The following is a 57671-nucleotide window of genomic DNA, read 5'->3' as shown; positions in this document are numbered from 1 at the left end:
TTCATCAGCAAGCCGCTCATCCGAAAATCAAGGTGTTGGATTTTAGAGCAGAGCCTGATATGCCAGCAGAAAATTGGTCATCGATGAATGATTCAGAAGTCCAAATTTGGGCCATTCCTCCTCGTCGCAAGAAGAATGCTGAAGAGACGTATCTCGCTATTTTACAAGATTGGGCGGATAATTTGCCAGCAAAACAGGTAAAAAAACTCATTTTCCTTTCCTCGACTTCGGTTTATGCTAACGTGTCTGATACAGTCGATGAAAATTCGGGTATTAATGAGGATTCTTTAATGGCCAAAGCCGAAGCCATCGTTTCCTCTGCCAAAATTCCTTCTGTCATCTTGCGTCTTGCAGGCCTTATGGGTGGAGATCGTTATGTAGCCAAGTATTTCTCCGGCAAACGGAATGACGGAGCAAATTGCCCCATCAATTATGTGCACAAAGATGACGTAGTTGCTTTGATTGCTTTATCCGCTGAGAAAATCGATTCAGGTACCTATAATATTGTCGCTCCCATTCATCCTACTAAAGGAGAAGTAGGCGAAAACGACATCGAACGCCGCGGAATGCCAGCCGGCTATTGGGATTATTCGGTTTCTTGCTTAGGCGGGAAAGTAGTTTCGGGCGATAAGATCTGTGACGAATTGAATTATGAATTCAGGTGGCCAGATCCGCTGGAATTTCCTATTTAATTTTTGAGGCCGAGTTTCGGCCTTAAAAATTTTAAAGCACAAAGCATAAAGCACAAAGAATAAACGAGAGTAGAAATAAGAGAGTATAGAGAAGAAGTGGGGAGTGCTTAAGGTTTTGCTTAAATCTAAGTATAATCGAAGAGAGCGAGGAGGTTTATATTTTAAATATTTTGAGGGAAGCAAATCAGAAAATATTTGTGTAACGACATTTTCGATTTGCTTCCCTTAAAATTTTAAATAGACAATTCCGAAATCGCTAACCATGCCATTAATCCAGGTCCTATTGAAAGGGAGGCTTCGTCAATATCAAAACTCGGCGTGTGCACCCCACTCGTAATGCCACGTTCGTCATTACGTACCCCTAAACGGTAGAAACAGGCATCCACATGGTGCGTGTAGAAAGCGAAATCTTCGCCTGCCATCCAAAGATCTAAATCGACTACGTTTTCAGCTCCCATATATTCGATGGCTGCTGCTTTAGAGCGCCGCGTAAGTTCAGGATTATTCTGTAAGAAAGGGTACCCTTTTAAAACCTCGAATTCAGCGCGTCCACCCATGGCGTCTGCGATGCCTTCGGCGAGTTTTTTCATTTTTTCTAACCCTTCAGCACGCCAAGTTTCGTCCATAGCACGGAAAGTGCCAGCGATGTTGACTTCGTCAGGAATGACGTTTGTGGCTCCCAGGCCCTCAATTTTCCCAAAAGTCAATACCGATGGAAGTTTCGGATTTTTGTTTCTCGAAATGATTTGTTGCATTGCCACAATAATGTGGGAGGCGATGACAATGGGATCTATGCAGGCATCGGGCATGGCCCCGTGGCCACCTTTACCGATCACTTTTATGTATAATTCATCCGTGCTGGCCATGTACATTCCCTCACGGAAACCAATTTTTCCGACGGGAACATTGGTTGCGACGTGTTGCCCAAAAATGCTTGCAGGAGATGGGTTTTGTAGGGCACCTTCTTTAATCATGATGCTGGCGCCGCCTGGCGCTTTTTCTTCTGCAGGCTGAAAGAGTAATTTGACGGTTCCCTCGAACTCGTTTCGGACCTTTTGGAGAATTTGAGCCGTTCCTAATAGGGACGCTGTATGAACATCATGTCCGCAGGCGTGCATGACGCCTGGGTTTTTGGATTTATACGGAACGTCGTTTGTTTCAAGGATGGGCAAGGCATCCATGTCTGCCCGAAGTGCGACGACTTTTTTGTCTGGGTTATTTCCTTTGATTTCAGCGATTAGGCCGGTGTTGGCAATTTTTTTGGCCTGAATCCCCATCCGCTCTAGTTGTTCTAAAACGTAAGCCTGCGTCTGAAATTCTTGATAGGATAGCTCAGGGTTCGCGTGAATATGGTGGCGATTTACTAACGTATCTGGGGTGATTTCAGCGGAAAGCTGTTTGATTTTTTCCAATAAAGTGGACATGGGCATTGGGTTAATTTATGCAAATCTACGAAATAGGACCTAATTCCAGGAATTCTTAACAAAAAAGCAATGCTATGCGCTTCATTTTCAGTCGATTATTTTTTAAATTGATGTGCAAATTAAACCGGTTTGTCTATGGCTCAGAAAGTGTTGGTTTTGAATCAAGATTACAGTGCGTTGACGATTTGTTCAATGCCAAAGGCCTTTCTTTTGGTCTACCTGAATAAGGCTGAATTAGTGGCGGAGTCCACTACCGCAAAATTGCATTCCGTTTCGAAAACGTTTCCCTATCCATCGGTCATTCGTTTGCAGCGATATGTCTATTTTCCATTCAAAGGGGTGATGTTAAATCGCCAAAATATTTTGAAGCGGGACAATCATACCTGTCAATATTGTGGGTCAAAAGATTTCTTAACAATGGACCATGTTTTGCCCAAATCACGTCAGGGGCGCACCTCTTGGGATAATTTAGTCACAGCGTGCAAGTACTGTAATTCGAAAAAAGGCTATATGACTCCAGCAGAAGCGGGAATGGTTTTAGCACGCCAGCCATTTAGACCATCTTTTGTTATGTTTTTGCGAAATTTTTCTGGAATTTTGGATCAACAATGGGCCCCGTTTGTGGGTGCTAAACTGGAGACCACCACATGAGTTTTAAAATATCGTTTATCGGTGCAGGAAATGTTGCCTGGCACATCGCAAAGGCACTAGAGAATGCCGGAAATTCTGTTCAAGAAGTCTTCAGTCGAGAGCCATCAAAGGCAAAGGACCTTGTTTCTTATTTGTATAATGCAAAAGTCCACGAAGATTTAGATTTTTCTGACTCTGTTTCCTCTGTATTCTTTCTATGTGTTCCAGAATCAGCTTATCCTGAAGTGTTGAAAGAATTACTTTTGCCAAAATATGCAACGCTTATTCTTGTGACGGGCACTTTCTCCTTGGCGGAGGCAAATTTATTGTATGATCCTGCACGAGAAAGCACGAACCAGATGGGAGTATTTTTTCCAGTCCAGCATTTAGAGTCGGGTCGTCGCATTAAATTAGATCAGATGCCCATTTGTTTGGAGGTACTGGTGGAAGAGACACAAAATACCTTAGTGGCCTTAGCAAAAGACATCACGGATGCGATGTATTTGGTGAATGGGGAGGAACGTAAAAAGATTCACAAGGCGATGCTGTTGGCGGGTGTATTAACCCAAAATCTGTGGTCGCACGCCCAAGAATTATTGCAATCGATTGAATTAGAACCGAGTCTCTTGCACGGTCTTGTACAACAGCATGTGCAGGCGTTCTTCTCTGGTAGTCCGCTTTCGAAAGAAATTTCAGACCCTCAGTTACGCGAAGTGAATTTTCAAATCAACCAAATTTTGGAGCGCAATCTTATTTAATTAAAGGACGGTCCATGTTTTGAATCACGATGTTTTTTGCGAATCCCAATACGGTAATTTTGCCCGCCTCAGAGGGGTAAAAATAGTACAAACTATCTCCGGCGGTATTTTTCTGAATGGAGGCTGGGATGTCCTGCTTTTGGCTTAATGAATAATCCAAAGCATCCATCATCTCGATCATCTTCGCATCTTTGAATGACGTTTTTAGAGACGCTGGAGCGCCTATACGAACCGTAATCTGAAGTGCATTCGTAGCGCTATCTAGTTTCATTGCGCCTTTTGTCTGTATTTCTTGCCCCCAGGTGTCCACCTGATTGACTACATCTTGTGGTAAAACACGCTTTACTTGTTTGGATTTCATCTCCTTAACGACTGCAGCGGTATCTAAACGTTTCGTAAAATCGCAGGCTGACAGAGCGAAAAGGGCAAAAAGGATCGTTGCGTATTTCATAGAATTATGGGATATACACAAAGGTATTCCAAACTAGCACAAAGGGCAATGAATTTAATTACTATCTTTGCAACGATTTTTTTTAACCCAACATGTTATGCTGGAGCAGCTAGAGGCCATCCGAGAACGATTTTTAGAAGTAGAACAACAAATTGCGATGCCAGAAGTGGTGTCCGACTTGAAGAAATTCAAGACCTTGAGTAAAGAATACAAGGATTTGCAGAAAATTGTAGACCAATATTTGGCCTACCAAAACTTATTAGGCTCCATTGAGGAGGCTAAACAAGTGATCGCTACGGAAAAAGACGAGGATTTTCGCGACATGGCGAAAGCGGAATTAGAAGAATTAGTTCCCGCGGAAAAGGAAATGCAAGAGGTTTTGAAAGAGATGTTAATCCCGCGTGACCCGAACGATTCGAAAGACTGTATTCTAGAGGTTCGCGCCGGAGCTGGTGGCGACGAAGCATCGATTTTTGCCGGAGACATCTTCCGCATGTACCAGCGTTACGCGGAGAAAATGGGTTGGACTTTCCAAATCATGGACTTCACCGACGGTACCGCGGGTGGTTATAAAGAGATTATCGCGTCTGTTCAGGGCGAAGATGTATATGCTAAATTAAAGTTTGAATCGGGCGTTCACCGCGTTCAACGTGTTCCAGCGACAGAATCAGCTGGCCGTATTCATACTTCAGCCGCTTCCGTGGCGGTATTGCCAGAGGCGGACGAAGTCGATGTCCAAATCAATATGAATGACATCCGTAAAGATACTTTCTGTTCATCTGGTGCAGGTGGTCAGTCCGTAAATACGACGTATTCAGCCGTCCGTGTAACCCATATTCCATCCGGCTTAGTGGTACAATGTCAGGACGAACGTTCTCAAATTAAGAACTTTGACAAAGCGATGACGGTTCTTCGATCTCGTCTATATGAAATTGAATTAGCGAAACGCAACGCAGAAATCGCCGGAAATCGTAAATCGATGGTAGGCTCTGGAGACCGTTCAGATAAAATTAGAACCTATAATTATCCTCAAGGCCGTGTAACCGATCACCGTATCGGCTTAACCGTTTATAATCTTCCGGTCGTAATGGACGGAGAAATTGCTGATTTTATTGAGCAGTTGAGAATTGCGGAGAATGCGGAGAGGTTGACTGAAGGGGCGGTTTAGTCAATCAAATTCGAAAAATGGTCTACGCCATATTTTTCTGAATTTGTTTTACTAAACCTTTCTAGAAAAGTAGCTAAAAATGGCCTGTGTCATGTTTTATCGCCACAATAAAAAATTTACACTCTTGGTAAAAAATGCAAAATTGGCCTACGTCATAATTTTCGCAAAAAGTCCTTTTAAACCTTACTGAAGAGCTAGGGATATTTTTGAGTATTTCAATACTCATAAAAAATGGGGACGTCTGTCCCCATTTTTTATTCCACCTCTATGCTCTATGCTCTATGCTCTATGCTCTATGCTCTATGCTCTATGCTCTATGCTCTATGCTCTATGCTCTATGCTCTATGCTCTATGCTCTATGCTCTATGCTCTATGCTCTCTAATCTAAACTATATTGCTTTCTCAAGCTTAAAGCTAAAACTCGTCCCCTTATCCACTTTCGAAAGCACAGTGATCTTACTTCCATGCGCTTGGATGATGTGTTTTACGATGGATAAGCCTAAACCAGTTCCTCCGCTGAGTTTTGTGCGGCTTTTGTCGATTCGGTAGAAGCGTTCGAAAATACGAGGTAAGTGTTTTTCAGGGATACCTGGACCGTTGTCTTTTACGGTGATCAAGTAGGCCTTTTTGCGGTCTTCTATCGTAACAGACACTTTCCCATCTTGATTGCCGTATTTGACTCCATTGTCAATTAGATTGACGAGCACCTGTTGTATCCGTTGAGCATCTGCTTTCACGTCGATGGCCGTATCTGTGCATATTAATTGTAAAGAGACCCCCCGTTTTTTTGCTTTGCTCTCCAATTGATCGAAGATGTCTTCGATTAGAGGTCTAAGGTTAATGCGTTTCTTTTCAATTTTTATGGCGCCGGTTTCAATTTTAGAAACGGTTAAGAGATCTTGTACTAAAACATCGAGGCCGTCTAAACTTTTGGCGGCTTTTTCGAGGAATTTTTGGCGTATTTCTGGGCTTTCATCTGGGTTGTCCAACAGTGTGTGGACGAATCCTTGGGCCGCAAAAATGGGTGTTTTGAGTTCGTGAGATACGTCTGCCAAAAATTCTTGGCGGTAAACCGCGGCTTTTTTCAACTCTTTTACTTCGTCCTCTGTAGTGGAAACGTAGGCGGTTAATTCTTTCTTTAAGAGTTCGATGGGGTTCTCTTTTTGGACTAACTGCTTACGAGAAATTAAGGGGAAATTCTTCTTTTTTATCTGCTTAATTTGGTCATATAACTCATTAACCTCCTTGAAAACGAGGTTGTCTAAGGCAAAAAAGATCAAGATGGATCCAAATATCAACACACTGATAAAAGCGACAAAAAGGGTGGCAGAATCAGAGTGTGGAAGGAACGAAATAAAAGCAGTTGCCACCCCAGCGATGACAAAGGCTAAAAGGATGGAAAGGTAGCGGGGACTTAGCATGCTTGAAATTACGGATAATTTTTAAATTGTTGTACCTTTGTGCTTTGATAAGATCGCATGGAATTAAATTTATTGACTGCCATTTCTCCGGTTGATGGTCGTTACCGCAAACAAACCGCCGCACTAGCTCCTTATTTTTCTGAATTTGGATTGATCCAATACCGGGTGCGAGTTGAAATTGAATACTTTATTGCGTTGTGCGAGATTCCATTGGCTCCCTTAAAAGGATTCCCTAAGGATCATTATGCGGCATTACGTTCCATGTATACAAATTTTACGGAGGCCGATGCGACATGGATCAAGGACACCGAAAAGGTGACAAACCATGATGTGAAGGCGGTAGAATATTTTATCAAAGACCGCATGTTAGCGCTGCCTGGCGATATGAGTCCTTTTGTGGAGTTCATTCACTTTGGTTTAACATCCCAAGATATTAACAACACAGCGATTCCATTATCAATTGCTGAAGCTCATCGCGAGGTGATTTTGCCTGCTTACCAGGCAGTGGTGGCGACTTTAGACGCTTATGCAACCGAGTGGAAAGAGATTCCTTTGTTAGCGCATACCCATGGACAACCGGCTTCTCCTACGCGTTTAGGAAAAGAAATCAAAGTGTTTGTGGAGCGTCTGAATCGTCAACTAGACCTGTTAGCGCAAGTGCCTTTTACGGGGAAATTTGGTGGAGCAACGGGTAATTTCAATGCGCACCAGGTGTCATTCCCAGAAATTAATTGGCCACAATTTGCGGCGAAATTGCATGCTGATTTAGGAATTAAGCGTAGTCAATACACGACTCAAATTGAGCATTACGATAATTTAGCAGCCTATTTCGATGGCTTGAAGCGTTTAGATACAATCTTGATTGACTTGTCCAGAGATATTTGGCAATACATTTCGATGGGGTATTTTAAGCAAAAGATTAAAGCAGGAGAAATCGGATCTTCGGCGATGCCTCACAAGGTAAACCCGATTGACTTTGAAAACGCGGAGGGAAATTTAGCGATGGCGAATGCTTTCTTTGAATTCTTGTCAGCGAAGCTTCCGATTTCGCGTTTACAACGCGACTTGACTGATTCGACGGTATTGCGTAACGTGGGAACGCCTTTGGCGCACGTCGTGATCTCTTTGAATTCCTTGCAACGCGGTTTGGGTAAATTAGAATTGAACAATAGCAAAATCCAACAGGATTTAGAAGATAACTGGGTGGTCATCGCGGAGGCAATCCAAACGGTATTGCGACGTGAGGCATTCCCTAAACCGTATGAGGCATTGAAAGATTTGACGCGCCACCACGGAAAGATTGACCAAGCTGTTTTTCACGCATTCATTGACGGATTAGCCGTTTCGGACGCGATTAAGGCAGAATTGAAATTAATCTCACCATTTAACTTCGTAGGCCGCGACGAAAACTAAGCCGCAACCGAATATTTAAAAGATTATAGATAATAGAGTAAAGATGGTGAATGGTGAATGGTAAGTGGTGAATGGTCCTCCGGACTTCGGACTCTTTCCCTACGGACTACCGACTAAACCCCTCCGGACTCATTCCCTCCGGACTACCGACCACTACCCACTACCCACTACCCACTGAAAACTGCCCACTGTTATGAACCACCGCCTCATGCACATTGCCCTCGTGGTAGCCGATTACGACGAAGCCATCGCTTGGTACACGGAAAAATTGGGTTTCACATTAGTGGAAGATACGGTTTTGAGTGATGTGAAGCGTTGGGTACTAGTTCAACCATCTGGCGAAGGTTCTTGTCAATTATTGTTAGCAAAAGCGGCGACGGACGAACAAAAATCGAGAGTAGGTAATCAGACCGGAGGACGCGTATTTCTGTTCTTGCATACGGATGATTTTGAAAGGGATCATGCGAATTTGATCGCTCAGGGCATTACGATTGTACGCGGTCCAAGCGAGGAAGAATATGGTAAAGTGCTCGTATTCGCCGATTTATATGGAAATTTGTGGGATTTGATCGGTTAAAATTTTGATTTTACAGATTTCACTCTACATTTGTATCAAATAACAAAACAATGACAAAAGCAACATACAACAAAAACTGGTGGCAAGGATAATAATCCCTGAACAGTTTCGCTGTGTGTACATGATATGTTTACTAAAGGCTTGCTGTTCAACAGTAAGCCTTTTTTTATTAATTTTGCCCTTTGAAACATGTCTAGCATAAATATACGAACTTCACGGAAAACACTTTTGGCAGATACACTGACGCCAATCGGAATCTTTTTGAAGATTCGCAAAAACTATAAGAACTCTGTCATTTTAGAATCGGCAGATTATCACGGTAAAGAGCATGGCTTTTCGCACATTGCTTTTGATCCAATTGCTCGTTTCGAATTAACGGATTCGAAAGTCACTCAAACTTTTCCAGACGGAACGCAGGAGAATTTCACCTTAGCGAATCGTCCTGATGCGGTAGCGGCGTTGAAAAGCTTTGCTGATCGCTTTGATTTCAAGAAAGAAAAAGGGGATTCGCCGATGGCGAACGGACTATTTGGCCATATCTCCTATGATGCGGTGACCTATTTCGAGGATATCGATATTCAGGCCAAAAATCCCGAATCAGAAATCCCGTCTATTCGGTATTATGTGTACCGTTATGTGGTGGCGGTGAATCATTTTAACAACCAAATGAGCCTCTACGCGCACAGCTACGATGGTTCTGAGCCTAGCTTTGATACGATTACCTACCTGTTAGACATGCCGCATTATGCGACTGCGTCATTCGCTCGTCAAGGGGAAGAGGTGAGTAATTTAACCGAAGACCAGACGCGTGAAATCGTCAATACCTGTATCAAACACTGTTTGCGCGGGGATGTATTTCAAATCGTTCCCTCTAGACGTTTTGCCCAAAAGTTCCAAGGCGATGATTTTCAAGTCTATCGCGCACTTCGCTCGGTGAATCCATCGCCCTATTTGTTCTATTTTGATTACGAGGAATACCGGATTTTTGGAGCCTCTCCAGAGAAGCAGATCAAAATTGAGGGTTCAGTCGCGGAGATTCATCCGATTGCAGGAACATTTAGACGTTCAGGCGATGATGCCCGTGATGCGGAATTAGCCCAGGCTTTGATCGCGGATCCGAAAGAATCAGCAGAACATGTGATGTTAGTGGATTTGGCGCGGAACGATTTAAGTCGTTCGGCGGATAATGTGAAGGTGGAGACGTTCAAGGAAGTTCAATTTTTCTCGCACGTGATTCACTTGGTTTCCAAAGTAACAGGGCACTTGCAAAAGGGCGTGAATCCCTTGCAAATGGTAGCGGATACATTCCCGGCAGGCACTTTAAGTGGTGCGCCTAAACACAATGCGATGACGATTATTAACCGCTTGGAGCCCACAAATCGGGCTATTTATGGCGGGGCGATCGGATTTATGGATTTCGAGGGTAATTTCAATCACGCCATCGCGATTCGTACGTTTTTGAGTAAAGGAGACACCTTGTTTTTCCAAGCCGGAATGGGCGTAGTCGCGAAGTCCGTGGTGGAAAGTGAGATGCAGGAAATTCACAATAAACTAGCCGCCTTGCGCAGAGCATTAGAGGTAGCAGAAAATTTAGCCTAAGGATATGAAAGTTTTAGTGATAGATAATTACGATTCCTTTGTGTACAATTTGGTCTACCTGTTGAAGGAATTAGGCACAGAGGTGGACGTGTTTCGCAATGATAAAATTTCCCTAGAGGAAGTGGGTAAATACGATCAAATCTTGTTGTCGCCGGGTCCAGGGATTCCGTCGGAAGCAGGAATTATGATGGATTTATTGAAGGAATATAAGTCGACCAAAAAAATTCTAGGCGTCTGCCTAGGACACCAAGCAATTGCCGAGGCTTTTGGTTCTCAACTGAGCAATATGGGTGAGGTATTACATGGCGTGACCACCGAATGCGTGGTGACGGACCCGACAGAACGCTTGTTCTTAGATATCCCATCCCGTTTCGAAGTATGCCGCTACCACTCGTGGACGGTAGTTCCATCGACGATGCCGAGTGAGCTAAAGATTACGGCGCAAGATGACAAAGGTTTTGTGTTAGCGGAGGCGCATTCGAAATACGATGTGCGCGGGGTGCAATTCCACCCGGAGGCGTTTTTAACGCAACACGGATTGCAAATGATTAAAAATTGGATGAAATAAGTAATGAAAGATATATTAAATAGACGGGCAGCGGGAGAGGCGTTATCAGAAAACGATGCAAGAGAGATATTGCTGCGTATTGGTCAAGGAGAAATCAATCCAAGTCAAATCGCCGCATTTTTATCCTCTTATTGGTTCAATCCGATTCAAGTGGATGAGCTGAAAGGGTTTGTTTCAGCGATGATGGAATTAGCCATCACGGTGGATCTTTCGGAATTTGATGCGATGGATGTGTGTGGAACGGGTGGAGATGGGAAAGATACCTTTAACATTTCGACGACGTCCTCTTTCATCATTGTGGGAGCCGGTCAAAAAATCGCCAAGCATGGTAATCACGGCGTTTCCTCTTCGGTGGGATCGTCGACGGTGTTGGAGTTTTTGGGATTGAAATTTAATAACGACCCGAAGATCTTGAAACGCAAGATGGAAACGGCGGGAATGTGCTTCTTGCACGCTCCTCTTTTCCATCCAGCGATGCGCTTCGTGGGCCCTATCCGCAAGGAATTAGGGATGAAGACTTTCTTCAATTTGTTAGGACCTTTATTGAATCCTGCCAAAGTCAACAAGCAAATCTCCGGCGTCTATTCGCCAGAAGCATTCGCATTGTATGAAGGATTTTTTGCCGGTTCCGGCAAACAATATGGCATCGTCTATGCGGAAGATGGTTACGACGAAATCTCGTTAACCTCTGCTTTCCGTTTAACCACTCCTGATGGAGCTTCGATTTACAATCCAGGAGATATTGGCTGCGAAGTGGTAGCTCAATCTGAATTGTTTGGCGGTTCTACGGCGGAGGCATCAGCGAATATGTTGTACCGAATATTGCAGCGCGAAGGCACACCCGCACAAACGCAAGCGGTTTTAGCAAATGCAGGAGCTGGTTTGTTTGTAGCAGGCAAGGCGGGCAACCTAGTGGAAGGTTATGCTTTAGCGAAGGAATCCTTAGAAAGTGGTCGTGCTTTCCAGGCTTTCAAGAAATTTATAATGGATTAAGATGAGCATATTAGACCAAATCATAGCCACCAAAAGACAGGAAGTTGCCGCATGTAAAGCGCGCACCACGACTGCTCAGCTCGAAAAACAGGGTTTTTTCGCGCGCGCTTGTCATTCCTTGTCGATGTCTTTAGTTCAGCCGGCTTCCACGGGAGTGATTGCTGAATTCAAGCGCAAATCCCCCTCGAAAGGCATTATCAATGACCGCTTAGGAGTGGATGTGGTGACAAAAGGCTATGTGGAGGCGGGTGCGGCTTGTTTGTCGGTGTTGACAGATGAATCCTATTTTGGAGGAACCTATGCTGATTTCGACTTAGCGCGTCGCACGAACCCGAATTCGCCTATTTTGCGCAAAGACTTTATGATCGATGAATACCAAATCATCGAAGCGAAGTCCATGGGCGCTGACGTAGTGCTCTTGATTGCGGCGGCTTTAAGTCCAGCTGAAATCAAAACATTAGGAACCTTAGCGCGTTCATTAGGTATGGAAACCTTACTCGAGGTGCACGATCAAGAAGAATTAGATCGTTCGCTTGGAGAGTATATTTCCGTAGTAGGAGTGAATAACCGGAATTTGAAGAATTTCTCGGAGCAAAATGTGGAGGCGTCCAAAGTTTTGGCATCCAAAATACCATCCCAATTCGTCAAGGTTTCTGAGAGTTGCATTTCGGGTCCGGAGATCATAACAGAATTAAAAACCTACGGTTACCGCGGCTTCTTGATAGGCGAGAGCTTCATGAAGACCGAAAACCCAGGAAAAGCCTTGAGCGACTTTATTAACTAGGTATGAAGTGGAAAGTATGTGGCATGCGGGAACCAGAAAATATCCAAGAAGTGGCGGCTTTAGGGCCAGACTTCCTGGGCTTTATTTGGGCACCTAAATCGCCGCGTTACGTAGGACAAAACTTTGTCATTCCGGCCTTGTCTGCCAAAACGAAGGCGGTTGGCGTTTTTGTCAATGAAACGACGGACAATATTATCACCTTGTCTAAAAATGCTGGATTCTCGGTCGTGCAATTGCACGGAGAAGAGGGTCAAACAGAAATAGAAGCCTTGCAAGCTGCCGGATTACAGGTCATCAAGGCAATCAGTGTGGGCTCAGCGAAAGATCTCGATCTAACAGACAAGCCTGATTTCTATTTGTTTGATACGAAAAAAGGCGCTCAAGTAGGTGGAACGGGAGAACATTTTGATTGGTCATTATTAACGCAGTATAAATTGGATATCCCCTATATTTTGGCAGGTGGATTGCAGGCAGGGGATGTGGAAAAGGTGAAGGATTTTCCGGGCTTATATGCTTTGGACTTTAATAGTAAACTCGAAATACGTCCCGGATTTAAGGATATCGAGCAAGTGAAAGAACTAGTAAAACAGCTATAATTATGTCATTTAATGTAGATGAGCGTGGGTATTACGGAAGTTTTGGCGGGGCCTTTATTCCAGAAATGTTATACCCAAATGTCGAGGAATTACGTTCCCGCTATTTAGACATTATCGCGGAACCCTCTTTTCAAGAAGAATTCCACGCCTTGTTAAAAGATTACGTGGGTCGTCCTACGCCTCTTTTCAAGGCAGAGCGTTTGTCTGCGAAATACAACACGAATATCTATTTAAAGCGCGAAGATTTGTGTCACACCGGTGCACACAAGATTAACAATACGATAGGCCAAATCCTCGTAGCAAAACGCCTAGGCAAATCAAAAATCGTAGCAGAAACAGGCGCTGGACAACACGGCGTAGCCACGGCAACAGTTTGTGCCTTGATGGGTATGGAATGTATCGTATACATGGGTGCCATCGATATCGAAAGACAAGCCCCTAACGTGGCGCGTATGCGAATGTTAGGTGCACACGTAGTTCCAGCCACTTCCGGTTCAAAAACCTTGAAAGATGCCACCAACGAGGCGATGCGTCACTGGATTAATCACCCGGTAGATACCCATTATATCATTGGTTCCGTCGTAGGACCCCATCCTTACCCGGACATGGTCGCTCGTTTTCAGGCGGTTATTTCCGAGGAGATTCGTTTTCAATTACAAGAGAAAGAAGGCCGTGATTACCCAGACTACGTGATTGCGTGTGTGGGTGGAGGATCTAATGCGGCGGGTGCGTTTTACCATTTCTTAGATGAGCCTCGCACGGCATTGATCGCGGCGGAGGCGGCAGGTCTAGGGGTTAATTCAGGTCATTCAGCAGCGACTACTTTCTTAGGAAAGCCAGGCGTCTTACATGGTAGCAAGAGTTTATCGATGCAAACGGAAGATGGCCAGGTAATCGAACCATATTCGATCTCTGCCGGCTTAGATTATCCGGGAATCGGACCTATGCACGCGCATTTGTTTGAATCCGGCCGTGCGACATTCTTTGGAGTGACGGATGAGGAGGCGCTAGTGGCTGCCGTGGAATGCTCCCAGTTAGAGGGAATTATTCCCGCTTTAGAGACGGCACATGCTTTGGCTGTATTCGAAAGATTGCAAGCTAAGCCGAATGAAATCGTAGTCGTTAATGTGTCCGGAAGAGGGGACAAAGATTTAGCGACTTACCAAAACCGTTTAAAATTGAATGACTAAGATGAACAGAATTTCAGCCCTTTTTGCTTCAGCGACTGAACCCATTTTGAATGTGTATACGACGGCTGGTTTTCCTCGTTTGGAGGATACGATGACGGTTTTGAACGCGCTGCAAGCAGGAGGCGTCGATATTATTGAGGTAGGAATGCCTTATTCTGATCCAGTGGCCGATGGAGAAACCATACAGCTTTCGAATCAAGCCGCTTTAGAACAGGGAATGAGCGTGGCGCATCTTTTCGAGCAATTGAAAGACATGCGTAAAAGCATTACGGTTCCCGTTCTCTTGATGGGTTATATTAACCCCGTTTTACAATATGGTGTGGAGGCTTTCTGCGCGAAATGTGCCGAAGTAGGAGTGGATGGATTGATTTTGCCCGATTTACCGATGGTGGAATACGAGGCGTCTTACCGCGAAATTTTTGAAAAATACGGTTTGTTCAATATTCTGTTAATTACCCCACAAACGAACGACGAGCGCATTCGCCACATCGATTCGGTCTCGAAGGGATTCATTTACATGGTGTCTTCTGCGAGTACGACGGGAGCAAAAACAGGTATCTCTGCTGATCAGGAAGTTTATTTCTCCCGGATTGCCGCGATGAATTTGCAGAATCCACGTTTGATTGGTTTTGGGATTTCGGATCACGAGAGCTTTGTGAAAGCATCTAAGAATGCCTCTGGGGCTATTATTGGTAGTGCTTTTGTGAAGATGATCGCGCAGGCGAAAGACCTTAGTGCTGAGATCGTTGCCTTTGTGCAGTCGATTAAAGGTAAAAACTAGGCAAATGTTTTTGGAAAGAAATATTTTTCCTATCTTTGCAACCCCAATCAGACGATCTTATGCACAAGTGGGCCGCTAAGCGCTGATTATCATCAAATAAAAATTAGTTCAGATGAGCGATTTAATTAAATTCGTAGAGCAAGAAAACGCAGCACGTAGAGGAGAACACCCTGAATTCGCTGCAGGAGACACAGTTAACGTACACGTGAAAATTCGTGAAGGTAACAAGGAGCGTATCCAGGTTTTCCAAGGTTTAGTTATTCAACGTAAAAATTCTGGTGCTGGTGAGTCTTTCACAGTTCGTAAGATCTCTAACGGTATCGGTGTTGAACGTATTTTCCCAATCTTGTCACCAAACATCGACAAAATTGAAGTATTACGTCGTGGTAAAGTACGTCGTGCACGTTTATACTACATGCGTGGTAAGCAAGGAAAAGCGGCTCGTGTTAAAGAGAAGAAAAAATAGGTTTGAGATTTTTTATATAATAAGAAAGCTGTTCAGAAATGAGCAGCTTTTTTTATGGCCACATGTCAGTAATCTCAGCTAGAATTTTACTTTTGTAGGTAAATAAACCTATTGAAATGAAAACTAATGCTTCGAATCGCCGCGAATTCTTGCACAATGCAAGTATGCTAGGCGGTATGGCCTTTTTACCTAGTTCTTTTAAAGACGTCACGAAAACCTTTGCCCCCGAAGTGCCAGCACGCGCCATTGCGCCGCGCATTAAATTTGGGGTCATCGGAATTAATCATAGTCATATCTACGGCATGGCCGCCTCTATTATGAAGGGAGGCGGAGAAATGGTCTCTTTTTATGCGAGGGAGGCAGATTTAGCCAAAGACTTTGCCGCTAAATTCCCCGGTGTCAAGCAAGCCGCCTCTGAAAATGAAATCTTAGAAGATCCCTCGATTCAATTAATCCTAAGTTCCATCATTCCAGTTGAGCGCGCGCCTTTAGGAATTAAAGTGATGCAGCACGGGAAAGATTATATGGTGGACAAACCCGGGATTACGAGTTTAGCCCAATTAGCGGAGGTTCGCAAGGTTCAAAAAGCTACCAAACGCATCTATTCCATTTCTTATAGCGAGCGTTTTGAGAACAAGGCGACGGAGAAAGCGAGTGAATTAGTCGCGACAGGAATGATTGGAAAAGTTATCCAAACCATAGGCACGGGACCACATCGCATTAGTCTGAATGCACGTCCAGCCTGGTTCTTCGATAAGAAATATTATGGTGGTATTATTTGTGATATCGGTTCTCACCAAGTAGATCAATTCTTGCATTTTACGGGTTCTAAGCAGGCCAAAGTGGTTGCTTCTCAAGTGGCTAACTACACCTATCCACAACATCCCGAATTTCAAGATTTTGGTGATTTAATGCTGCAAGGAAACGGTGGTTCAGGATATATACGGGTGGACTGGTTTACGCCGAATGGCCTAAATACATGGGGTGATGGTCGCTTGACGATATTAGGGACGGAAGGATTTATGGAAATTCGTAAGAACACAGACATCGCTTCGCCACACGGAGTGGGAAGTCATTTATATGTGGTAAATAACAAAGAGACCTTGTATGTGGATTGCAAAAATGTGGAATTGACCCATGGAGAAAAGGTGGTGGATGATGTGGTGAATCGCACGGAAACGGCGATGACCCAAGAACACTGTTTTCTAGCCACTGAATTAGCTTTACAAGCACAGGCGAAAGCCACTAAAATAGCACTGACCTAATGAAAAGAAGAAATTTTGTTCAAAAAATCGCCTTAGGTGCCGCGGGTACTTTGGGTTTTCCTACCATCGTTCCAGCGAACGTTCTAGGCGGCAAAGATGCCCCTAGTAATAAAATCAACATCGCCCAAATTGGCTGTGGACGCATCGCGCGCACCCACGATTTGCCCGGCACCTGGAAGCACGACAAGGCGCGTATCATGGCGGTTTGCGATTTAGATCGCCACCGCACTGAAGAAACGAAGCAATTAGTCGAAGAATACTACACGAAGAAAACGGGCCAGTCGAATTACATCGATGTGAAGATGTATGATGATTACCGCGAGATGCTTTTGAATAAAGATATTGATGCTGTGATGATTAGTACGCCAGATTTTTGGCATGCGCAACCAGCGATGGAAGCGGCCCTAGCGGGGAAAGATATTTACTTGCAAAAGCCTACCTCTCTGACGATTCATGAAGGTCGTCAATTAGCTAACGTAATCAAGAAAACGGGTCGTATTTTGCAAGTAGGAACACAGCAGCGTTCTACGTCTCAGTTTAGAATTGCCGCCGAATTAGTACGCAACGGCCGTATCGGAAAATTACATACCGTTAAAATTGGTTTACCAGGTGATCCGTCCGGACCTCCGGCACCAGCGATGCCAGTACCGAAAGGTTTCAATTTTGATATGTGGTTAGGCTCTACTCCCGAAATGGCTTACACAGAGATCGCCGTTCATCCTCAAAAGGGATACGATCGCCCGGGTTGGTTGCGTATGGAGCAATTTGGCGCGGGAATGATTACGGGTTGGGGTCAACACCATTACGATTCTGCTGCCTGGGGAATGGATACAGAATACACCGGTCCCATTTCGATAGAATCGGTGGCTGAATTTCCAAAGTCAGGACTTTGGAATGTACACGGTGATTTTATGTCGAAAGCAGAATACGCAAACGGCATCACGATGTACACTTCAGGAGGTTACCAAAACGGTATTCGCTACGAGGGTTCTGAGGGTTGGATTTTTGTGTCACGCGGAGATTATGCAGCAACGCCAAGTGATCCTACGGCGAAAGTGCGATCAAAAGCCTTAGATGCGTCTGATCCGAAGATTTTGCAATCCGTAATCGGTGAGAAAGAAACACACTTGTATCATTCGGAAGATCAACACGGGAACTGGCTAGATTGTATCGAGTCACGCAAAGAGCCGATTTCTCCGATCGAGATAGGTCACCGCGCCTGTACGGTTTGCTTGATCACACACGTGGCAATGAAAATACCACGCAAATTACAATGGGATCCTACGCAGGAACACTTTGTGAATGATGCGGAAGCCAATACCTGGTTACGTAGAGCACAACGTGCACCTTATGGAACGGATCGGATTAAGTTTTAGATTTTTTCGACCTTTCTGACGTTTTTGTTAATGGTGTCAGATTCGACGACGCCATCACGTAAACGAATGATGCGGTGGGCATACTGGGCAATATCGTCTTCGTGGGTAACCATGACGATGGTATTGCCTTTTTTGTGCAATTGATCGAAGAGATCCATGATCTCATAGGAGGTTTTGGTATCTAAGTTACCCGTAGGCTCATCGGCTAATAAGATAGATGGATCGTTCACTAGAGCACGAGCCACGGCAACACGCTGTCTTTGACCCCCTGAAAGCTCGTTCGGCTTATGTAAGGCGCGGTTGTCTAGTCCCACCCCTTTTAACGCGTTCATCGCGATTTCAGTACGTTCTTTTTTGGTGTAACCTGCATAGATTAAAGGCAAGGCTACGTTTTCAAGTGCTGATTGGCGGGGTAATAGGTTGAAAGTTTGGAAAACAAAACCAATTTCCTTGTTTCTGACGGCCGCTAATTCATTTTCTGACATTTCAGATACATCTTGTCCATTCAAGATATATTTACCCGTAGAGGGCGTATCTAAGCAGCCTACGATGTTCATTAAAGTTGATTTACCAGAACCCGAGGGGCCCATAAAAGCCACGTATTCTCCTTTGTTCACGGAAATATTGATATCCTTTAAGGCATCAATGACTTCCTCTCCCATCACGTAACGTTTAGAAATAGACTGGGTCTCGATAATTTTAGTCATAGCAATCAAATTAATGAATTCAAAAATACATCCATTCTAGGAAACAATTCTCCTTTTTAGACAAAAGATAGCAGGGGAGGATGAATTGAGTGTAGGGTGGATGAGAGGTTTTGGCATAAAAAAAGCCCGAACAAATCGCTCGGGCTTTTCTCTATCTTCAAAGAATCTTACAATCCTTTTGCTTTCTTAACTACTTCGTCAGCGATGTTTTGCGGAACGAATTCGTAGTGAGAGAACGTTAACGATGCTGTTGCACGTCCTGAAGACATTGTACGTAAATCTGTTACGTAACCGAATAATTCAGAAAGAGGCACATCAGCCTTCAAGATAACAGCTCCTTGACGAGAATCCATACCTTTCATGATACCACGACGACGGTTTAAGTCACCTGTGATAGGTCCAGTATATTCGTCTGGAGTAACTACGTCTACAGCCATGATAGGCTCCATTAACTTAGCACCCGCTTGTTTTGCTGATTCTTTGTAACCCATACGAGCTGCTAATTCAAATGATAATGAATCTGAATCGACATCATGGTATGAACCGTGGAATAAACGTACTTTCATTGAATCCATTGGGTATCCAGCCAAAGCACCATTTTTCATTGCTTCTTCGAAACCTTTTTGAACTGCAGGAATAAATTCACGAGGAATTACACCACCCACGATATTGTTAACGAATTCTAAACCTGGTTTGTCATCTTCTCTTGGTCCGATTTCAAATACGATATCAGCAAACTTACCACGACCACCTGATTGTTTCTTGTAAACCTCACGGTGTTCTGTTGTCTTAGTTAAAGACTCTTTGTAAGCTACTTGAGGAGCACCTTGGTTAACTTCTACCTTGAACTCACGACGCATACGGTCGATGATGATCTCTAAGTGAAGCTCACCCATACCTTTGATGATCGTTTGACCAGTCTCTTCGTTAGATTCAACTTGTAATGTAGGATCTTCTTCGATCAATTTAGTGATCGCTTTAGAGAAGTTATCTGCATCAGCCGTTTTCTTAGGCTCGATAGCGTATCCGATAACTGGCTCTGGGAAGTCCATTGCTTCTAATACGATAGGGTGTTTCTCATCAGAAAGAGTATCTCCCGTTTTGATGTCTTTGAAACCTACTACCGCACCGATATCACCAGCACCTAAACGCTCGATTGAGTTTTGCTTGTTTGCGTGCATTTGGAAGATACGAGAGATACGCTCCTTATTTCCTGAACGGTTGTTCAATACATAAGAACCTGAATCTAATCCACCTGAATAAGCACGGATGAAACATAAACGACCTACGTAAGGGTCAGTTGCAATTTTAAAGGCCAAAGCCGCGAAAGGCTCAGACTCACTTGGCTTACGTAAAATCTCTTCGCCCGTATCTGGGTGAGTTCCTTTAACGCCTTCTTTGTCCATCGGAGATGGTAAGATAGCCATTACGTAATCCAACATTGTTTGAACACCTTTGTTTTTGAAAGATGAACCACAAAGCATTGGAACGATTTTCATAGAGATCGTAGCTGCACGTAAAGCGGCTAAGATTTCATCTTCTGAGATAGATGCTGGATCTTCGAAGTATTTCTCCATCAAAGACTCATCAAACTCAGCTACTGCTTCTAATAATTTCTCACGGTATTCAGTCGCCTCTTCTAACATATCATCTGGGATAGGTACCTCAGTGAATGTCATTCCTTTATCTGCTTCGTTCCATTTGATACCACGGAAGTTAACCAAGTCAACTACCCCTTCGAATCCTTCTTCAGCTCCGATAGGCAATTGCAAAGGCACTGCGTAGCTACCTAACATTTCTTTCACTTGCTTACACACGTTTAAGAAATCTGCACCTGAACGGTCCATTTTGTTAACGAAACCGATACGTGCTACGTTGTAGTTATTCGCTAAACGCCAGTTAGTCTCTGATTGAGGCTCAACACCATCTACTGCAGAGAATAAAAATACTAGACCATCTAATACACGTAATGAACGGTTTACCTCTACTGTAAAGTCAACGTGACCTGGAGTATCGATAATGTTGATGTGGTAATCTTGATCGCGGTATTTCCAACCTACTGTTGTTGCAGCCGAAGTGATCGTGATACCACGCTCTTGCTCTTGCTCCATCCAGTCCATTGTTGCCGCACCATCGTGTACCTCACCAATTTTGTGGGAAACCCCTGCATAATACAGGATACGTTCCGTAGTGGTGGTTTTACCCGCATCAATGTGCGCAGCAATACCGATGTTTCTAGTGAATTTTAAATCGCGTGCCATTTTAAAAGGTTAATTATGAAATGATTTTTTTAATCCGTTTTTGAATCGTTTGCTAATTATCAAGTACTTGGACAACATTCTCGTTCGAGTACTTGTTTAGGGGTGCAAAATTACTGAAACTTAGTTAAATACAAAAGTTTTTTCCAAATGATTAATAGCTTTTTACAATTACTTTATCCCAAATGTTGTTTTGCTTGCGATGAGGTGCTTATTCGATCTGAAAATTGGATCTGTACCCGCTGTCGATTCGAACTGCCTAGCCCCGGATTATTCCTAGAACAGCCTAATTGGATCTCGCACAAGCTCGACGGATTGATTGACTATGATCGCGTGCACGCCTATTATGTGTTTTCGGAGGGTGGAAAGGTGCAGCATTTATTGCACCAGATAAAATACAAACGGCAGGAGCGATTAGGGGAATATTTGGGGAGTTGTGTGGGGCGATCATTTTCAACGAAAGAGTATGATTTGCTCATCCCAATGCCACTACATCCTTCTCGGTTAAAAGAACGAGGTTATAATCAAGCCGCTTGTGTGGCAAAGGGGATTTCGCGCGCTTCCGGCATTCCCATGTCTGAAACACATTTACTAAGAACGAAACAGGTTGCTTCGTTGATCGGGTTGAATCGAGCGGAACGTTATAAAACCTTAGAGGAAGTATTTGAAGTGTTGCGACCGGGCGAACTGGACGGCTTGCGGATATTACTCATAGATGATACGCTAACCACGGGTGCGACGTTTTTAGCGGCAGGGGCCAAAATAAAAGCAGCCAGCACCGGGAAATTGTCTTTCTTAGCACTGGCTGCTTTAAAATGAGTTTATACTTATCGCTTCGTTGGTTTTCCTGGAGCGAACATCGCGCAACGGAAGCCAATCGTAGAAGACGATTCGTTTTTATCTAAATATCGACGGGTTCCTGGAGATAACCAATAAGGGCCATCTGCCCAAGAGCCACCTTTGTAGACTTTGGCATTATCGTTAATCAAAGAATTTCCTTTATCGTATTTATTCGCTGGATCTTGTGCTTCTGAGCGACGGGCTGGGTTTAAATCATTGGCATCATCAAGTGTCAACGGGCGGTAGGTATCCATCGTCCATTCGTTCACGTTACCTGCCATATTATAAAGTCCAAAATCATTCGCCGGGTAAGAGTAAACTTCGGCTGTAATCATGGCACCGTCATTTGAACGGCCTGCAAGACCAGAATAATCACCGCGACCACGCTTGTAATTCGCTAGCATTTGACCACGCGTTCTACCAAAAGGCTGGCGCATAGAGGGCCCATCCCAAGGATAAATACGTTGATTTTCTTGATTCTCATCCTCCTGCTGTGTCCCGATCATCGCTTTCGCAGCGTATTCCCACTCAGCTTCTGTAGGCAAACGGTATTCAGGTAAGATTAAACCTGATTCCATATTTGCTACAGGATTCTTGCGGTTTCTTGGTTTTCCTTTCGGGAAAGCGACATTCTTGTTAACTACAGCTGTTCTCCAGGCCGCGTAATCATTTGCTTGCTTCCAAGTCACCCCTACCACTGGGTACAGACGGAAACCAGGATGGCGGAAATAATGCGTCACATACGGATCATTATAGGCTAATTCATCTAACCAAACGGTCGTATCAGGAAGCGCAGCATTGTAGGCATTTAGCGTAGAATCACGCTTGATGGCATCTAAATACTCTAAGTAGTGTAAGTTTGCGATCTCCGTTTCATCCATGTAAAAAGATTGAATCGTCACAGTGCGTTGACGGTTATCATTGCGCTTCATCACATCTTCTTCTCCTCCGCCTAACGTGACGCGACCACCCTCTACAAAGACTAAGTTAGGCCCTACGATAGGTCCTTTGTAGGATTTGTTTACTTGGAATCCTCCTTTTTTGCTGTTGTAAGCAAGTCCTGTTACCGTAGATTTTTTGCCCACTTTAAGGCTATTGGGATTGCCATTTTTAAGTCCACTAGGGCAAGATGTGAGCAAAAACACACAACTTAACATGCCTAGGATTAATCTTAATTTCGTACTCATTTATGTTCCGTTAAAATAGAATCAATTAACAAAGGTATTAATTACCCCAAAATATCCACTAAAATAGTATTTAATTCTTTAATACTACTCACCTTGTCGATTTGCAAGATCATTTTTCCTGATTTTTCCCGCAATTGGCACAATCCCTTTTTGTTGTTCACGAAAGAAATAACCTTTATGATGAGATTTTGATCAAGTGGTCGAGCAGACTCCGATGAAACGAAGTGAAACTTCAGATTATTGTTTTTCAACAAGATTTTTTCAATTCCTAACATCTGTGCTTTCCAGCGGCACTTGACTAATTCTATCATATCACTGACCTCTACGGGTAGGTCGCCAAAGCGGTCTTTGATCTCCTTAATAAAGGTAGCAAGCGTTTCTTCGTCCTCGATTTCGTCTAGACGGGTGTAGAGGGCGAGGCGTTCGGAGATGCTTTGGACATATTCCTCAGGAATCAACACTCGCAAATCCGTCTCAATCGTGCAATCTACTTTGAGCATTTCTGCCACTTGTTCTACATCGACTTCGAAGAGTTTGCGGAACTCATTTTCTTTTAATTCTTGCACCGCTTCATCGAGAATTTTGTGGTACATATCGTATCCCAAATCATTGATGAAGCCACTTTGTTCCGCTCCCAATAGGTTTCCGGCACCGCGAATATCCAAGTCGCGCATCGCCACTTTGATCCCATCTCCTAAATCGGAAAATTCCTCTAATGCACTCAAACGCTTACGTGCATCGCTGGTTAAATTCGCTAAGGATGGCGTGGCTAAATAACAATAGGCCTTTTTATTGGATCGACCTACGCGACCTCGCATTTGATGGAGGTCAGATAAACCAAAGTTATTCGCATTTAATATGAAGATCGTATTCGCGTTTGGAATATCCAATCCCGATTCGATGATATTTGTAGCCACGAGTACATCATAATGGCCCTCGATGAAGCCCATCATGATTTTTTCGAGCTGGTCACCTTCCATTTGGCCGTGGGCTACGGCGATTTTAGCGTCTGGAACTAAGCGTAAAATACGATTCGCAATGCTTTCTAGTTCTCCAATGCGGTTGTACACCACGAAAACTTGACCTCCGCGACTAATTTCTTCTCGCACCCCATCGCGAAAGATCTCGTCAGATAAGACGACTAACTTTGTTTCTACCGGCTGGCGATTAGGCGGAGGCGTGGCTATAATACTCAAATCGCGTGCTCCCATTAAAGAGAAATGAAGTGTTCTAGGAATAGGAGTGGCTGTCAACGTCAGTACATCTACATCCACGCGCATTTCTTTCAGTCGATCTTTTACTTTCACCCCAAACTTCTGTTCTTCATCGATAATCATTAAGCCCAATTGCTTGAAATGTACATCCTTGTTTACGAGACGGTGAGTTCCAATCAAAATGTCGGTTTCACCACTCGCAACGCGGGCCAAAGTTTCGTTGATTTGTTTGGTTGATTTGAAGCGGTTAACGTATTCCACTTTGCAGGGGAATGCAGCTAAACGATCGTGAAACGTGCGGTAATGCTGCATCGCTAATACGGTCGTGGGCACTAAGACGGCCACTTGTTTCGAATCCGCTACGGCCTTGAAAGCAGCGCGGATGGCGATTTCTGTTTTTCCAAAACCTACGTCTCCACACACCAACCGATCCATGGGATGCGGTTTCTCCATGTCTGCTTTCACATCGATGGTCGCTTTCGCTTGATCCGGCGTATCCTCATAGAGGAAAGATGATTCCAGCTCGGCTTGTAAATAAGTGTCTGGGGAGAAAGCGAAGCCGGGCGCATTTTTGCGTTTGGCGTAGAGGGATATAAGCTCTTTGGCAATATCCTTTACCTGTTTCTTTACCCTGGATTTTTTGTTGTCCCAATCTGGTGAACCCAATTTGGACATCGCGGGAGGAGCCCCCTCTTTGCCGGAATATTTAGATATTTTATGTAAGGAATGAATCGAAACGGATAAGACGTCGTCGTCGCGGTAAATTAGGCGAATAACCTCTTGTTCTCCGTTCGCGGTTTCTACCAAATTTAATCCCGCAAATCGACCAATTCCATAATCAATGTGTGTGACGAAATCACCCACTTGCAACGACCTAAGTTCCTTTAAGGTTAATGCTTTATTCTTTGAAAACTTATTTTTTTCCTTGTAGCGGTGGTAGCGTTCAAATAGTTGGTGGTCCGGATAAAAAGCTACCTTGGTTTGCTCGTCCACAAACCCCTCCCGCAGTGAAATTTGCAAGGGTTTGAACTGAATACTCGTGTTGATTTCATTAAAAATCACTTCGAGTCGTTCTAATTGCCGCGGGGATTCGGAACTAATAATATTGTGAAAACCGTGCGTTTGATTGTCTAAAAGGGTGGTCGCTAAACGCTCAAAATCTTTTTGGAATGCGCCAGGATTCTTCGCGGGAAACAGAATTGTTTCTGAATTTTTTAAATGAGACCTTTTGCCAAATTCTATACAGCCAAATCCCTGCAACGACTTTTTAATCGTCTTTGCGGTTTCCCAACGTTCTTCGGGCTTGTTTAATAGATTGATATCGGAGGACGAATTGACCTCATAGACCATTGTCCCTTTTTCAAAATTCTCTGTCAATACATCGCTCAATAGGCTCAGGTCTTTGATCCAGATTTTTGTGTTTTCTGGCAAGAACGTGAAAAAGGATTCCCGCGTTTCTTGCACTAATTTTGTTTGCACATCGGGGATGAGGTGCATCGCAGAAACGGATTGAATGGAAAGCTGGGTTTCTGGATGAAAAGTTCGAATGCTATCGACTTCATCTCCAAAAAAATCGAGGCGGTAAGGGTATTCCGCCGCATAAGAAAAGACGTCTAAGATACCTCCGCGCACCGAATATTGGCCTGCTTCGTAGACGAAATCTGTTCGTTCAAAATCGTATTCGTTTAACGTTTCAGCCACGAAATTGCGATCAATTTTATCACCTACCCGGATGGATAAGGTATTTTTGACCAAAGACTTTCGGTTAATTACCTTTTCGGTCATCGCTGCGGGGTAGGAAACGATGGCGAGACTTTGGCCTGAATAATTACTTAAAATATTGAGTACTTCTGCCCGTAATAACACGTTTGCATTGTCCACTTCCTCCCATTCGTAGGGTTTCTTGTGGGACATCGGAAATAAGATGACTGCGGTGTCCCCAATGAGGGCCTGCAGGTCATTATAGACGTATTGCGCCTCTTCCTTTTCATCACAAATGATGAGGAATGGTTGCTTTTCTTTTAGGAAAGCAGACATCAAAACTGTGTCAAGTGAACCGCAGAGGCCTTTTAGGTGGAGGGATTCGCCCGGTTTGGACGTAGTTATCTTGTCAGAAATGCTTTGGACAATTCCGTCGCTCTGGTAGATACTGAGAAATTCTTTGACGATCATACGTGCAAAAATTCCCTACAAAATTTACGTAGGGCTTGCAAAGGTAGGAAATTTTGTATCTTTGTGCATCTACAAAAAGGGGTGCCCCTAAAAAAGGCTGAGATTATACCCATTGAACCTGATGCGGGTAGTGCCGTCGAAGGGATTTTGTCGAGTTTTTAGCGCTGAAAACTCAGAAAAAATCGTCAATGTAAGGGTTAAAAAGTTAAATCATAACAGGATTTGGCTCCTTTACCTGTTGCTAAAATTCAAAAAAATGAAAAAGGCAACAACGCTTATTATTACGCTTATTTTATGTGTGCAAGTTCTTTGGGCTCAAAAAATCCAAGGAATCGTCTTCGATCAAGAAACGAAAGCTCCTTTATGGGGTGCTTCTGTGACTGTGAAAGGAAGCCAGAAAGGAAACGTGACGGATGCGAAAGGTCAATTCCATCTAACCGTCGCTAAAGATGCGATTCTCACTGTTAGATTTGTGGGCTATGATCCACTAGAAATTGCTGCCGATAAAGCCAGCCAAATCGCGCTGAAAAAATCCAATTTCTTACAAGATGAAGTCGTGGTTCGAGCGACTCGGGCGGATGAAAATTCAGCGATGGCCTATTCGAATGTATCGGCTGCCGAATTAGGGAAAAGTAATCTAGGCCAGGATATGCCTCAATTACTCAATTTCACGCCTTCAGTTGTTACTACGTCAGATGCAGGAGCGAGCGTGGGTTACACGGGTATCCGTATTCGTGGTTCCGATGCAACCCGTGTGAATGTGACCGTGAATGGTATTCCGATAAATGACTCGGAATCGCAGGGTACTTTTTGGGTGAATATGCCCGACTTTGCGAGTTCGGTGAATTCAGTCCAAATCCAACGCGGCGTGGGAACGTCAACAAACGGCGCGGGAGCTTTTGGAGGGTCAGTAAATATGCAAACGAATTCGTTTGAGCCTAAAGCTTATGGCGAAGTGAATGCTTCAGGTGGATCTTTTGGAACACTAAAAACGACAATTAAAGCCGGTTCAGGTTTGTTAGGTGGAAAATTTACGATTGATGGTCGATTGTCTCGCATTGTTTCGGATGGTTTTATCGACCGATCTTCTTCTAATTTGTTGTCTGCTTATTTCTCTGCGGGTTATTATGGTGCTAAAAGTTTCATCCGTTTGAACTACTTCACCGGGAAAGAAAAGACGTATCAATCTTGGTATGGAACACCTGAAAGTAGGATCAATGGATCAGTTTCTGAAATGCAGGCCTACATTGATCGAAATTATCTTTCCGCTGCGGAGGCTGATAATTTGTTGAATAGTGGCCGTACCTATAATTATTATACCTACGATAATCAGACGGATAATTATGCCCAAGATCACTACCAATTAATGACGAATCACCGGTTGTCGGAGGTTTGGAACTTAGATTTGAATGCGCACTATACCTATGGCCGGGGGTATTACGAGGAGTTTAAGCCCGATGCGGCGATGTTGAATTATGGAGTGACTTCTATTGTAGCAGCAGATGTTATTCGCCGTAAATGGTTAGATAATGATTTCTATGGCTCGACTTTTGCCTTACATTATACAGGTTCTCAAAAGTTCAAGTTTACTTTTGGGGGAGCCTGGAATCGCTACATTGGGCGTCATTTTGGGGTGTTAGTAGATCCATTGCCAGGAGTGGAATGGTACCGCAGTCGCTCACAAAAAACGGATTTAACCTTGTATGCAAAGACGAATGTGGTTTTATCCGATCACTGGAATGCCTATGTGGATTTGCAGTACCGTACGGTGGGTTACCGGATGCAGGGGACGGCTGATAAGTTTTTGGCTTTAGATTCAGACAACACGTATTCATTCTTTAATCCCAAATTTGGCCTAACACATCAAATTTCAGAACAATCTAAACTGTATGCCTCTGTTTCTGCTGGAAGTAAGGAGCCGAGTCGCCAAGATTTTGTGGACAATCCAGGAGCAGCACCTCGCGCAGAATATTTGCAAGACTATGAACTAGGTTACCAGCGTTCTGGTACAAAATATGCATTTCAACTGAATGGCTATTGGATGAATTACCAAGATCAGCTCGTTTTGACGGGAGCGGTCAATTCCACAGGGGATGCGATCCGGAAGAACGTCGATGAAAGTTATCGCTTGGGGGTAGAGGCTTCCTTGAATTATCAAATCTCGAAGCGTTTGCTTTGGAATGGGAATGTGACGCTAAGCCAAAACCGCATCCGCCAGTTCAAAGAGGAAATTGTCGATTATGATACCTATGATTTGCCAGTCATACTACACAAAAATACGGATATCGCCTATTCTCCATCTCTTATTGCAGGAAATACGCTGACCTATATGGTAGGCGCTTTCGAAGCGAGTTTGTTGAGCAAATATGTGGGGAAACAATACTTGGACAATACATCGAATGAAGGCCGCTCCTTAAAAGCCTACACGACACAAGACATTCGCTTGAAATACACGATGAAGAAAGGCCCGGCTTTTACGCTGTTAATGAACAATGTATTGAACGAGCTATACTCTTCGAATGGGTACACGTACTCGTACCGATATGCGGGAGCCACGACGACCGAGAATTTCTATTATCCGCAAGCCGGATTTAATTTCTTGCTGGGAGCAAGTATTCGATTCTAAACGAAAAAGCCTCAGACCGTAAAATCTGAGGCTTTTTTTAGTTCATTAAATCCCATTTCCATCCCCATTTCGCGAGGCGGTAACGGACAGAATACCAAAGAACCCCTAAACCATAGATAGAACTGCGTTTAAAATTAATCGATGAGGCTTCGTCAAAATACTTCGTAGGGCAAGTCACTTCACCTACCTCGAAACCTTTCCAAAAAAGTTGTAAGACCATTTGGTTATCGAAGATGAAATCATCGTCGCATTTCGTGAATTTCACGGCTTCCAAAGCTTCTTTCGAAAACGCCCGGTATCCCGTGTGGTATTCAGAAAGCTTTTGGTCGATCAGTATGTTCTGAAACAAGGTTAACAGGCGATTCGCGATGTATTTGTAAATCGGCATACCGCCCTTTAGGGCTCCTTTTCCTAAGATACGTGAGGCGAAAACCACCGGATACAAGCCATTCCCGATGATCGAAATCATCGCTTTTAACAACATGGGCGTGTATTGGTAATCCGGGTGAAGCATAATGACGATATCACCGCCTAGTTCTAAAGCTTTGGTATAACAAGTCTTTTGATTCCCCCCGTAACCCAAGTTTTTATCGTGTCGAATGACGTGTTGAATTCCTACGGCTTTAGCTACTTCTACGGTATTGTCCGGGCTGTGATCATCCACTAAAATCACTTCGTCTACCCAATCATGGGGAATTTCGTGGTATGTTTTTTCTAGGGTTAGCGCGGCCTTGTAAGCGGGCATAACGACGATGACCTTTTTACCTTCGTACATAATTATTTCTAAGCTATTTTTGCGACCTTTGTGCGGCCAAAGTGTAAAATTAAATATTTATGAGCGAAACGCTATTTTTTCTTCTTTTTTCAGTGGGTGTGATGGCAGTGATGCTAATTGACTTAGGTATTTTTAAAAAAGAAACGGCGGCCGAAGTGACGTTTAAGGAAGCGGGTTTCTGGACAGGAATGTGGGTTTTATTAGCGATTGTTTTCTATATTTTCTTAGGGTATAACGGGGCGATGGTTCACGGAATTACCGATATGGCAAGTTTAAAAGCTGTGCAACAGGCCTATGCGGCACATATTGATTTAGGGTCTGGTTCGTACTTGGAAGCCTTAGCCACTTTTCAGAATAATCTTTCCTTAGAGTTTATCACGGGCTATTTAGTCGAATATTCTTTGTCAGCGGATAATGTTTTTGTGTTCATTTTGATCTTTAATTCTTTCGGGGTCCAAAAACGTTATTATAAGAAAATACTTGTTTGGGGGATCTTAGGCGCGATTGTTTTACGCTTGATTTTTATCTTTTTAGGGGCTGCCTTATTACAGAAATTCGATTGGATTATTTACGTTTTCGGGGCATTCTTGGTCTATACGGGGGTGAAGATTTTGTTTACAAAGCACGAGGACGAGGAAATTGATACGGCGAATCATCCGGTTGTTCGTTTATTATCTAAGTTCTTCAATGTGTACAAAAGAAATGTGATTGGTCACTTTTTTGTACGGATGAAGAACACGGGTAAAATCTTTATTACGCCTATTTTTATCGTGGTGGTGGTTATTGCCTTTACCGATATTTTATTCGCAGTCGATTCTATTCCGGCCATTTTCTCCATCTCAAAAGATCCCTATATCGTCTTCTTTTCGAATGTTTTTGCCGTGATGGGGCTTCGTTCGTTGTTCTTTTTCCTTTCAAGCCTAATGGGCTTGTTCCGTTTCTTACCGATGGGCTTGGGCGTGTTATTGAGCTTCGTGGGAGCTAAGATGTTAGCACATTCGAAGCTAGAAGAATGGGGTTTTGGTACACTTTCTTCTTTAGCCGTAATCATCGGTATCTTGACTATCAGTATTTTGTTAAGCGTGATTTTTCCAGAAAAGAAAAAGGCTTAATGCCATTCATTCACCAGCTTTCGGTATTGTAATGGGGGTGTTTTCATCCAGGCTTTGAATTGCTTATTAAAGTGGGAAATGTTGCCAAAACCGCTCTCAAAGCACACTTCAATCATCGGTTTATTCGTTGTGCGCAATAAGGTGCAGGCATGTTTTACCCGAAATTCCGTCACCAATTCCACAAACGTTTTGTTCGTCACTTTCTTGAAATACCGACAGAAAGCTGTTTCCGTCATATTCGCTAAATGAGCTACCTCATCCAAATGCACTTCTTGCGTGTAATTCGCAATGACATAGGCATAAACTCGATTGATCCGCTCCAAATCCCCCTCGGCAATGGCATAATTACCCTCAGTCGTATCAATTGCCTGCACGTCAGCGGTGGAGATTCCGATGGTGTGTAGAATTTGCAAAAATGCCAAAAGTCGAGGAAACGGTGCCATTTCACTCAAGGCTAACATGTCCCGTGCAATTTTATCTTGTGTGGGACCCACGATGGAGAATCCTGTTTTTGCTTTCTCGAATAGATTTTTCAGTCCAGTGCAGGCCTCATTTGATAAAAATTCTTCCCCTAAAAAATCCTTTCTAAAATGAATCACTAAGGCTTGTGCCCCATCTAGTGCAGGATCTTCTAGTAGCCAATCTTTTCGGTGGTTCTGCCAGCAATGAGGCAGGTTTTCTCCCAGTAAAACGAGATCGCCAGGCCTAAAATCGGTGATTTGATTTCCAATAAAGCGTTTTCCTTCTCCAGCTATAATTAGTGTTAATTCAAGCTCGGGATGGAAATGATAGGGTGCGTCAAAACGAGCCTGTTTCACGTGTTTGATTTGAAATCCAGAGGTGAGGTGTTCGCGTTGTGCTTTCATTTAATTTTAGCCTTTCGGGGGTTTGATATTCGTATAAAGGTAAAATTGCATCTTTTTTGGCCAAAATTGAGGTAGCCGACCAAAATATTTTTCGAAATCTTTGCAAGAAAAAAGATGTTAAACCAACCCTTTCCCCTTTCGCCGGAGCAAAGAACCTATTTTGCCACGAATGGACACGCTTATATTCCTGGATTAATCTCAGCTGAAGAATTACAGCCTTATCGTCAGGCGATTTTGGAGTGGGCGGATGATTTTAGGTCGCAGCAAAAGCCGATGGAGGAGCGAGATACCTATGGTAAGGCGTTTCTGCAGATGATGAATTTGTGGGAAAGTTCGCAAACGGTGAAAGAATTCACCTTAGCTAAACGCTTCGCTTCAGTCGCAGCTCAATTATTAGGGGTTAATAATGTCCGATTGTACCATGATCAAGCTTTGTTCAAAGAACCCGGCGGTGGTCACACCCCTTGGCATCAGGATCAATATTATTGGCCATTGGATACCCCTAAAACGGTGACGATGTGGATGCCTTTGGTGGATATCGAAGAGGGGATGGGTATGCTTACGTTTGCCTCGAAATCATCCGGTGCGGATCTACCTAAGCTGGAGATTTCCGATGCATCTGAAGCTTTAATAGGTGACTATGTGGCCAAACAGGGCTATGAAATTGTGGCCCAAAAATCCATGAAAGCAGGTGATGCCACGTTTCATTTAGGCTGGACGTTGCATAATGCGCCAGGTAATGAATCAACTAAGATGAGAGAGGTAATGACGATTATTTATATGGATGCGGAGGCTCGGGTAATGGAGCCACAAAATCCGAACCAAGAGGCAGATCGCCAGCGTTGGCTAAAAGGTTTGGCACCTGGATCGCCCGCAGCTTCCGCCCTAAATCCCCTTATCGGAGATTAGGACAGTCGCAGGCATTTTTCTTAAATAAGGACCATTTTTTCTTGTAGGGTTTTGCCTGGTAGCGACGGCTTGCGCATGAGCTAGCTAACATGGAAACGAACAAGAGGAGTAGTAAATAGCGCATTATTTTAATCTAGCTTTGAAGTAATTGATCGCCATTCCCCAAGCCTCTTCAGTAGCGGCTTTATTATAAGCGGGGTTAGATGGATTGGCAAAGGCATGTTCAGCATCAAATATTTTCGTTTGAATTCCTTTTCCGGCCGTCTTCATATTCGCTTCAAATTCTTTTACCACGGTAGGGTTAATCCATTGTTCTTTACCCGCGAAAAGACCTAAAACATCTGTATTTAATAAACGCAATTGATCCACTTCTTTTACCGGCATTCCATAGTACATCACACAAGCTGTACCTTGTTTGCCCGCTATGATCGATGCTTTTAAGGATAACATTCCACCAAAACACCAGCCCACTGTCGCAATCTTCGCTTTCGGTCCAGCGAAAGCAATGGCACCTTTGATGATCGCTTCTAAGCGCGCTGGATTAGCACCGCCCATATATTTAGCCGCGTCTTCGCGGGTGGTAGCCACTTTTCCGTCATACATATCCACCGCTAAGACATTTACGTTGCCTAAAGTGCTGTAGAAATGTTCTGCTTCTCTTTTGATGTGGTCGTTTAATCCCCACCATTCTTGGAAAACAAGGAGGGTATATTCGGTCGGTTTCTCAGCGGGAATGTAGAAACCCTTGGCCATCTGGTCATCCGGAGTCTTGAATTCGACCATCACGCCACCTGCTTTACTCACATGGTGATAAGGTTTGGGCAGTGCGTGGGATTTGATGAATGTTTTATTAGATGCCAAAAGCTGCATTCCATCCTTCTTTACGAAGCAGCAAGAGACCTGAGAAAAGGCGAAAAACGAGGCAAAAATGAGTGCCAAGGTTGCGATAAATTTTTTCATAGCTTGATTTGAGAAATTTTTTCTTAAATGTAGCCGAAAATTTCTGTTTTGCCCTAACTTTGTCCCAAACCTATTTATTTTAAACATGAAAAATTCCTCGTTCGGAATCCTCCGAATCACCCTCATTTTTGCCTTATTGGTTTCTACGCTTTCTGTATTTGCACAGGCGGCTAATCCATTAGCAGGCAAGAAAATCTTAGTTTTCTCTTTGACAAAAGGCTTCCGCCATTCCTCGATTAAACCAGGTCAAGTTGCCTTGTTTAAGATGGCCAAAGAGAAAGGCTTTTCAGTCGATACAACAGAAAACGCAGCGAACTTCACAGAGAAAAATTTGAAACAATACCGCGTGGTGGTGTTCTTAAACACGACTTCTAACGTATTAAACGATGTGCAGCAAATCGCTTTTGAGCGCTACATTCAAGCTGGTGGCGCCTATTTAGGTATTCATGCGGCAACAGATACAGAATACGATTGGGCGTGGTATACAAAATTAGCCGGTGGCCAATTTGCTTCTCACCCTGGTCGTCCGAATGTACAAAAAGGAAAATTTACCGCAGTAGATCGCACACACATTTCGACGGCGCACATGCCTGAAACGTTTGATCGTACGGATGAATTTTATGACACAAAGAACTTTAACAAAGACGTTCACGTGTTAATTACCTTAGATGAGAAATCATATACAGACGGTAAAATGGGTGAATTCCACCCAATGGCTTGGTACCACGAATTCGACGGTGGCCGTGCATTTTATACGAACTGGGGACATACACATGAATCATTCGAAGAGCCGATTGTGGTGCAACACCTTTGGGGTGCCTTACAATGGTTAGCGTCAGGACGTCCTCAAGATTACACGAAGAAATTACGCTCAGAGTTACCTCCAGAGGAGAATCGTTTTAATAAAGTGGTCTTAGATCGCAATTTGGACGAACCTACGGAATTAGCGGTGACAGATGGCGGAAAAATATTTTTCGGAGAGCGTAAGGGTAAATTAAAAATGTATGATCCTAAAAAGGGAAAGACGAAAGTCGTTGCTGATTTGGACGTATTCTCTAAATTCGAATATGGTTTAATGGGTGTAAATATTGATCCAGATTACAATAAGAATCACTGGTTGTATTTGTTTTATTCTCCTCAAACAGGAAAAGCGGATACCGCGCAACACCTTTCTCGTTTTACCTATGATGATGTGAAAGATACGTTGATCATGAGTTCTGAAAAAGTACTTTTAAAGGTGCCAGTTAAGCGTGATGGATGTTGCCATACGGGTGGTTCAATCGCTTGGGACAAATCAGGTAACTTGTTCTTATCTACAGGCGATGACACGAATCCATTTGATTCTAACGGCTATGGTCCGATGGACAATCGCCCCGGTCGTGCGGGCTGGGATGCGCGTGCTACTTCTTCTAACACGAATGATTTAAGAGGAAAAATTTTACGTATTAAACCCACTCCAGAAGGAGGTTATACGATTCCAGAAGGTAATTTATTCCCAGCGGGTATCTACCACGCAAAACCAGAAATCTATGTGATGGGTAACCGTAATCCTTACCGTATTTCGGTGGATAAGCGCACAGGTTTCTTGTATTGGGGTGAAGTAGGACCAGATGCGGGTGAAGATTCGAAGAAATATGGCCCACGAGGACACGATGAAGTGAATCAAGCACGTCAGGCAGGTTATTTCGGTTGGCCATTATTTGTAGCGGATAACCGTCCCTACAACCAACGTGATTTTGCGAAGGATAGCACTTGGGCTACGTATAATCCCAAAGCGCCTATCAATAACTCTCCTCACAACACCGGATTCTCACACTTGCCAGCGGCTCAAAAAGCGTTCATCTACTATCCTTATGTAGATTCACCAGAATTTGGTCCAGTTATTTCCAAAGGTTCTCGTAACGCCATGGCTGGTCCAATTTATTACCGTGATGATTTTCCAGCTACATCGAAGACGAAATTCCCGGCTTATTATGACGGTAAATTCTTCGCATACGATTGGTCACGCGATATGATCTACACCGTTTCGATGAATGCGAAAGGTGATTTTGTTCAAATGGAACGCTTCTTGCCTAACACGACGTTCTCTCATCCGATGGATTTAGAGTTTGATAAAAACGGTACGATGTATGGTTTAGAATATGGTCCTAACTGGTTTGCCGCTAGTGAAGAAGCTGCGCTATATAAGATTGAATATAATGCGGGTAACAGAACACCTAAAGTGAAAGTGGCTGTAGATAAAGCGGTAGGTGCTTTACCTTTGAAAGCTAAATTCTCTTCGGAGGGAACGGTTGATTTTGATGGTGATGCCATTAAATATGCGTGGAATTTTGGTGATGGAGGAACAAGCTCTGCGGCTAATCCTACACACGTATTTGCAAAAGCAGGGGTGTACAATGTGAAATTGACAGTGAAAGATGCGGCCGGTAATTCAAATACGGAAGTGATCAAAATTACAGCCGGCAATGAAGTTCCAGCAGTAGATGTGACTATTGATGGTAATAAGTCATTCTATTGGAATGATAAGCCGGTAACTTATAAGGTTTCGGTTCAGGATAAAGAGGATGGAAGCTTAGCGAATAAGAAAATTGCAGAAGACGATGTGATTATGCAAATCGATTATTTAGAAGGATTTGACAAGACTGTGATCGCTCAAGGTCATCAAGCGAATACCTCATTCTCTACAGGTAAGCGTTTGATCGATTTATCTGATTGCAAGACATGTCATGCGATCGATAAGAAATCGGTAGGTCCATCTTACACAGATGTAAGCAAGAAATACCGTGCGAGCTCACAAAACATTGATGAATTATCGAAGAAGATCATTGCTGGTGGTGGTGGTGTTTGGGGAGAGAATGCGATGGCAGCTCACCCACAGGTTTCAGTAGCGGATGCACGTGAGATGGTGAAATACATCTTAGGTTTAGCAGACAAAAAGAAAGCATCTAAGCCAGTGGCTGGACAATATGTACCACAAGATAAAGGAAAGCCAGGAACGTTTATCTTCCGTGCTATGTACACAGACAAAGGAGCGGGTAAAATTGCGCCAGTAACGGGTTCTAAAGTCGTGACTTTACGCGATGCGAAGTTCCCAGCTGTCAGTGCTGATGCAACAGCTAAAACGATGAAGTTCAAAGTGGACGGAATCGGTGAAATCTTAGTGGCAACGGGTGCTGGTGGATATGCGCGTTACGATGCGATCGACTTAACGGGCATCAAGAACCTTTCGGTTATGGCTACCTATATGGCGGGTCAAACGGTAGGAGGTCAATTAGAACTTAGAACAGGTAGCGTTACAGGTCCATTATTGGGTTCTGTGGAAGTAAATGCTACGAAAGCATACAATTTCCCTCTGAATACTCCCGGCGTTCACGATATCTACTTGGTATTTGTGAATGACAAAGTGAAAGAGGGAGCGCTATATGCGTTGATGAATCTGAACTTCCAGAATTAATCAGGAAGTATTTAAACGGAAAAAGCCCCGAGCGATCGGGGCTTTTTTTATACTCTCTCTGATAACTCCAGCCACCTCAGCTCTTTCTCTTCCAGCTTATTCTTAATCTCCTCGATGGCTTTTGCCCAATCGGTTAACAATTGAAAGTCGTCTGAGCCTTGGTTGAGTTTTTCAACGAAAGAATCTTTTTCGATATCTAAATCCGCCATTTCTTTTTCAAGTTCCTCGAACTCCTTTTGTTCCTTGAAGCTAAGTTTAGGGCCTTTAGGCGCAACTGGGGCCGATGTCGACGGAGCTTTTACTGGACTTTGCTTCGCAGCAGGTTCATCCTCTTTGTTTTCTAAGGCGGTGCGGTAATCCGTGTAGTTTCCGTTAAAGAAGTTCACTTCACCTTCGCCCTCAACTAAGATCAATTGATCTACCAAGTTGTCCATGAAATAACGATCATGGGAAACTAAAAGTAGGCATCCTTGGAACTCGCTTAGGAAGTCTTCTAATAGTTGTAAGGTGTCTAAGTCCAAATCATTTGTCGGCTCATCCAGAATTAAGAAATTTGGATTTTTTACCAGCACACGCATTAATTGCAAACGCTTCTTCTCTCCACCAGAAAGCTTCTCCACAGGCGTATACTGTTGGGCGGTAGGGAAGAGGAATTTGCTCAAAAATTGACTTGGTGTCAGCGATTCGTTCTTACCATAGGGGATTACTTCTGCAATCTCGGTGATCGTATCGATGACACGTTGTTCTGGGCGAAAATCGAAAGGAATTTGGGTATAATAGCCTACGACTAATGTTTCGCCTGGATCGATGGTACCTGAATCCGGCTGTTCTAATCCGGTTAAGAGTTGTAAGAACGTAGTTTTGCCTGCGCCGTTCTTTCCTACGATGCCGATTCGGTCTTTCTTCTTAAAAGTGTATGTGAAATCGTTGATGATCTTTTTGTCTCCCCAGGCCTTTTTCAAGTGGTTGATTTCGATGATCTTATTGCCTAGGCGAGACATTTGGATGTTTAGTTCCAGTTTGCTGTCGTCTAGTTTTTTGTTTGCTTTTTCTTCTGTTTCATAGAAAGCATCGATGCGGGATTGGGACTTTGTTCCGCGCGCTTTGGGTTGCTTTCGCATCCACTCAAGCTCTTTTCGATAGAGGTTTTTTGCCTTAGAAATGCTGCTGGCATCAGATGCTTCACGCTCGGCTTTTTTCTCTAAGAAGTAGGCATAATTGCCCTCGTAAGTATAGATGGAGCCGTCGGCTAATTCCATCATCTTATTGCAGACTTTGTCAAGGAAATAGCGGTCGTGAGAGACGACTAATACGGTAACGTTAGGCCCTGACATAATTCCCTCTAACCATTCGATGGTTTCGATGTCCAAATGGTTAGTCGGTTCATCCAGAATCATGATATCTGGGCTTTCGATGAGTAGTTTAGCGAGGGAAAGACGCTTCTTTTGGCCCCCAGATAAGGTAGAAACTTTTTGATCGCCATCAGGAATACCTAAGCGGCTGATGATTTGTTTTGCACGCGCCTCGTAATCCCACGCATTATGGGCTTCCATTAAGGCAAAAGCATCCTCCAGTTCTTTAGAATCGCCGGAAAGCATGGCTTTCTCGTAGGATTTGATAGCTACAGCACTGGGTAAGTCATCTGAAAACAAATAATTAAGCACTTGTTCGTTTTCGGCAAAAATGGGATTCTGTGGTAGGTAGCCTACACGAATTCCTTTGCGGATCGAAATCTTTCCCTCATCTGGCGTTTGCATCCCCATGAGGGATTCCATCAAGGTGGTTTTTCCCGTGCCATTTTTCCCAATGAGGGCCACTTTTTCGCCTTTTTGTAGGCCAAAAAATAGTCCCTTAAACACCCATCTTTCGCCTAGGTTGCGTGATATATTCTCCGCCGATAAATAATTCATTCGTTTGTTGTTGAGAATCCGATTAAGAATTCGATTCCATCGCTTCTTCTCTCATTTTACGCTTCAAGACGCGGCCTGAAACGCCAATACTGATTTCATACAATCCAAGTAGTGGGAATGCCACTAAAAGTTGAGAAATCACATCTGGAGATGGAGTGATGATCGCCGCCACGATAAATATGACAATGATGGCATGTCTACGATATTCCCGCATGAATGTCGGGGTTAAAATGCCTACTTGTGAAAGCACAAAGGCGATCATGGGTAATTGAAAAGTGATCCCACAGGCCAAAGTTAACATCGATAATAACGAAATATAATCGTTGATATCAAATTGGTTTTGAATGGTCGGATCTAATTTGAAATTAGCTAAAAAGTTAATTGCCATGGGTGCCACGACATAATAACCAAAAGCAACCCCCGTAAAAAACAATAAAGAAACCCAAAAAACGGCCCCTCGGGCTGCTTTCAATTCCTTACTTTTCAAGCCGGGTTTAATGAAGCGCCATAATTCATGGAACATGTAGGGAAAGGCAAATAAAAGGCCTACGATAATAGACTGAGAAAGTGCCATCATGAATTGACCAGATACTTCTCTGCTTTGAAGAATAAACTCCGCCTTTTGCATGCACAAACTAGGCATGTTAACCAGGTCACCAACTTGGCACAAAATTTGGTTCGTAATAAAATCTGCTTTAGTTGGCCCTAAAATGACCGAACTGAAGATGAATTCACGGAAAAACCAGGCGCCTATTGCAAAGACAAAAAAGGAAGCAACAGATCGCAGAATGTGCCATCTTAATTCTTCTAGATGCCCCAGGAAGGACATTTCTGTGCCATCCGATACTTCATCATCTTCGAAATCATCAAAATCTTGATCTGTTGCCATAATTAATTAAAGGTATAAAGGGAATTGCTTCACCCACTCATTTACTTCTCCTTTGATTGACTTCAATACCGCCTCATTATCGTGGTTCATCAAAGCCTTGTCGACCATTTCCACGATTTGAGCCATATCCGTTTCTTTCAAACCACGTGTTGTCATCGCCGCCGTTCCCACACGCATACCTGAAGTAACGAATGGAGACTTGTCATCGAATGGAACCATGTTTTTGTTAATTGTAATATCGGCTTGAATCAACGTGTTCTCCGCTAATTTACCGCTTAATCCTTTCGGACGTAAGTCAATTAACATTAAGTGGTTATCAGTACCTCCTGAGATAATGTCGTAACCTTTTGCTAAAAATGCTTTCGCCATCGCTTGCGCATTCGACTGCACCTGCTTTGCATATGCCTCAAACGTAGGAGTTAATGCCTCGCCAAATGCAATCGCTTTTGCCGCAATCACGTGCTCTAATGGACCACCCTGCGTTCCTGGGAACACGGCGCCATCTAAACACGCAGACATCATTTTCAATTCTCCTTTTAAGGTTTTAAAGCCAAATGGATTCTCAAAATCATTCCCCATCATAATCAAACCACCACGTGGTCCACGAAGTGTTTTGTGCGTCGTAGTCGTGATAATGTGGCAATGTTGAACCGGGTTATTCAATAAACCCTTTGCGATTAACGCAGATGGGTGTGAAATGTCAGCTAATAAAATCGCCCCTACTTGGTCCGCGATGGCGCGAAGACGTGCATAATCCCAATCACGAGAATAAGCTGACGCTCCACAAATGATCAATCTTGGTTTTTCTTTTAATGCAGTTGCTTCTACTTTGTCCCAATCGATCAATCCTGTTTCTTTCTCTACACCGTAGAAGAACGCTTGGAAATACTTACCCGAGAAGTTCACTGGTGAACCGTGTGAAAGGTGACCACCATGAGACAAATCAAAACCTAAGATTTTATCACCTGGGTTTAAGAACGATAAGAATACCGCCGCATTCGCTTGCGCACCAGAGTGCGGTTGAACGTTTGCCCAAGTCGCGCCGAATAATTTCTTCGCACGCTCAATCGCTAACGTTTCCACTTCATCCACTACTTCACATCCCCCATAATAGCGCTTTCCTGGTAGTCCTTCTGCGTATTTGTTCGTTAAAACACTTCCCTGTGCTTCCATCACTTGTGGCGATGTGAAGTTTTCAGAGGCGATCAATTCAATGCCAAATTCTTGGCGATGTGCCTCCTGATTAATCAGGTCAAAAATTTCTTTGTCTCGTTGTGTAGGGAAAGTGGATGCCATAAAAATGAATGGGTGCTGGATTACAATTTGAAAGGTCAAAATTACGTTTTTTTCTCCGAATTGAAAAACGAAAAGAGCCTATAATAAGACAAATATCACGCACGTTTCTGCGCTTTTTTCTTAATTTTGGTTTTGCATTTTGAGACAAACATGAAATTAAAATATATCGCCTTTCTTTTGCTGGCATTCTTAGCCATCCCGGCTCTTGCCCAAAAGATTACTCCCGCTAAATGGTCATGGTCCATTAAGCCTCTAAACCCGAAAGTAGGGGAGCAAGCTGAGGTCATTTTTAAAGTCGCAATTGAGAAAGATTGGTATCTGTATTCGTCTGATTTTGACAAGGATTTAGGGCCTACAGTGACTACCGTCACTTTTAAATCAGGGATAGGCTATCAAACAGTGGGTGGTTTGAAAGCGATCAACCCACACTCGAAAAACGATACGGAGATTTGGAATGGTACCTATACCTATTTCACAGAGCAAGCCGAATTTCGTCAAAAAATCAAAATTACCGCCTCAGATTACCTGATTGAGGGTTCTTACGATTCTCAATCTTGCTCTAATGTTTCAGGCCTTTGTGTTCCTATCAAAGGCACATTTAGTTTGAAAGGAAAGGCGGAGATGGAAGTTACGGCTGACTCAGCCGCTGCTCCTGTTGTGCAGCCATCAGCTCCTCTAGATTCTGTAGTTGCAAAACCTACCGTAGTGGCCGCATCAACTGAAGCGTCGGAAGTTCCCGAAGACGATTCCCTTTTCGGCTTTTTCTGGATCGCCTTAGGTGCCGGATTCCTGGCTTTATTGACGCCATGTGTCTACCCGTTGATCCCGATGACCGTAAGTTTCTTCACGAAGCAAAAGGGCGGAAAAGGATTAGCTTTCTTATACGGTGGATTTATCGTGTTGATTTATGTGTTTTTCGGAACACTATTAGCCTTCTTTGCTGGGGCCAGTTTTGCGAACTTCTTGAGCACGCACTGGATTCCGAATATGCTTTTCTTTACGATATTCATTCTTTTCGGGATCTCGTTCTTAGGGGCGTTTGAAATTGTGTTGCCATCAAATTTGGTGAACACCGTGGATGCGAAGTCGGACAAAGGCGGATTCATTGGCGTGTTTTTCATGGCTTTTACCCTCGTGTTGGTTTCGTTCTCTTGCACAGGACCACTCGCCGGATCCATTTTAATTGCGGCTTCTCAAGGTGTATTCTTGAAACCGATTGTCGGTATGTTAGGCTTCTCCTTAGCTTTCGCCATTCCATTTACGTTGTTCGCGATATTCCCTGGATTCATGCAAAAATTGCCTAAATCGGGTAATTGGATGAATGAGGTAAAAGTGGTGTTAGGCTTCTTAGAAATTGCGCTTGCGTTTAAATTCTTGAGTGTGGCGGATCAGGTTTACCATTGGCACTTATTGGATCGCGAGATCTTCTTAGCGATTTGGATTGCGATCTTTACGGCTTTGACCTTGTATTTATTCGGTAAGATTTCCTTACCACACGATGGTCCTGCGAAGAATCTGTCGGTACCACGTACTTTGTTTGCTACGACTGTTTTAGCCTTTGTTATTTACTTAGTTCCAGGGATGTTCGGCGCGCCATTGAAAGGGCTTTCAGGCTGGTTGCCACCGATGAATTCACAAGATTTTAAGGGTTCGCAAGCCGTTGAGCCTGCCGCACAAACAAATAATGCTTTATACAGCGATTTCTTAGAGTTGCCATTAGGCCTAGACGGGTATTTTGATTTCGAACAGGCGAAAGCCGCTGCGTTACAAGCAAACAAACCTTTGTTTATCGACTTTACTGGCCATGGTTGTGTGAATTGCCGGAAGATGGAGGAATATGTGTGGTCGGATCCGGCAGTGTTGCGGCGGTTAAAGAACGATTACGTAGTGGTTGCACTTTATTGTGACGACAAGACAGAATTGCCGGCAGATAAGTGGTATACCTCGAAAGTGGATGGTCAGGAGAAGAAAACTTTAGGGGACCAAAACCTGGACTTCCAAATCGACCGATTCAACTCGAATGCGCAACCGCATTATGTTTTGCTTGACCCGCGTAAAGATGATAAGCCGATGGTTCAACCGGTAGCTTTCGATGCGAATGTTGATCACTTTGTTAGATTCTTAGACAAAGGGAAATCCATCTTTCAATCTGCGAAATAATGTCTTGGGCAGCCTATTCTGGTGTAATGATCGCCACGGGATTGAAGTTCATCGCTGGACCCATTACGGGTTTTAGCCTAGGGTTAGCATGGTACGAAACTGTACTTTTCACTTGGCTTGGTGCAATGATTATGGTAACCATTATCATCACATCTGGAAAAGCAATTTTAGGATTAGTCTCTAAATACAGGACCTCGAAACCCAAGTTGTTTTCTAAGCGTGTTCGTTATGCTGTGGATATTTGGCGACGTTTTGGAATCAAGGGTATCGCAGCACTTATGCCCTTGATTTTCACACCCATTGGAGGTAGTTTGTTAGCCCTATCGTTTAAAGTGCCTACCCCGCGCATCCTATTCTTTATGGGAATCTCCTCTCTATTTTGGTCGCTGATCTATGTAGCCGGAATTTACCAGTTGACTTTTTTAAGGGATATGCTGGTGCATTAATCTTAGTAGGACCACTATTCAACCCACAAAAAAAGCCGGATAAACCGGCTTCTTTTATATCTATGTTTACAAGGAATTAGTTTCCTTGATTAATCGCTTTTCCTTTGAATAATTTTTCACGGATGGCATTCGCTTTCACTTCTAGTTCTGGCTTCGCATCATACTTTAATTTTGATTGAGCAGCTGCGCTGTCTGGGTGAACACCGTACACATACTCATCGCCTTTGCGCACGTCTTTTTGTTTGATTGTGTTGTTTTTTTGGTAATCACAAGAAGTCGCTACCGCTAAAATGGCTACTAAAGAAAGTAAATTCGTTAATTTCATAAGGCTGTGTCAATAATTATTTGCAAAAATAAGGAATAGGTCATCGTTCGCCTAACTTTCCTCAATTTTTTTAATTTGATCTGCTAAAAAGTTCATTAATTCCTGGATATACGGCTTGCTGAAATTGAATTCGATGCCGGCTGTAGCATAAATCGTTTTCATCGGCTGCGTGTAACCTAACGAAAGTGCCGCGATGTATTGCTCGAGGGCTTTTTTCGGATTTTGGCAATAATTACGCCAAACCGCCAACGCCCCTAATTGCGCAATCGCATACTCAATATAGTAGAAAGGCACTTCGAATAGGTGCAATTGTTTTTGCCAGATATTCGACCGCACCTCCGCTAATCCCGTCCAATCCGTCACCGTATCCGAGAATTTCGAAACGATCTCATTCCACTTCTCTTCGCGTTGTGCTACTGTATGGGATGGATTTTCATACACCCAATGCTGGAAAGCATCGATTGTCGCCACCCAGGGAAGTGTTTCTAAGATGTCTTCCAAGTGTTTAATTTTGGCACGTTTCGCCTCTTCGGGATTCGTGAAATAATGTCCCCACAGGTCCATCGTCATCAATTCCATACTCATCGAAGCTAGCTCAGCCACCTCAGATGGAAAATTACGGAAGGAATTTAAGGCTAGGTCTTTGGTCAAAATACTGTGAACCGCATGCCCACCTTCGTGTAACAAAGTCACCACATCTCGTACTGTTCCCGCCGCGTTCATAAAGATGAACGGATAGCCCGTCTCCTCTAATGGATAATTATAGCCGCCTGGATTCTTCCCCTTGCGCGAGTCTAAATCGAAACGATCAAGCGTCACCATTTCCTTTAGGCAGTTACCTAAGAACGGATCCATCTCGTCGAAAACGCTGATCGTCTTTTTCAATAATTCCTCTCCCGTTTCGAATGGTTTCAAAGGTCCACGACCTAATGGATCCACCGCCTTATCAAAAGGTTTCAACGCATCCAAGCCCATCTCCTCTTTGCGCTTCTCCGCCGCCTCGTTTAATAAAGGAACAACGGTTTCAGCCACTGCCTCGTGGAATTCAAAACATTCCGCCGGACCATAATCAAAACGGCCTAAGCTCGCAAAAGCATAATCTCGGTAGTTTTCAAAACCCGCATTCAAAGCTACTTGGTGTCGCTTCTCGATTAACGAGGTATACAAATCGTTTAACTCATTTTTGATCGTCAAACGCTTTTGAACCATCGTTTGGTACACTTCTTCGCGTTCCACGCGATCCGTGGACTCCAAAAGAGCCCCCGCCTGTTGCAAGGTTTTTTCCTCTCCTTTTATCGTAACCATCAAGGCGCCAGTTAAAGCCCCATAATTGGTTTCTAGATTTTGTAATTCTGTGAACAAGGGAATATTTTCTTCGCGGAAGATTTCGATGGCCTTTTTCAGGCCGCGCAACATCACCGGGAATCCCGTTTCTGTTAGCTCGTTCACGAATGGACTTTCGATCACTTTTTTGTTCCAAGCATCATCAAAAACAGAGGCGTTGGGCATGATTTCGTTCACAAACTGCGCGTAGCTCGTTTGCAAAGCCTCGTTTTGGTTATCGCAAGACATTTTGATGTAGCGCCAAGCGAAGTTTTCCGATAGATAGGATTCTAATTCGGAGCGGTTCGTGCAAAAAGCGCGTAAATCAGTAATGCTAGAAATCTGAGTGGCGCTCAATTTCTCAAAATAGGGCAATACCGATTCCCACGTACTTAATTGAAAATCTGCCGGTAAAAATATTCTCTGTTTCATATTAATCTAAGTCAATCACTACGCCAGCGCTCAATGGATGCGCCACGCAAGTTAATATATAGCCCTTAGCGATTTCGCCTGGGGTCAAACCGTCTTCCTCGTCCATTCCCACTTTCCCGCTTTGGCAAAGACCCATACAAGCCGTACACATGCCTGCTTGGCAAGAATAGGGAATGTCTAAGTCGGCCTCCAAAGCCGCCTCTAAAATCGTTTCACTCGGCTGAACGGTAATTTTATGTTCCTTTCCTTCGTAAATCAAGGTTACTTCCTGCGTTTGCAACGAGCCATCCTCTTCAGCCTGCTCCATTGCTTCACTAGCGACCACCCCAAAAGACTCCTGGTGAATTTGACCCGCCGGGACATCAAACATCGCTAAAGACGATTGTACCTCCGTCATCATTCCTTGAGGTCCGCACAAATAATAATGCGCAGACGCGATGTCAAGACCTAATTCCTGCTTCAAATAATAGACAATCGAAGCCTGATTAATTCGACCTTTCAAACCTGGCCAATTCGCTGCCGGTTGAGAGATGACATGTAATACTTTGAAACGATTTGAATGCAAAGATTCCAAAGAGTCCAACACCTTTTTGAAGATAATCTGATCCTCGTGACGAGAACCGTAAATCAAGTGGATCTTGGACAAAGGTTCGCCGTGTAAGATCGTTTTAATCATCGATAATAAAGGCGTGATCCCTGAACCCGCGCCCACGAAGACGTAGTTTTTCGCAGCTTCATGACTGGCTTCCAGGGTAAAATTCCCCATGGGTTCCAATACCTCTAGGCTATCGCCTTCTTTCAAGGTGTCGCAGAGAAAGTTTGACACTAAGCCTCCCTCGATACGTTTTACCGTGATAGCTGGGGACATATCGGTCTTCGAGGATGAAGATAAACTATAACTTCTGCGGACTTTTTTGCCCTCGATTTCAGGAATGACGGTTAAGAATTGACCTGATAAGTAATGTAAGGCATCGTGTATCGGTTGCCAAAAATGGATCGTCTTCGTGTCGATCGTTTCGTCCGTGATTTCTTTAATTTTTAAATGCATATTAATCGTTATTAACGGGCTTAACCCATTGAATGGCACTAGGTCGACTCTCATTGTGGAGTCGATCAAAAGCCGTAACCGTAAACCCATAACCCGGTTTTAGGTCATCTTGTTCTAAATTTACTTCATTTGCTTTTCCCTTGTATATGATATTCCTAGGGTCTTCAAGTTGTTTTTTGTCTTGTTTTCCGATACGGTAAACCACATAATAAGCCACAGGGTCTCCATCATCTGATTTTTCACCCGCTTGCCATTGCAACTTTTTGTTCGTCAAAAACACCTGCGCTGGAGTATGTGGCGGGATGCTATCTAGCCAAGGTGTGGTGGGTAATAAAGCGGTGTGGGCAAAATAGTTTGTGCGCAAAGTATCTCGAAAGGCCTTCGTGTTTTTTGTCAATGAAGTCGAGCTGTAAAAAATCAGACCTTGACCATTTTTCATACTGCGGCTAATTTCTACCTGCTTTTTCATCTCCTTGTTCGTCCAAACATCCCCTAGATGGTAGGACGCCATCCCAAAATACACCGGTTTCCCATAGGAGTGCGCGTTCCACCAATCCGCTAAAGGCTTAAAAGGCGCCACGCGATGTGCTGTGTCCCAATATAATTGAGGTGCGATATAATCTAGCCAACCCTGCTTTAACCAGTGATCCGTATCTGCGTATAAATCGTCATATGATTGCAAACCCCGCGTGGTGGGTGACCCATTCACTGGATCGGATGTTTTATGTCGCCAAATTCCAAAGGGGCTAATTCCAAACTTGACTTTCGGATTCGTCTTGCGAATCGTCTCGGATATTTCTTGAATTAATGCACTCGTATTTCTACGTCTCCAGTCTGCTTTCGATTCCCCCGCCAAGCGGTATTTCTGGAAAGTATCGTCATCGGTTAATTTTGATTTAGGATCTGGATAAGGATAGAAATAATCGTCAAAGTGGATGCCATCCACATCATAGTTTTGGATAATATTGCGCACTAAACCTGCAATGTAATGGCGAACAGCTGGAATTCCAAAATCAAAAAGCAATTGCCCATTATAGCTCAAAAGCCATTCCGGATGCTTTCTAGCTACGTGTTCTGAACTCAATAGGGAACGAGACGACATAGAGGCGCGATTCAGGTTTAACCACGCGTGAAACTCCATCCCTCTGGCATGGGTCTGGTCGATCATGAACTCTAAAGGATCATAATAGGGACTAGGTGCCACCCCTTGTTTTCCAGAAAGGTAGGTCGTCCAGGGTTCTGCACTTTTTGCATAAAGTGCGTCAGAGGCGGTTCGTACTTGGACGAAAAGGGCATTGATTCCTGTTTTTTGATGGGAATTCAACAGGTCGATAAATTCGGATTTTTGTTTTGCGCCGTTGTAATTGTGCGGACTAGGCCAGTCAATGTTTTGTACAGTCGCTACCCAAACTCCCCTTAACTCACGTTTAGGTCCTTGAGCTCGTAAGCTGCTGAAAAGTAGGCTGAAAAATAGGAGGAAAAGTAGGCGCATCATTCGGGATGCAATTTACCTAAAAATGGGCAATTAGGCTTTGTCGATTGAAAATAAATAGCCTACTCCCTTTAACGTTTTGATGTAATATTCTGGAATTTTCTCGCGCAATTTACGGATATGAACATCCACGGTGCGTTCAACTACAAATACATCCGATCCCCAAACTTTCTCTAATAACTCATCACGGTTGAAAACCTTGTTCGGATTTTTCGCTAAGAAAGAGAGTAATTCAAATTCCTTTTTAGGTAAAATCAAGGCTCTTCCTTGGAATGTCGCCGCGTATTGTACCCGGTCAATGACTAAATCCCCAATAGAAATAACATCGTTTTTCGATTCAGGAACCGCCACTTCGCGCGTTAGTAAGGCATTAATTCGGCTGATTAAGGCACGTAATTTGATGGGCTTCACTACATAATCTGTAGCTCCGCTTTCAAAAGCAGCAATCTCCGTATACTCTTCTCCGCGTGCCGTTAGGAACAGGATAAGGGTATTTTTGAATTCAGGATTTGATTTTATTTGGCGGGCTGCTTCGATTCCATCCATTTCTGGCATCATCACATCCATGATGATTAAGTGAGGCTGGAACGATTTCGCGGTAGCGATGGCTTCTTTTCCATTCGTAGCTTTTGCTAAAAGAAAGTTTTCTTTTAGTAAATTGTATTCCAATAACTCCAATATGTCTGCATCATCATCTACGAGTAGAATTTTGTATGCGGGTGAAGCTGTTGCCATAGTTTTGAACGGATTACGACACAAATATAGAAAGTTGTATGTTATGGAATTGTTAATTTATTAGATATGTCAAACAACACCGCTTACTCCTCTAAATTATCAAGTGCCCTCTTATCGATGGCCTTGATTATAACTGCAGCCTATTTACTTCAGGACCTGTTGATTTTGCTTTCTTTTGCACTCGTCTTATCGCTGTTGCTATTGCCAGCGAGTAACTTCATGGAAGCCAAAGGCTTTCCGCGTTCTTTGGCTATCAGCATCGCTATTTTACTCTCTTTTGCGTTGATATCTGCTTTATTAATCATCGCAGTCACCCAAATAACGGAATTCTCCTCTGAACTTCCACTCTTTACCCAAAAAGCCGAAAAGTGGATCTCTAGTTTTCAATCCTTTATTTCAGCGAATTTCAATATCTCCCGCCGGAAGCAAATGGTGGAATTTAGTAATGAGTTGATGTCCCTTGTGAAAAATTCAGGGGTTATCATTAGTACGACTTTTTCTACGGCTCTTCATGCCATTTCTGCCTTGATTTTAGTTCCCGTTTTTACCTTTTTCTTCTTATTCTACCGGGATTTCTTCGCTAGCTTTTTGCAGAAAATTTTTCCTAAAACAGAGGGAGAGGTGTTAACCAAAGTAATGGAAAAAACAGGTTCTGTGGTGCAAGGCTATTTGGTAGGTTTACTGGTGGTGATGTTAATCGTAGGGATATTGAATTCTATAGGATTTTGGTGGATAGGGGTGGAATACCCCGTGTTTTTCGGATTCTTAACCGGAATACTTTTATTGATTCCGTATATCGGCATCTGGATGGGAGCGATTTTGCCCATTCTATTGAGCCTAGTGACTTTAAGCCCGTCTCACGCTTTGGCGGTGGTGGCATGGGTTGCTGCTGCGCAATTTATCGAAGCTAATTTTATTACTCCGCTCGTGGTAGGCTCGAAAGTGAGTATGAACCCGATGGTGGCGATGCTGGCCTTGTTGTGTGGGGAATTACTGTGGGGAATCCCGGGTTTGATTTTGGCGTTGCCACTGACAGCGGTGATGAAAGTTATTTTCGATTCTATCCCTAGTTTAGAGCCCTATGGATTTTTATTAGGAGAGGCCCCTTCTCGAACGAAAGTTACAGAGACAGAAGCTCCTTAAAGCGGATGGATTGACGGCGAGAAATTTCGATTTTCTCCGCTTTATCCCCCTTTAAGGTCACTTGCAAACCGCCTGAAAACCAAGGTTCGATCTTATCGATGAAGTTCAGGTTTACGATGTGCTTACGGTTGCAACGGAAGAATAATTTCGGATCTAATCGTTCCTCTAAGGAATTAAGGGATTTTAAGACAAGGGGTTTTTGGTCGTCAAAAAACAAACGAACATAATTTCCCATCGATTCGCACAAGCGCACGCGATCCAAGCGTACAAACCAACATTTCTCCCCATCTTTTACGAATATCTGATCATTGCCGCCTAATACGTGATTCGATGTGACTGATTTTTCTGTGGAGGCAGGACGCTGAAAACGAGATTCTAATTTTTGAATGCTTTCACTTAAACGGGCTAATTCAATTGGCTTCAATAAATAGTCCAACGCATTTACCTCGAATGCTTTTAATGCATATTCATCGAAAGCTGTCGTAAAGATGATTTCAGGCAAAAAGCCGTCCCATTCTTCTAGCCATTCAAAACCCGTTTTACCGGGCATTTGAATGTCTAAAAAGACCACATCGGGTTGTAATTCTTCGATGAGTTGACTAGCCTCCACCGTATTAGCCGCTTCTCCTACCACCTCGATAGAGGGAAAGTTTTCTAATAAACGTTTCAGTTCATTTCTGGCAAGGCGTTCGTCGTCAACGATGATGGCTCTCATAGGGGAATTAGGCTATTGTTTCAGCAAGGTACGGAATCGTCACGGAAGCTAGGACGTGATTTTTGTCCAAAGGTTTTAAGTCAATATGAGCGGTCTCCCCAAACAATAAAGTGAGTCTGTTTTGCGAGTTAATCAAACCAATGCCGGTAGATTCGCCTCGGGATTTTAAATGACCGGGGTTGATTACTTGTAATTGAATTTGATCGCCTAGTAGCTCTCCCTTGATTTCAATCAAGCCTTCTTTTGAAGAATGAGCAATCCCATGCTTAATTGCATTCTCCACCAAGGTTTGTACCAGCATCGGTGGAATTTGGGCTTGCTGTATTTCTTTAGCAACGTCTATTTTCCACATCAGGCGCTCTTCGTAGCGGATCTTTTCGAGGTTCAGGTAGTCGATGATCGTGTCTAATTCTTCCGCAATCGAGATCGTCTTTTTACGCTCGGTAAGCAGGGAGCTTCGGAGCAGTTTGGAGAGTTGGTTGATCCCTTTTTTGGCCTTAGCTGGATCTTCTGTAATCAGCGCACGAATGCTATTGAGGGCATTGAATACGAAATGGGGGTTCATCTGTGCGCGCAAAACTTTGCCCTCCGTTTCCTGAATCGCTCGTTCGAGTTGATTGTTTTCCCGTTCCATCACGAGTTGCTTTTTCGAATATTGGAAGAAGAAATAGATCAACATCCAAATCGCCAACGGCTTCATAAAATTGAAGAGGTATTGGGTGATGATGAAAGGGCTAATTTGGACTTCAAAATTCTCCCCTAATAAGTATTGGTCGATGGGTAAATTCAATGCAACTAAGCAACTCGCCATCACACAAAGGGCGATGAAATGATTGCGCAACATCGCAAAAAGAGGCAAGTCTTGCCAGGCAAAATGCTTCGCGATACGTTTGTATTGGTGGGTGAGTAAAATGGCTAACGAGATGTTGGCCATGGACGCATATAGCCAGGCCCAATGCCAGCCATATTGATTTGTGTACAACACCGCCTCATTGAGAATCCAAGCGATCCAACCGCCGCATTGAAATACCCAATACATACGTTCTCGTAACATATTACATGGATTCAGGTAAGTTCGCTAAATGAATAGCACAATTTCCTTTCACCAGCCTGAATTCCTGCGCTGCATAATCGTATTGCAGGTGGTAGAGGCACAAGTTTTGGTGTGCGTAATTGTCCATCTGGTGGAGGGGGGCATTGAATAAATGGGTGAGTAAAACCCGCATCGCACGACCGTGCATCGCAATCAAAATAGCTTTCTCTTCTGGTCTAGATAAGAAAAGGTCGACAACGGGTTTTTGGCGTTCTAAAACTTCGACAGGACTTTCTCCCTCTTCAGATTGTACGTGGACATTTCCCTCGCGCCAAGTCTTAGTTAAGTTTTTATAGTATAAATCGTCTGCTGTATTGGGCGATTTCCCCTCCTTATTTCCCCAGGAAATTTCGTTTAATCCGACGTGTTGCTCCCAAGGTAAACCTTTTTCGATAAACCCTTTCACAGATTGATGCGTTCTTTTCAGCGCCGAAGTGTAGATTTTATCAATCGGGAGATCTTGGTAATGCGCAAAAAAAGCGGCAGCCTGTTTTTGGCCTAATTCATTTAAATCTGCATCAATCCCACTGCCTTGCACGACCCCCTTGCGATTGTATTCCGTTTCGCCGTGGCGAATCAGGTAAATATCTTTCACTAAATCAGCCCGAGCTTGCATATTAATCGTATTTTATTCCGAATTTTAGCCAAAATTACGAAATATATGTTTAATACTTCCATCTCCATAGACACATTGAATTCGATGTCACAGGGGAATATGATCGCGCATTTGGGTATTGAGTTTACAGAAATTCAGCCTGGATTTATTAAGGCCAAAATGCCGGTCGATCACCGAACAAAACAGCCATTAGGTTTGTTACATGGAGGAGCGTCTGTTGTCCTAGCGGAGACACTTGGAAGCGTGGCGGTGGTTTTGGCCGTTAAGGATCCTAAGGCAGAAACAGGGGTAGGTGTGGAGATTAATGCGAATCATTTGAAGTCTGCTAAAGGGGGATATGTGATCGGGACTTGTATCCCGTTGCGCATTGGTCGTAAGATTCATGTATATGAGATCAAGATCCACGACGAGGAAGAAAATTTGATTTGCGCGAGCCGGTTAACGGTGGCGATTATACCAATAAAATGAAACAAGGGGTAGCTTGGGAGGAGGGAATTGCAAAAGGGGCTGCTGTAGCGGCCTGGAGATTGCCGCATAGCGCGGAGGCCTTTCTTTTGCAAGATTTTTCAGGAGGTACGCTATTAAAAGAGGGTTGGAATCTAAGCGATTTAGCCGCTGGTTTTTTAGCGGCCCCTTTCATCGGTTTACCCTATTTTTTGCAAGCTGACTCCTTGACTACTTTTTCCCTAGGGAATGCTGGGCCAAAAGCGTTAGCTGAATCTTCCGTAGAAAACAGTTCAAAGAAATCTGAATTCATGGGTTGGGTGGCGGCGGCCATTCAAACAATCAAACAAGGCCCATTGCAAAAAGTAGTTTTGTCCAGAACGGATGAGCAAGTTTTGCCAGCTGATTTTAAGGTGATGACTGCCTTGGAAGAATTAGGGGCAGCCTATCCGAGTGCCTTTATTTGTGCACTTTCAATTCCAGCTTTATCGGGGATTTGGATGTGTGCGACCCCGGAAATATTAGTCGAACAAAATGCGGAGGGTATTTTTCGCACGATTTCATTAGCAGGTACTCAATCCGGAGTAGACGGGGACGGGTTTGCCATTTCGCCTTCACAAGCGCGTTGGTCCCAAAAAGAGATCGAGGAACAGGCCTTTGTTAGTCGCTATATCATTGATTGCTTTAAGAAGATTCGCTTAAGAGAATATGCAGAAATAGGTCCTAAGACGATTTCCACCGGAAATTTACTGCACTTGAAAACTGAATACTTAGTGGATACAAAGGCGATGGATTTTCCGCAATTGCCTGGTTTAATGCTGGGTTTATTGCACCCAACCTCTGCCGTATGCGGTACGCCTAAACAGGAGGCCGTCGAATTTATTTTAGCGACAGAGAAACACGATCGCTTGCTGTATTCGGGCTATTTAGGTCCGGTGAACCTCTCGAATACCACCCATCTTTTTGTGAATTTGCGCACAGTGGAAATCAAAGGGAATCAAGCTACATTCTATGCCGGATGTGGTATCACAGAAGATTCGGATCCTGCAAAAGAGTGGCAGGAAACACAGATGAAATGCCAAACCTTGCAGCGGATTTTAATGCAATAATTCCGATGAGGGAGCCGGAGTGATTTTTCCAGTAATCATCACTTTGACCGTATCTATTCTAGCATCGGTCGTCGTTAAGATTTGGAATTGGAAAGGCGCTAACGTAATCAACTCATTTTCTTGTGGAATATCTTCATACAAGCTGATTAACATTCCGCCCAACGTTTCGTAATCACCCTCTGGCAAATTCCATTCGTATTTTTCATTCAAATAGTCAATCTCATGACGTCCTGAAAGCACGAAAGTCGTCTCATCAATTTGCTTTTCAACCCAGTCCTCCGAATCATCGTATTCATCCTGAATCTCCCCAAAAATCTGTTCCATCACATCTTCCATACTCACTAATCCGCTCGTCGAACCGAATTCATCCACCACTAAAGCCAGCGACTTTCTTTCTTTAGAGAACTTGATCATTAAATCATTCGCCGGCATCGCTTCTGGGACGATGGGAATGCTGGTTAAGATGGATTGTAAGTCTTTGGGTTTTTTAAAAAGGGCCAAAGAATGGCAATAGCCTAACACTTCTTCTAAGGTTTCTTTGAATACTAACACTTTCGAGTGACCACTTGTCAGGAATACTTCTTTCAACTTCTCAATTCCATCCTCTACATCAATCGCTGTAATCTCCGTTCTCGGGATCATACAATCCCGCACTTTCACCTGCTTAAACTCGAGGGCATTGTGGAATATTTTGTGGTCCACTTCGGCTTCTTGCTCGGTGGAAACTTTGCGGTTCAGATTTTGGAGGTAATGATTAAGATCTGTCAAACCAAAAGCCGGTTTTTCTTCTGAATAATTCAGTCGCATTACCTTGGTAATAAACCATTTGGAAAGTCCCACTGTTACCCAAACCAACGGAAACATCAAGGTGTATATCACCCAAATGGGAATCGCTAAAAATTCTAGAATGGCATCTGGATTAATCAAAAAGACACTTTTAGGGGTAAATTCCGATGTCATCAAAATGAGAATCGTTGCCACGATTGTCGCAATTAGACGTGCCAAAATCTCATTAATCGACAAGAAATGTATGACCACATGGTGCAAAAACTCTTCCATAAAAATACCATAAGCCACAAGGGACAAAGTATTTCCGATGAGCATCGTTCCGATAAAACGGGAGGGATGTTGGTTGAAATTGGCGATGATTTTAGCGCTTAAAATATCCTGCTTCGCCTTCAGTTCGAAGTATAATTTGTTCGAAGATACAAAAGCCATTTCAACCCCAGAGAAGAACGCAGAAAACACCATCGAAGCGATGATGCCGATGATTTGGTAATTTTCTAATGCGACTTTATTTCCTTCCATCTTTCTCTTTCTTGATACGTTCGTTTTTAGCCATTTGGTAGTAGAATAAACAGCCTACGCCAAACATTAGAAAAGGATAATGGGCCAAAATGTTCCCCCAAAAACCTATTTTTTCTTTGTTCGGAAGTGGGGTATTTAAATCGATAATCCAAATAAGGATAAAACCGATGGCAGCAGATAAACTTAAGATTTCTTTCTTTCCCATATTAAGCCGCAGTGGTGGGTTTTAATCGGCGATACGTCGCGATAAATAAACCGATAAAAATTAAGATGGATCCGATCCACACTAAATTAATGTAGGGTTTCTCCAAGGCTTTCACCACAATTAATTCTTGCTGGGTAGTATTCCAAGCAAAACCAAACTCTTGGGCTTGTGGGTTGATGCCTGTGAATTTAATCTTAATTCCAGTCTCTTCACTTTCAAAGGCTGGCATTGCTACCATTCCCCCTTTAATCACAAAGATAGGGCTTAGGGTAAATTGTTGTGAGTTTTTGCCTAATACTTGGAAGTTCGCTTGAACTGCCGCGTCATTTGCGCCTAGTTCTACCCCATCTACATTGGTTACCCGTGCCACATCTTTTAGGATGGCCACGAAGTCATTGATGAAAAGCGTGTCACCCGTAGTAACGGTTTGGGCTTCTGTCTGAGACCATTGTTTTTCAGAACCAGCCTCTGCTGCTAAACGCGGATCAAGGGAAACGTAAGTGTAAATATCGTGGTTCCATGCGTGTTTCACGTCTGGAGAAATCGCCGTTCCCATTTTCGGGTTGACTTGCCATCTCGGGAATAGCGAAACCGCTTTTCCCTCCTCGTTTTTAAACTCTAATTCGTAATAGGTATTCTCCGGTTCCACCGTTACGGTATCCCCTTTAGTGGCGATTTTTACGCCATCACGTTCGATGTTTTTCAAAGCAATGGCATGGAAATCACCCTCAATAATTTCAAAATCGTTCTTATTGAAGTAGCCTTTGTGTCCGCGCACCTCGATCCGGCGTCCTTTGTAGGTTACTAAGTAGTCCTGCATTTGGGCTCCTTGACCTAACCAAAGCGGTAAGTTCTCTTTGTTCTCCTTATTGTTATCCTTTGTGAACTCTTCCACTTTCGTGCTGATGGCAAAACCAGAGCGGTTCAAAGAAACCACTTTGGAATAACCCGCGGAGAATAAAATACCGATTAACATAATCGCCAATCCTACGTGTGCCAGGGCTCCACCTACTAAGGAGAATTTCTCGCGAATCAGGAACCACAAGATTTTGAAGTTCGCCAAAACCGCGAACAAACTACTCCACAACAACGCGATGTACGATAGCGTGTAAATCTTACCGATATTGATAAATACCACGCTCAATAAAGTCGCTGCTAAAGCGGGACTTACAAGAGGTTTAAAAGTCGTGCTTTGTTTGATTTTCCCCCACCAAACATATTGTCCGATGCCACTTAAGATGGCCACCGCTAAGAAAATCCAGATTTGGATCTTGCTGTAGTGTTCCGCTTGATCTGCCGGTAAGGCAATATTTGAAAGAACCCCAAAAGCCTCAGCGATCTTATTATAAACAGGAATCGAAGTGGTGAACGTTAATTGGAAAGCAGACAATCCTAAAACGGCTGCACCCACAAAAACCCAAAACTCGCGGTTATACGTCCCTAATTCTTTTTGGTCCTTAGGCAAATCCTTCCAACGGTAGATCGACATCCCGATCGCCACTAAAAGGAAGGTTCCCATATACAACAAGAGCTGCCCAGAAAGACCTAAGTCCGTAAAGGAGTGTACCGAAGCATTTCCTAGGATTCCAGAACGATTCAAGAATGTCGAATATAAGACTAAAATGAAAGCCGAAATCACTAAAATGATCGACGTCTTCAAGGCGGAACTAGAGGTCTTGTGCGCAATCATCGTGTGGATAGCACCTAATAAAACTAGCCAAGGCACGAAGGACGCATTCTCTACCGGATC

At 43.6% G+C, this 57671-nt stretch carries 50 protein-coding genes and 1 riboswitch (2 of these 51 running past the window's edge); of the genes, 26 read left to right on the top strand and 24 right to left on the bottom strand.

What is annotated here, in order from left to right:
* Positions 1-692, top strand: partial view of a Rossmann-fold NAD(P)-binding domain-containing protein gene (locus SKC37_RS11410; protein WP_377981588.1) — the 3' portion only. It extends 103 nt beyond the left edge of the window; only the last 692 of its 795 coding nucleotides appear in the window; the start codon falls outside the window, past its left edge; it ends in the stop codon at positions 690-692.
* Between the two features lie 233 nt (positions 693-925).
* Here SKC37_RS11410 and SKC37_RS11405 read toward each other — a convergent pair whose 3' ends face one another.
* Positions 926-2116: a M20 metallopeptidase family protein gene (locus tag SKC37_RS11405; protein ID WP_377981587.1), complete on the bottom strand. Its 1191-nt coding sequence runs from the start codon at positions 2114-2116 to the stop codon at positions 926-928.
* Between the two features lie 135 nt (positions 2117-2251).
* Here SKC37_RS11405 and SKC37_RS11400 point away from each other — a divergent pair, with 135 nt between their 5' ends.
* Positions 2252-2767 (top strand): HNH endonuclease, encoded by a 516-nt coding sequence (locus tag SKC37_RS11400; protein WP_377981586.1) that lies wholly within the window; start codon positions 2252-2254, stop codon positions 2765-2767.
* Positions 2764-3504, top strand: a complete 741-nt coding sequence (locus tag SKC37_RS11395) for a DUF2520 domain-containing protein (RefSeq protein WP_377981585.1) — start codon at positions 2764-2766, stop codon at positions 3502-3504. The genes SKC37_RS11400 and SKC37_RS11395 overlap by 4 nt, the downstream gene beginning before the upstream one ends.
* Here the strand turns inward: SKC37_RS11395 and SKC37_RS11390 are convergent.
* Positions 3497-3955, bottom strand: coding sequence for a hypothetical protein (locus SKC37_RS11390; protein ID WP_377981584.1), 459 nt, complete (start codon positions 3953-3955; stop codon positions 3497-3499). The genes SKC37_RS11395 and SKC37_RS11390 overlap by 8 nt on opposite strands.
* Before the next feature lie 97 nt (positions 3956-4052).
* Between SKC37_RS11390 and prfA the strand changes: the two genes are divergently transcribed.
* Positions 4053-5123 (top strand): peptide chain release factor 1, encoded by a 1071-nt coding sequence (gene prfA, locus SKC37_RS11385; RefSeq protein ID WP_377981583.1) that lies wholly within the window; start codon positions 4053-4055, stop codon positions 5121-5123.
* A 389-nt stretch (positions 5124-5512) separates the two neighbouring features.
* Here prfA and SKC37_RS11380 read toward each other — a convergent pair whose 3' ends face one another.
* The gene (locus SKC37_RS11380) at positions 5513-6544 is read right to left on the bottom strand and encodes a sensor histidine kinase (RefSeq protein ID WP_377981582.1); all 1032 of its coding nucleotides are present in this window, start codon (positions 6542-6544) and stop codon (positions 5513-5515) included.
* A gap of 57 nt (positions 6545-6601) precedes the next feature.
* Here SKC37_RS11380 and purB point away from each other — a divergent pair, with 57 nt between their 5' ends.
* From purB to SKC37_RS11320, 12 genes are all read left to right on the top strand, one after another.
* Positions 6602-7957: an adenylosuccinate lyase gene (purB, locus tag SKC37_RS11375; protein WP_377981581.1), complete on the top strand. Its 1356-nt coding sequence runs from the start codon at positions 6602-6604 to the stop codon at positions 7955-7957.
* 193 nt (positions 7958-8150) lie between these two features.
* Positions 8151-8534, top strand: a complete 384-nt coding sequence (locus tag SKC37_RS11370; protein WP_377981580.1) for a VOC family protein — start codon at positions 8151-8153, stop codon at positions 8532-8534.
* 189 nt (positions 8535-8723) lie between these two features.
* On the top strand, positions 8724-10133 hold the full coding sequence (locus SKC37_RS11365; protein WP_377981579.1) for an anthranilate synthase component I family protein: 1410 nt from the start codon (positions 8724-8726) through the stop codon (positions 10131-10133).
* Positions 10134-10137: 4 nt separating this feature from the next.
* Positions 10138-10701 carry an anthranilate synthase component II gene (locus tag SKC37_RS11360; protein ID WP_377981578.1) on the top strand — a complete coding sequence of 188 codons (564 nt, stop codon included), beginning with the start codon at positions 10138-10140 and terminating at the stop codon, positions 10699-10701.
* Between the two features lie 3 nt (positions 10702-10704).
* Positions 10705-11694 carry an anthranilate phosphoribosyltransferase gene (gene trpD / locus SKC37_RS11355; RefSeq protein ID WP_377981577.1) on the top strand — a complete coding sequence of 330 codons (990 nt, stop codon included), beginning with the start codon at positions 10705-10707 and terminating at the stop codon, positions 11692-11694.
* Between the two features lies 1 nt (position 11695).
* Positions 11696-12478, top strand: coding sequence for an indole-3-glycerol phosphate synthase TrpC (gene trpC, locus SKC37_RS11350; RefSeq protein WP_377981576.1), 783 nt, complete (start codon positions 11696-11698; stop codon positions 12476-12478).
* A gap of 2 nt (positions 12479-12480) precedes the next feature.
* Positions 12481-13074, top strand: a complete 594-nt coding sequence (locus SKC37_RS11345) for a phosphoribosylanthranilate isomerase (protein WP_377981575.1) — start codon at positions 12481-12483, stop codon at positions 13072-13074.
* Positions 13075-13076: 2 nt separating this feature from the next.
* Positions 13077-14264 carry a tryptophan synthase subunit beta gene (trpB, locus tag SKC37_RS11340; protein WP_377981574.1) on the top strand — a complete coding sequence of 396 codons (1188 nt, stop codon included), beginning with the start codon at positions 13077-13079 and terminating at the stop codon, positions 14262-14264.
* A gap of 1 nt (position 14265) precedes the next feature.
* Positions 14266-15045, top strand: coding sequence for a tryptophan synthase subunit alpha (gene trpA, locus SKC37_RS11335; protein ID WP_252623439.1), 780 nt, complete (start codon positions 14266-14268; stop codon positions 15043-15045).
* Positions 15046-15157: 112 nt separating this feature from the next.
* Entirely contained in the window at positions 15158-15511 is a 354-nt protein-coding gene (gene rplS / locus SKC37_RS11330) for a 50S ribosomal protein L19 (RefSeq protein WP_130894795.1), read from the top strand.
* A 116-nt stretch (positions 15512-15627) separates the two neighbouring features.
* Positions 15628-16776, top strand: coding sequence for a Gfo/Idh/MocA family protein (locus tag SKC37_RS11325; protein ID WP_377981573.1), 1149 nt, complete (start codon positions 15628-15630; stop codon positions 16774-16776).
* Complete coding sequence (locus SKC37_RS11320; protein WP_377981572.1) at positions 16776-18152, top strand: Gfo/Idh/MocA family protein; 1377 nt, start codon at positions 16776-16778, stop codon at positions 18150-18152. Before SKC37_RS11325 ends, SKC37_RS11320 begins: the two co-directional genes overlap by 1 nt.
* Here SKC37_RS11320 and SKC37_RS11315 read toward each other — a convergent pair.
* Positions 18149-18859 (bottom strand): ABC transporter ATP-binding protein, encoded by a 711-nt coding sequence (locus SKC37_RS11315; protein ID WP_377981571.1) that lies wholly within the window; start codon positions 18857-18859, stop codon positions 18149-18151. The two genes, SKC37_RS11320 and SKC37_RS11315, sit on opposite strands and share 4 nt — an antisense overlap.
* A gap of 167 nt (positions 18860-19026) precedes the next feature.
* Entirely contained in the window at positions 19027-21120 is a 2094-nt protein-coding gene (gene fusA / locus SKC37_RS11310; protein ID WP_252623447.1) for an elongation factor G, read from the bottom strand.
* Positions 21121-21267: 147 nt separating this feature from the next.
* On the opposite strand from fusA, the gene SKC37_RS11305 reads away from it, so the two are divergent.
* The gene (locus SKC37_RS11305) at positions 21268-21936 is read left to right on the top strand and encodes a ComF family protein (protein WP_377981570.1); all 669 of its coding nucleotides are present in this window, start codon (positions 21268-21270) and stop codon (positions 21934-21936) included.
* Positions 21937-21944: 8 nt separating this feature from the next.
* Here the strand turns inward: SKC37_RS11305 and gldJ are convergent, their stop codons facing one another.
* Together gldJ and mfd are read right to left on the bottom strand one after the other, a co-directional pair.
* Positions 21945-23144 carry a gliding motility lipoprotein GldJ gene (gldJ, locus tag SKC37_RS11300; RefSeq protein ID WP_377981569.1) on the bottom strand — a complete coding sequence of 400 codons (1200 nt, stop codon included), beginning with the start codon at positions 23142-23144 and terminating at the stop codon, positions 21945-21947.
* 41 nt (positions 23145-23185) lie between these two features.
* Positions 23186-26530, bottom strand: coding sequence for a transcription-repair coupling factor (mfd, locus tag SKC37_RS11295; protein WP_377981568.1), 3345 nt, complete (start codon positions 26528-26530; stop codon positions 23186-23188).
* 67 nt (positions 26531-26597) lie between these two features.
* A riboswitch (TPP riboswitch) is annotated at positions 26598-26692 on the top strand.
* A gap of 94 nt (positions 26693-26786) precedes the next feature.
* On the opposite strand from mfd, the gene SKC37_RS11290 reads away from it, so the two are divergent.
* A complete protein-coding gene (locus tag SKC37_RS11290) occupies positions 26787-29156 on the top strand; it encodes a TonB-dependent receptor (protein WP_377981567.1) in 2370 nt (789 codons plus the stop codon).
* A 37-nt stretch (positions 29157-29193) separates the two neighbouring features.
* Here SKC37_RS11290 and SKC37_RS11285 read toward each other — a convergent pair whose 3' ends face one another.
* Positions 29194-29931 carry a glycosyltransferase family 2 protein gene (locus tag SKC37_RS11285; protein WP_377981566.1) on the bottom strand — a complete coding sequence of 246 codons (738 nt, stop codon included), beginning with the start codon at positions 29929-29931 and terminating at the stop codon, positions 29194-29196.
* Positions 29932-29984: 53 nt separating this feature from the next.
* Between SKC37_RS11285 and SKC37_RS11280 the strand changes: the two genes are divergently transcribed.
* Positions 29985-31043: a TerC/Alx family metal homeostasis membrane protein gene (locus SKC37_RS11280; RefSeq protein WP_377981622.1), complete on the top strand. Its 1059-nt coding sequence runs from the start codon at positions 29985-29987 to the stop codon at positions 31041-31043.
* On the opposite strand, the gene SKC37_RS11275 is transcribed toward SKC37_RS11280, so the two are convergent.
* The gene (locus SKC37_RS11275; RefSeq protein WP_377981565.1) at positions 31040-31909 is read right to left on the bottom strand and encodes an AraC family transcriptional regulator; all 870 of its coding nucleotides are present in this window, start codon (positions 31907-31909) and stop codon (positions 31040-31042) included. The genes SKC37_RS11280 and SKC37_RS11275 overlap by 4 nt on opposite strands.
* Positions 31910-32023: 114 nt before the next feature.
* On the opposite strand from SKC37_RS11275, the gene SKC37_RS11270 reads away from it, so the two are divergent.
* Positions 32024-32818, top strand: coding sequence for a phytanoyl-CoA dioxygenase family protein (locus SKC37_RS11270; protein ID WP_377981564.1), 795 nt, complete (start codon positions 32024-32026; stop codon positions 32816-32818).
* Positions 32819-32941: 123 nt separating this feature from the next.
* Here the strand turns inward: SKC37_RS11270 and SKC37_RS11265 are convergent, their stop codons facing one another.
* On the bottom strand, positions 32942-33778 hold the full coding sequence (locus tag SKC37_RS11265; RefSeq protein WP_377981563.1) for a dienelactone hydrolase family protein: 837 nt from the start codon (positions 33776-33778) through the stop codon (positions 32942-32944).
* A gap of 85 nt (positions 33779-33863) precedes the next feature.
* On the opposite strand from SKC37_RS11265, the gene SKC37_RS11260 reads away from it, so the two are divergent.
* Positions 33864-37232, top strand: a complete 3369-nt coding sequence (locus tag SKC37_RS11260) for a ThuA domain-containing protein (RefSeq protein WP_377981562.1) — start codon at positions 33864-33866, stop codon at positions 37230-37232.
* A gap of 47 nt (positions 37233-37279) precedes the next feature.
* Here the strand turns inward: SKC37_RS11260 and SKC37_RS11255 are convergent, their stop codons facing one another.
* From SKC37_RS11255 to glyA, 3 genes are read right to left on the bottom strand one after another with little or no spacing between them, the layout of a single operon-like run.
* A complete protein-coding gene (locus tag SKC37_RS11255; RefSeq protein WP_377981561.1) occupies positions 37280-39142 on the bottom strand; it encodes an ABC-F family ATP-binding cassette domain-containing protein in 1863 nt (620 codons plus the stop codon).
* A gap of 22 nt (positions 39143-39164) precedes the next feature.
* Positions 39165-40031 carry a twin-arginine translocase subunit TatC gene (gene tatC, locus SKC37_RS11250; protein WP_377981560.1) on the bottom strand — a complete coding sequence of 289 codons (867 nt, stop codon included), beginning with the start codon at positions 40029-40031 and terminating at the stop codon, positions 39165-39167.
* Positions 40032-40037: 6 nt separating this feature from the next.
* Complete coding sequence (gene glyA / locus SKC37_RS11245) at positions 40038-41327, bottom strand: serine hydroxymethyltransferase (protein WP_223131031.1); 1290 nt, start codon at positions 41325-41327, stop codon at positions 40038-40040.
* Between the two features lie 150 nt (positions 41328-41477).
* On the opposite strand from glyA, the gene SKC37_RS11240 reads away from it, so the two are divergent.
* Positions 41478-43487 (top strand): protein-disulfide reductase DsbD family protein, encoded by a 2010-nt coding sequence (locus tag SKC37_RS11240; RefSeq protein WP_377981559.1) that lies wholly within the window; start codon positions 41478-41480, stop codon positions 43485-43487.
* Positions 43487-43933, top strand: coding sequence for a hypothetical protein (locus SKC37_RS11235; RefSeq protein ID WP_377981558.1), 447 nt, complete (start codon positions 43487-43489; stop codon positions 43931-43933). Before SKC37_RS11240 ends, SKC37_RS11235 begins: the two co-directional genes overlap by 1 nt.
* Before the next feature lie 76 nt (positions 43934-44009).
* On the opposite strand, the gene SKC37_RS11230 is transcribed toward SKC37_RS11235, so the two are convergent.
* The 5 genes from SKC37_RS11230 to SKC37_RS11210 are packed head-to-tail and all read right to left on the bottom strand — an operon-like array spanning position 44010 to position 49288.
* The gene (locus SKC37_RS11230) at positions 44010-44258 is read right to left on the bottom strand and encodes a hypothetical protein (protein WP_377981557.1); all 249 of its coding nucleotides are present in this window, start codon (positions 44256-44258) and stop codon (positions 44010-44012) included.
* A gap of 51 nt (positions 44259-44309) precedes the next feature.
* Positions 44310-46013, bottom strand: a complete 1704-nt coding sequence (locus SKC37_RS11225) for a M3 family oligoendopeptidase (RefSeq protein WP_377981556.1) — start codon at positions 46011-46013, stop codon at positions 44310-44312.
* Position 46014: 1 nt separating this feature from the next.
* Positions 46015-47061, bottom strand: coding sequence for a 2Fe-2S iron-sulfur cluster-binding protein (locus SKC37_RS11220; protein WP_377981555.1), 1047 nt, complete (start codon positions 47059-47061; stop codon positions 46015-46017).
* Between the two features lies 1 nt (position 47062).
* Positions 47063-48556, bottom strand: a complete 1494-nt coding sequence (locus SKC37_RS11215) for a glycoside hydrolase family 10-like protein (RefSeq protein ID WP_377981554.1) — start codon at positions 48554-48556, stop codon at positions 47063-47065.
* Positions 48557-48586: 30 nt separating this feature from the next.
* Positions 48587-49288: a response regulator transcription factor gene (locus SKC37_RS11210; protein WP_377981553.1), complete on the bottom strand. Its 702-nt coding sequence runs from the start codon at positions 49286-49288 to the stop codon at positions 48587-48589.
* A 66-nt stretch (positions 49289-49354) separates the two neighbouring features.
* On the opposite strand from SKC37_RS11210, the gene SKC37_RS11205 reads away from it, so the two are divergent.
* Positions 49355-50431 carry an AI-2E family transporter gene (locus SKC37_RS11205; RefSeq protein WP_377981552.1) on the top strand — a complete coding sequence of 359 codons (1077 nt, stop codon included), beginning with the start codon at positions 49355-49357 and terminating at the stop codon, positions 50429-50431.
* Here SKC37_RS11205 and SKC37_RS11200 read toward each other — a convergent pair.
* Genes SKC37_RS11200 through SKC37_RS11190 form a run of 3 tightly spaced genes read right to left on the bottom strand, consistent with a single transcriptional unit; the run spans position 50409 to position 52855 of the window.
* The gene (locus SKC37_RS11200; RefSeq protein WP_377981551.1) at positions 50409-51146 is read right to left on the bottom strand and encodes a LytR/AlgR family response regulator transcription factor; all 738 of its coding nucleotides are present in this window, start codon (positions 51144-51146) and stop codon (positions 50409-50411) included. The two genes, SKC37_RS11205 and SKC37_RS11200, sit on opposite strands and share 23 nt — an antisense overlap.
* A gap of 7 nt (positions 51147-51153) precedes the next feature.
* Positions 51154-52200, bottom strand: coding sequence for a sensor histidine kinase (locus SKC37_RS11195; RefSeq protein WP_377981550.1), 1047 nt, complete (start codon positions 52198-52200; stop codon positions 51154-51156).
* A gap of 1 nt (position 52201) precedes the next feature.
* The gene (locus SKC37_RS11190; RefSeq protein ID WP_377981549.1) at positions 52202-52855 is read right to left on the bottom strand and encodes a histidine phosphatase family protein; all 654 of its coding nucleotides are present in this window, start codon (positions 52853-52855) and stop codon (positions 52202-52204) included.
* A 45-nt stretch (positions 52856-52900) separates the two neighbouring features.
* Here SKC37_RS11190 and SKC37_RS11185 point away from each other — a divergent pair, with 45 nt between their 5' ends.
* Both SKC37_RS11185 and SKC37_RS11180 read left to right on the top strand, forming a co-directional pair.
* Complete coding sequence (locus SKC37_RS11185; protein ID WP_377981548.1) at positions 52901-53323, top strand: hotdog fold thioesterase; 423 nt, start codon at positions 52901-52903, stop codon at positions 53321-53323.
* On the top strand, positions 53320-54408 hold the full coding sequence (locus SKC37_RS11180) for a chorismate-binding protein (protein WP_377981547.1): 1089 nt from the start codon (positions 53320-53322) through the stop codon (positions 54406-54408). Before SKC37_RS11185 ends, SKC37_RS11180 begins: the two co-directional genes overlap by 4 nt.
* Here the strand turns inward: SKC37_RS11180 and SKC37_RS11175 are convergent.
* The 3 genes in view from SKC37_RS11175 to ccsA are tightly spaced (at most 1 nt apart) and all read right to left on the bottom strand, a layout consistent with a single transcriptional unit that may run on beyond the window.
* A complete protein-coding gene (locus SKC37_RS11175; protein ID WP_377981546.1) occupies positions 54397-55716 on the bottom strand; it encodes a hemolysin family protein in 1320 nt (439 codons plus the stop codon). The genes SKC37_RS11180 and SKC37_RS11175 overlap by 12 nt on opposite strands.
* Positions 55703-55921: a hypothetical protein gene (locus tag SKC37_RS11170; protein WP_377981545.1), complete on the bottom strand. Its 219-nt coding sequence runs from the start codon at positions 55919-55921 to the stop codon at positions 55703-55705. Before SKC37_RS11170 ends, SKC37_RS11175 begins: the two co-directional genes overlap by 14 nt.
* 1 nt (position 55922) lies before the next feature.
* On the bottom strand, positions 55923-57671 hold the 3' portion of the coding sequence (gene ccsA, locus SKC37_RS11165; RefSeq protein WP_377981544.1) for a cytochrome c biogenesis protein CcsA. It continues 801 nt past the right edge of the window; 1749 of the gene's 2550 nt are visible here — the last part of the coding sequence; its start codon lies off the right edge, out of view — the gene reads right to left on this strand; it ends in the stop codon at positions 55923-55925.

This window comes from Aquirufa esocilacus (genome assembly GCF_042715595.1).
Lineage (GTDB): Bacteria > Bacteroidota > Bacteroidia > Cytophagales > Spirosomataceae > Aquirufa > Aquirufa esocilacus.
Note: the sequence above shows the minus strand (reverse complement) of the source record. Positions and strands in the feature narration are given on the sequence as shown.

Bases quoted from the DNA above. Each gene is read 5' to 3' on its own strand.
- SKC37_RS11405 (WP_377981587.1), bottom strand. From the start codon at position 2,116: ATGTCCACTTTATTGGAAAAAATCAAACAGCTTTCCGCTGAAATCACC.
- SKC37_RS11400 (WP_377981586.1), top strand. From the start codon at position 2,252: ATGGCTCAGAAAGTGTTGGTTTTGAATCAAGATTACAGTGCGTTGACG.
- SKC37_RS11395 (WP_377981585.1), top strand. From the start codon at position 2,764: ATGAGTTTTAAAATATCGTTTATCGGTGCAGGAAATGTTGCCTGGCAC.
- SKC37_RS11390 (WP_377981584.1), bottom strand. From the start codon at position 3,955: ATGAAATACGCAACGATCCTTTTTGCCCTTTTCGCTCTGTCAGCCTGC.
- prfA (WP_377981583.1), top strand. From the start codon at position 4,053: ATGCTGGAGCAGCTAGAGGCCATCCGAGAACGATTTTTAGAAGTAGAA.
- SKC37_RS11380 (WP_377981582.1), bottom strand. From the start codon at position 6,544: ATGCTAAGTCCCCGCTACCTTTCCATCCTTTTAGCCTTTGTCATCGCT.
- purB (WP_377981581.1), top strand. From the start codon at position 6,602: ATGGAATTAAATTTATTGACTGCCATTTCTCCGGTTGATGGTCGTTAC.
- SKC37_RS11370 (WP_377981580.1), top strand. From the start codon at position 8,151: ATGAACCACCGCCTCATGCACATTGCCCTCGTGGTAGCCGATTACGAC.
- SKC37_RS11365 (WP_377981579.1), top strand. From the start codon at position 8,724: ATGTCTAGCATAAATATACGAACTTCACGGAAAACACTTTTGGCAGAT.
- SKC37_RS11360 (WP_377981578.1), top strand. From the start codon at position 10,138: ATGAAAGTTTTAGTGATAGATAATTACGATTCCTTTGTGTACAATTTG.
- trpD (WP_377981577.1), top strand. From the start codon at position 10,705: ATGAAAGATATATTAAATAGACGGGCAGCGGGAGAGGCGTTATCAGAA.
- trpC (WP_377981576.1), top strand. From the start codon at position 11,696: ATGAGCATATTAGACCAAATCATAGCCACCAAAAGACAGGAAGTTGCC.
- SKC37_RS11345 (WP_377981575.1), top strand. From the start codon at position 12,481: ATGAAGTGGAAAGTATGTGGCATGCGGGAACCAGAAAATATCCAAGAA.
- trpB (WP_377981574.1), top strand. From the start codon at position 13,077: ATGTCATTTAATGTAGATGAGCGTGGGTATTACGGAAGTTTTGGCGGG.
- trpA (WP_252623439.1), top strand. From the start codon at position 14,266: ATGAACAGAATTTCAGCCCTTTTTGCTTCAGCGACTGAACCCATTTTG.
- rplS (WP_130894795.1), top strand. From the start codon at position 15,158: ATGAGCGATTTAATTAAATTCGTAGAGCAAGAAAACGCAGCACGTAGA.
- SKC37_RS11325 (WP_377981573.1), top strand. From the start codon at position 15,628: ATGAAAACTAATGCTTCGAATCGCCGCGAATTCTTGCACAATGCAAGT.
- SKC37_RS11320 (WP_377981572.1), top strand. From the start codon at position 16,776: ATGAAAAGAAGAAATTTTGTTCAAAAAATCGCCTTAGGTGCCGCGGGT.
- SKC37_RS11315 (WP_377981571.1), bottom strand. From the start codon at position 18,859: ATGACTAAAATTATCGAGACCCAGTCTATTTCTAAACGTTACGTGATG.
- fusA (WP_252623447.1), bottom strand. From the start codon at position 21,120: ATGGCACGCGATTTAAAATTCACTAGAAACATCGGTATTGCTGCGCAC.
- SKC37_RS11305 (WP_377981570.1), top strand. From the start codon at position 21,268: ATGATTAATAGCTTTTTACAATTACTTTATCCCAAATGTTGTTTTGCT.
- gldJ (WP_377981569.1), bottom strand. From the start codon at position 23,144: ATGAGTACGAAATTAAGATTAATCCTAGGCATGTTAAGTTGTGTGTTT.
- mfd (WP_377981568.1), bottom strand. From the start codon at position 26,530: ATGATCGTCAAAGAATTTCTCAGTATCTACCAGAGCGACGGAATTGTC.
- SKC37_RS11290 (WP_377981567.1), top strand. From the start codon at position 26,787: ATGAAAAAGGCAACAACGCTTATTATTACGCTTATTTTATGTGTGCAA.
- SKC37_RS11285 (WP_377981566.1), bottom strand. From the start codon at position 29,931: ATGTACGAAGGTAAAAAGGTCATCGTCGTTATGCCCGCTTACAAGGCC.
- SKC37_RS11275 (WP_377981565.1), bottom strand. From the start codon at position 31,909: ATGAAAGCACAACGCGAACACCTCACCTCTGGATTTCAAATCAAACAC.
- SKC37_RS11270 (WP_377981564.1), top strand. From the start codon at position 32,024: ATGTTAAACCAACCCTTTCCCCTTTCGCCGGAGCAAAGAACCTATTTT.
- SKC37_RS11265 (WP_377981563.1), bottom strand. From the start codon at position 33,778: ATGAAAAAATTTATCGCAACCTTGGCACTCATTTTTGCCTCGTTTTTC.
- SKC37_RS11260 (WP_377981562.1), top strand. From the start codon at position 33,864: ATGAAAAATTCCTCGTTCGGAATCCTCCGAATCACCCTCATTTTTGCC.
- SKC37_RS11255 (WP_377981561.1), bottom strand. From the start codon at position 39,142: ATGAATTATTTATCGGCGGAGAATATATCACGCAACCTAGGCGAAAGA.
- tatC (WP_377981560.1), bottom strand. From the start codon at position 40,031: ATGGCAACAGATCAAGATTTTGATGATTTCGAAGATGATGAAGTATCG.
- glyA (WP_223131031.1), bottom strand. From the start codon at position 41,327: ATGGCATCCACTTTCCCTACACAACGAGACAAAGAAATTTTTGACCTG.
- SKC37_RS11240 (WP_377981559.1), top strand. From the start codon at position 41,478: ATGAAATTAAAATATATCGCCTTTCTTTTGCTGGCATTCTTAGCCATC.
- SKC37_RS11235 (WP_377981558.1), top strand. From the start codon at position 43,487: ATGTCTTGGGCAGCCTATTCTGGTGTAATGATCGCCACGGGATTGAAG.
- SKC37_RS11230 (WP_377981557.1), bottom strand. From the start codon at position 44,258: ATGAAATTAACGAATTTACTTTCTTTAGTAGCCATTTTAGCGGTAGCG.
- SKC37_RS11225 (WP_377981556.1), bottom strand. From the start codon at position 46,013: ATGAAACAGAGAATATTTTTACCGGCAGATTTTCAATTAAGTACGTGG.
- SKC37_RS11220 (WP_377981555.1), bottom strand. From the start codon at position 47,061: ATGCATTTAAAAATTAAAGAAATCACGGACGAAACGATCGACACGAAG.
- SKC37_RS11215 (WP_377981554.1), bottom strand. From the start codon at position 48,556: ATGATGCGCCTACTTTTCCTCCTATTTTTCAGCCTACTTTTCAGCAGC.
- SKC37_RS11210 (WP_377981553.1), bottom strand. From the start codon at position 49,288: ATGGCAACAGCTTCACCCGCATACAAAATTCTACTCGTAGATGATGAT.
- SKC37_RS11205 (WP_377981552.1), top strand. From the start codon at position 49,355: ATGTCAAACAACACCGCTTACTCCTCTAAATTATCAAGTGCCCTCTTA.
- SKC37_RS11200 (WP_377981551.1), bottom strand. From the start codon at position 51,146: ATGAGAGCCATCATCGTTGACGACGAACGCCTTGCCAGAAATGAACTG.
- SKC37_RS11195 (WP_377981550.1), bottom strand. From the start codon at position 52,200: ATGTTACGAGAACGTATGTATTGGGTATTTCAATGCGGCGGTTGGATC.
- SKC37_RS11190 (WP_377981549.1), bottom strand. From the start codon at position 52,855: ATGCAAGCTCGGGCTGATTTAGTGAAAGATATTTACCTGATTCGCCAC.
- SKC37_RS11185 (WP_377981548.1), top strand. From the start codon at position 52,901: ATGTTTAATACTTCCATCTCCATAGACACATTGAATTCGATGTCACAG.
- SKC37_RS11180 (WP_377981547.1), top strand. From the start codon at position 53,320: ATGAAACAAGGGGTAGCTTGGGAGGAGGGAATTGCAAAAGGGGCTGCT.
- SKC37_RS11175 (WP_377981546.1), bottom strand. From the start codon at position 55,716: ATGGAAGGAAATAAAGTCGCATTAGAAAATTACCAAATCATCGGCATC.
- SKC37_RS11170 (WP_377981545.1), bottom strand. From the start codon at position 55,921: ATGGGAAAGAAAGAAATCTTAAGTTTATCTGCTGCCATCGGTTTTATC.